Raw genomic sequence first — 57,671 nt, 5'->3', positions numbered from 1 at the left:
TACTGAAAGCGGAATAAACAGTTGTTTTCAATTGGATTGGATCATAATGAACAAGGATAAATGAATCTTCCTCAATCATTTGGCCAGTTTTTAAATAATGATTAATATTAAATGGCAGTGATTCTACAATTGTATGCTTAAATAAATCTTTTTCTGTTAATTGCTTACTTGCAAATTTATTTCCTAGAATGAGTGGATTATCTAAAATCGAACGGTAAATTTTACTTCTTTCTTGTTTTGATAACATATCATCCCACCATGGCTTACGTGGTTTATATTTTTGATTTCGCAAATAGTCATATTTCATAAATCCACTTACAATACGTAAGTCTTCATTTTTTTCAACCTCGAGGAAATCATAAAGATGCTTGTAGAGATCTTCCAACTGGTGGCCAATTCTCGTCCAACCCTTTTGATCCCAGAATGTACCGAAATCTTGAAAGAAATCAAAAGGTGTAGAAAACACTCTGGATACAAGGTATTCAATCGTTTCATCCATACGATGATCATTCCAAAACTTTTCTAGTACATCTTCAACCTGTTTAATCTTAATCATATCTTCAAACGAAAGGACATTGTTTTTTAAGATTTCATATGGTGAATGGTCCATATAAACATAACCGTGATCTTCTGCACGTAAGCGGAGCCCTGTGCCTCTTAACATTTTTAAGAAACCTAGTTGCAGTTCTTCCGGACGCAGCTCGAAGACATCATTAAATGTTTTCTTAAAGGAATGATAGTCTTCTTCAGGAAGACCAGCGATCAAATCCAAATGCTGGTCAATTTTTTGTCCTTCTTTTACCATTGTTACGGTTCTAGTCAGTTTCGTAAAGTTTTGCTTTCTCATGACAAGTTCATTTGTTAAGTCATTTGTAGACTGAACACCAATTTCAAAGCGGAATAAGCCTTTCGGTGCATGATCGTTTAAAAATTGAATAACTTCAGGTCTCATAATATCAGCTGTTATTTCAAATTGAAAAACAACGCCTGGTTTGTGTTCGTCTATTAGAAATTGAAACATTTCCATTGCATAACTTCGGCTGATATTAAATGTACGATCAACGAATTTAATCGTTTTCGCCCCATTATCCATTAAAAAGCGAATATCTTCTTTTACTTTTTCCCGATCAAAGTAACGAACCCCTACTTCAATAGAAGATAAGCAAAATTGACAGCTAAATGGACATCCGCGACTTGTCTCGATGTACGTAACACGTTTTGAAAGGTGTGGAAGATCCTCTTTAAAGTGAAATGGAGATGGTAACTCCTTTAAGTCGACTTTGTTTCGTTGCGGTTTGATCTGTACAGAATCATTTTCACGATAGGCAATTCCGCTAACTTCAGCAAAATTTCGATCACCATGTATTTCATCTAATAATTGTTTAAATGACTGTTCTCCCTCACCAATAATAATAAAATCGACTTCTGGTATTTTTTCCATCCATTCTCTTGTATCATAGGTAACTTCTGGTCCACCTAGAACAATCAATAAAGAAGGATTGATTTTTTTTAGCATTTTAATAACTTTAATCGTTTCTTCGATATTCCAAATATAACAACTAAATCCAAGAATTTCTGGCTTTTTAGTGTGCAAGTCTGTCACAATGTTCATCGGTGGGTCTTTAATTGTATATTCAGCAAGCTCAATGTCATAATCATGTTCTGCATATGCTTTTAAATAACGAATGGATAGGCTTGTATGGATATATTTTGCATTTAACGTTGATAATACTGTTTTCATTTATATTAACACCACTTCTTACAAGATTTTATTAAGATCGTTGCATTATTTCGTGCATTCAATTGTTTATTGTATCATAATTACGCAAAAAATCGTACTTGTGTTATTGGACAACAAACCAGTGTTTGGAAAAAAGAAATAAAGGGGATTAATCCCATTCTTAGCAGACAGAAGCATCGCCTCAAGGTTTTGGAGAATGAATGGAGGTGGGAACGATCAGGCTTGGACAGGTCGCGACCATGTCAGGAGAAGTAACAGAAGTGGTGTTCTAAGCTAATAAGTCTCGCTATCCAACAATAGGGGATAATAAAAAAAACCCCCAATATGGGAGTTATGCTTTATACCATTCTTTACAGGCAGTATATCTTAACTCAAGTTATTGGGAAGTAAAATAAGAATGGTTATGGGTAAAACTGCTTGTAATGATCAATAAGTTTCGCTCTATCTCATGCTCTTCTCTGTAAAGTTCCTTACATAATAATTAAAAGTAGATGTTCGTAGTTCTATAAGAGGCTGTGTGACTGCCTTTACAAGTTTCGATGACAAAGTTGAAGTCATCAGGATTGTTAAAATGATGATGAGGGCAAGACTTTGATAATCCTTCATCCAATCTAGAATTTCACTATTTCTCATGTACTGAATTATAAACCCATGGAGTAAATAGACGTAGAAGGTTCGCGTACCCCATTCAGTATAAAACGAATGCTTTTTCGGTATGAATGATAAAAAGCTTATAGACGTAATAAGTGTTAAGCTATAAAAACCTAATCGAATGACAGCACTTAGTATGGAAGGTTCGCCAAAATGTGAATATGGCTTCGATCCAAATAGCCATTCATAATCAAATTCCAAAAATGCATAGGAAACAAAAGTCACCAATAACAATACAAACGAGATTGCTTTCACATAATGTTTTGTAATGATATCAAAGTGTTTACGGTTTAAATAAAAGCCTACTAAAAACAATGGGAAGAAGACGAAAGTTCGAGAAAGGCTTAAATAATTACTGATAAATTCAAAATAGCCTGCTGCGAGTCCAATTGAAAAAGCGAGCAACAATGCCCATTTTGTGTCAAACTTCGTTACCGCAAAAAGCAGGATATTCCAAAAGAACAAGCTGACCAAGAACCATAGTGACCAATGAGGATCTAAGGGATCAAGCACCATTTCACCTTTATTTTCAATAAAATAATAATAGACAGAGTAAATTCCCTGAAATATGAGATACGGTAAAATTAATTTTTTGGCAATCTTTTTAACATAGCCTTTTTTTCTAAAACTCTTTGCAAAATATCCAGAGATTAAGATAAACGCTGGCATATGAAAAGTATAAACAAATTTGTAAACATTCATTAAAAATGGACTGTCATCAATAAACGAACGAATGATATGTCCAAATACAACTAACAGTATTAAAAAGAATTTTGCATTATCAAAATAACTATCACGATTTTTCATGAGTTCACCTTTTTCTAGATTTTATAACAACAGTAAATTCTTCTCTTTAATACCCCGCTATGGCCGTTACTAAACGATGATACGTTTAAAAACATAAAAATATAAGGGATGTAACGAAAGTGTAATCGTAATGTAAGAATTATATAGAAAGATAAATAGACTAAAACAGAGACCTTGATTCACTTCTGCTAAAGTTAGTCTGAGCCTATTTTACAAAAAGTTTACGGACTAGTTAGTGAGGTGTTGTCTTAACTAGACGGAAGTCATCACCAATAAAAAATTTTCAATCACCGAAGATAGGTGATAGATAGAACTGCCTGAAACGAGCTGACGATGGATTGTAGTCCAAGTCAGGAAAAGGGCACAGGATGTTGCTTTCTGTGTGTGATAAGTCATGCAGCATTATAAATAGAACCCATATCTATAATAGTTATTTTTTATAAAAAGTAAAACAATTTTTGATTCATTTTGACGTTTAATGAAGGACAATGGCTGAGCATGTAGAATATTTGAGTAGTAAAGATTGTGGTAATTAGGGGTGAAAAGATTGAAGAAAACGATGGAGGTAAACGAAATCGTTGCGCTCAAAGAACAATTAGCTAGGGTCAAAACTGAAAATGAACTACTTAAATCACAGCTTATTCAACATGAAAATATACTAGAAGGCGCACTGGACGGTGTAGCAATTTTAGATGAACATATGAAATTTATTGATGTTAATTCTGCGGCTTGTCGAATGTTTCAGTTAACAAAAGTAGAACTATGTAAAAGAAGTCTTTTTGATTTTCTTTCTCTCATACCTAAATATAAAATCAACAAATTTTTTGATGAATTATCTATGAATGAAACAAAGGAGAAAGAACTGGCCATTAAGTTAGAAAATGGCGAAATAAAATTCCTTGAGATTTCATTACGAAAACAAGCAATTAATGGATATGATCTTGCAATGCTTAAGGATATCTCGTTTAAGAAAAAACTTGAACGTGAACGAACAATTAATGAATGGCTTTTTAAAGATTTGTTTTATCGGGCAGCCGATGGAATTGTTCTATTTGATGAGCATGGGGCGTTTATAGAGGCAAATGAATCCTTTTGTTCCATCTTTGAAATAAATCAAACAGAATTAAATTCGTATGTACTCGAAGATTTTATATCAAAGCAAAATAATGATAAGATCAAAAAATTATGGAATGTACTTAAGGAAAATGGGAGTGCAACAAGAGAATTTCCGGTTGTTTTAAATAATGGCGTTAAGAAAATTTTTGAATTTACAACGACTTCAAATATCGTAGATGGCTTACATATGGCAATTGTGAGGGACATAACCGAAAAGCGTTCAATGGAATTGAAGCTATACAAAAGTGAAGAACGGTTTAGGGAAGTATTTGAAAATGCAATCGATGCCATTATGATTTGGAAAAACAATGGACAAATTATCAAGGCGAATCATGCTGCAAGCAGAACATTTGAATTATCTGAAGAAGAACTTATGACAAGAAATGTCTTAGATTTTATTGATCAAACATCTCCTAGCTTTGCCAAGGTAAAAAGGGAGTACATGGAAACAGGTGCGATTCGAGAAGAGTTACTTTTTCATATGCCAAATGGACAAAACAAAGAGCTTGAATTTACTTCTAAAATGAATATATTGGAAAAACATCATTTAACGATCTTCCGAAATGTAAGCGAACGAAAACATATGGTAAAGGTCCTTCAGGAAAGTGAACAAAAATTTCGTAAAATATTTGATGGGGCAATGGATGGCATCGTTTTATTTAATAATTCGTATGAAATGATTGATGCAAACCCATCAGCAAGAAAGATTTTAAATTTATTATCCGATGATCTGAAATCCTTTAAACTTTTTGAACTATTATTTTCTGGTATGAGGCAGGATGAAATTGATCCAAATGATTGGGAAGAGAAATTACAAGAAATCTCGTATACATTTGAAAATGGCGAAGAAAAAACTTTAGAATTTACCTTGAAAAATAATATTAATGAGAATATGAATCTAGCAGTACTTCGGGATGTCACAGAAAAAAGAGAGTTAGAGGAGCAGCTTAGAAAATCTGATACATTAAATGTTGTTGGTGAACTTGCAGCAGGAATCGCTCATGAAATACGAAACCCAATGACTGCATTAAAAGGCTTTATTCAACTATTAGAGGGTAGTATAAAGGATGACTATTCCTTGTATTTTAATGTCATAACATCAGAATTAAATAGAATAGAATCCATTATTACTGAATTTTTAATATTAGCTAGACCTCAAGCAATTCAATATTTAAAGAAAGATATTGGCACGATTATGAAGGAAACCATCGATCTACTAAACGGGCAAGCAATACTAGTAAATGTACAAATGGAACTATATTTAGAACAAGAATTACCATTAATCTATTGTGAGCCAAATCAATTAAAGCAAGTGTTTATTAATATTTTAAAAAATGCGATTGAGGTCATGCCAAAAGGCGGACAAATTGATGTTAAGATTAAGAGGAAAGATGAAAAACATCTCATTGTTTCCATTATTGATAGAGGCCTGGGTATTCCTGAAGATAAGATTAAAAGGTTAGGTCAGCCATTTTATACGACAAAGGAACGTGGCACAGGTCTTGGCTTGATGGTTAGTTACAAAATAATTGAAGAGCATAAAGGAATCGTAGAGGTTGAAAGTGAAGTCGGCAGTGGCACTGCCTTCCATATTACACTCCCGATTAATCACTAAGTGGTTGAAAAAAGATGAATACTTGTCACATTTTTGTCTGCAAAACATACTATTTGAGTAAGGGAAAAATGTTGCGCATGGTAAAGAAAGGGGCAAAGTATATGTTGTTTAAAAATCGTCCTACAAAGATTTACTTATATGCTTCTATATGTTCTAAACTTCATATTCTTACGGAAGCTGAAAAAAACAGTTTAATGAAAAAGACGAAATCCTTTTAGTGTAATCATGTCAGATCTGTAGAAAAAAACCTTAGTCAAGAGTAGACTAAGGTTTTTTCTTTGGAATAAAGGATTAAGCAGAGAATAATTTAGAAATTTCTTTTTGATAGTCATTAGATAAAATTCCTTTTTCAGTAATAATCCCAGAGATTAAGTGATTAGGGGTCACATCGAATGCAGGATTGAATACTTTAACACCTTCTGGAGCAACACGAATACCGTTTAATTCTGTCACTTCTTCTGGATTACGTTCCTCGATCGGAATTAGGTCACCATTTTCAATCATAGGATCAAATGTAGATAATGGTGCTGCAACGTAAAAAGGAATGTTAAATGCTTTTGCTAAAAGAGCTAAATTAAATGTCCCAATTTTATTAGCAGTATCACCATTAGCTGCAATTCGATCAGCACCAACTATAATGGCGGAAATGTTTTTTGATTTAATCGTATGTGCTGCCATATTGTCAGTAATTAGAGTCACATCAATCCCTGCTTGCATGAGCTCCCATGTTGTTAAACGTGCTCCTTGTAGAACTGGACGGGTTTCACATGCATATACACTTAAGTTAACGTTTTTTTCCTTTGCTAGGTAAAATGGAGCTAATGCTGTTCCGTATTTAGCTGTAGCAATAGACCCTGCATTACAAATGGTCATCACGCGATCGCCTTTCTGAAACACAGATAGAGCATGTTCACCAATTAAACGACATACCTCTTCATCCTCAATTTGAATTTGGATTGCTTCATGGACGATTGTTGTCTTCGCTTCATTAATGGATTGAACGTTAGAAATACTATTTACAAGTCGATCTAATGCCCATACTAGATTAACTGCAGTTGGTCGAGAGCTTGCTAAATAATCTCTGTTTTTCTTGATGTTTCGTTGAAAGTCAACAATGGTTTCAGATATATCCTGTAATGCTGATAATGCGAGGCCAAATGCCGCTGTGATACCGATTGCAGGGGCACCTCTTACCTTCAAGGATTGAATTGCTTCCCAAACGTCTTTTATCGTAGTTAATTCAAGGTATTCCGTTACGTGCGGAATTTTTTGCTGATTTAATAGTGAGATAGATTCCTCATTCCAGATAACAGAACGGGGAATCGCTAAATTTGTCGATGCCATGAAGATTAAACTCCTTTTTACTAATATTAAATGATAATTAATTGCTTACCGTTTGCTTTACATATTCCTTGAATTGACAAGGATTTTTGATCGCTTTTTGATTTTTAATAAGCTCGCTGCCTACTGATAAAGCAAGCTGCTTAGTAGAGATTTTTTTGTCAAATGGTTGTAATGTATCAAGATCTGCGACATGTGCAAGACCAATTGTGCGACGGATGATTTCACATCCGGCAAAGCCGACTGCTTCTTCGAAAATTTCTGACAATACATCCTCTAAATAGCCTTCTGTTTTAGCAAATATTTCTGCAGCATCATTTTTCCATGCTTTTGAAAATTCTTTAACAAATACATTCCATGTTGTTTCAATATGAGTAAATAAGACTTCTTGATTTTCAGCATTACGAGAAAAGGCATTTAAAAGGAAGTTTCCAAATACCTGACCAACATCGAAGCCGATTGGACCAAAATAAGCAAATTCTGGATCAATGACTTTTGTTTCGTTTTCATCTGCAAAAATACTTCCTGTATGTAAATCACCATGAAGTAGTGCTTCTGCTTTGGTTAGGAATTTTTGTTTTAGCTTTGCAACAGCTAATTTTAACTCTTGATCCTGCCAAATGCGTTCAACATCTTGACCAAGTTCTTGTTCAAAGTTATTTGTATCGTGGTTAAAGAACGGATCTGTGAAAACAAGATCTTCCGTAATTTTACATAGATCTGGGTTAATAAACTGCTTCACTAATGATTTTTTAAAATGTTGATTTACGGCATAATCTGATGTGTAAAATAATGTTTTTGCTAGAAATTCTCCAATATGTGTTGAGAGCAAAGGCAATTCTTTTCCTTCAATTAGAGCAGCACGGGCGATTTGGAGATGTGATAAGTCTTCCATAATGGTTATGGCTAGCTGTTCATCTGTATAATAAACCTTTGGTACAAATTGTGGCACAAATTCACTTTGTTTTAATAAGGCATGTGCTTCAATACGTGCTCTGTCTAATGTTAATGGCCAGCTTTCCCCTACGACTTTTGCATATGGAAGTGCTTGTTTAATGATTATTCCGTTTCCATTATCAGTATCTGTAATCTTAAAGACAAGATTTAAATTTCCATCACCAATTTCTTTACATGTTAAGTTGCTATTTTCTGTAAAAAGCTGCAGGCGTTTTGCTAAAGCGATAGCTTCGCTTTCAGTTAATGGTTTGTAAATAGATGATTTGACAGTACTCATAGTAATAACCTCCAAAAAATAATGTCCTCATGTAAGAAGATAATAGTATTTTTGATTTAGATCAGATGTGACATGAAAGCATCAGCAGTTAAGCTCGTGACATGACGGTCCAGTGCAATTAATGCGAGAAATCGTCATATATAGTAGGCAGATCAAAGAACTAATGCTTTATTTCTTTGGAGGCTTTTCTTTGGAAATAAGAAAAGCCTCTTTCGGATGAAAGAGGCTTGAAGACTTAGCTTCGCACCTCTTATCTGTCAGAAAGGAATGTCTTTCTGATGGAATTAGCACCGTGCCAATTGGAAGTCTTCGTGAATAAACACTTAGTTTCCAATGTTGATATGGTCGGTTGCTGCGGCGTCATTGGGCCAAGTCCCTCTGCCAACTCTTGATAAGAGATTATATCGTTCTGAAATGAAAGTAATGCTTTGTATATTCCGTAATTTCAGAACATTTTAGATTTTAAGAATAATAGAACCTTGATTAGCATGTTATCAATGATTATTTAGTGTTGTCAATAAAAAATTTAGAAATCAATCATAAAATTCTGGCAATCGGTCTGCGAATACTGGAATTTGATTTCGTACTTTTTTCACTGTTTTAACATCAATTTCGGCAGTTATGGATCCAGCTGTTTCATCAGCCTCAGCGATTACCGTTCCCCAAGGATCGATGATCATCGAATGTCCGGCAAATTCATTATTAGGGTCTAAACCTGCACGATTACAAGCAACAACATAACATTGATTTTCAATGGCACGGCTAATTAGTAGTGTCCTCCAATGATGTAGTCTTGGCAAAGGCCATTCAGCCACAACAAATAGAATTTCTGCTCCTTGTGTCATATGTGCGCGAATCCATTCAGGAAATCGAATGTCATAGCAAATGACACCAGCACTGTTCACACCATCAATTTTAAATAATCCTTTTTTATTTCCAGCCGCTAAATAATGGTGTTCATCCATCAATTTGAATAGGTGAAGTTTGCTATATTCATGAACAACCTCACCTTGATTATTGATGATGTACATTGTGTTCGTTACGCTTTCGTACGTTTTTTTAGCAACAGAGCCGCCAACAATGCTTACTTTATATTTTTTTGCTAGTTTACTTAGAAATTGTTTTGTTGTTTTTCCTTCATCATCAGCAATTTCATCAAGTCTCGTCAGGTCATAGCCTGTTGTCCAAAGCTCTGGGAGGACAATAATCGTTGGATTTTGACTTTCAACAGCAGAAGCAATTTTTTCTTCTACTTGCAAATAGTTACTGGCTGGATCGCCAAATTTAATATCGAGCTGTATACATGTAATGATAGGTTTCAATCAATTCACACCCTCATTTATAAAATTTTTACTTTACAAGTTGGTTCTAACAATATATGATTTGTGACTAGAATTTCAAGAATTTTTTGAGAAGGTGTTGTAAAAAATGAAAACATTTGAGCAATCACATTTACTAAATACATTACCTAAACAGTTTTTTGCAAATTTAGTAGCAAAAGTTAATAAAATTGTTGAACAAGGTTATGATGTCATCAACTTAGGTCAAGGTAACCCTGATCAGCCTACACCAAAACATATTATCGAGGCTATGCAGAAAGCAGTTGAAAACCCAGAATATCATAAATATTCCCCATTTCGGGGACAACAGTTTTTGAAGGAAGCGATCGCAACGTTTTATGAAAGGGAATATAGTGTGAAAATCGATCCTGCTAAAGAAGTTGCCATTCTATTTGGAGGAAAGGCTGGACTTGTAGAGGTACCACAATGCTTGTTAAATCCAGGCGATGTTATCCTTGTTCCAGATCCCGGTTACCCTGATTATTGGTCAGGTGTTGAGCTGGCACGTGCAAAAATGGAAATGATGCCACTTGAACGTGAAAATCAATTTTTGCCTGATTATAATCGCTTACCGGAGGATGTCGTCGCAAAAGCAAAAGCTATGTTTTTAAACTATCCAAATAATCCAACAGGTGCAACAGCAACATCAGAATTCTTCCAGGAAACTGTGGAGTTCGCTACTCAAAATGACATTTGTGTCGTTCATGATTTTGCCTATGGTGCGATTGGCTTTGATGGAAAACGCCCAATAAGCTTTCTAGAAACTGAAGGTGCAAAGGAGACAGGGATTGAAATTTATACATTCTCAAAAACCTTTAATATGGCTGGATGGAGAATTGGTTTTGCGGTCGGAAATCCTTCGGTTATTGAGGCGCTGAATCTTTTACAGGATCACATGTATGTAAGTGTCTTTAGTGCCATACAAGAAGCCGCTGCACATGCATTATTAAGTCCTCAAACATGTGTAGAAGAACTTAATGCCCTTTATGAATCACGAAGAAATGTTTTGATACATGCTTTTCGTGAAATTGGCTGGGATGTTACAGCTCCAGCAGGTTCGTTTTTTGCGTGGCTGCCAGTTCCTAAGGAGTTTGCATCGTCACAGGCTTTTTCTGATTATATGTTGGAAAAAGCGCATGTTGTGATGGCACCTGGAAACGGTTTTGGAGATTATGGGGAAGGGTACGTAAGATTAGGTTTGTTGACTTCTGAAGAAAGATTAGTAGAAGCGGCAAAGCGTATTAAAGCGTTAAACTTATTTTAAAATAATTGTTATTGACAAAAAAAATAGGATCTGTCATAATTCATATAAATTTCAAAAAACTTTATGAACGTTTCGTTCTTATCAAGAGCAGGTGGAGGGACTAGCCCTATGAAGCCCGGCAACCGACTTACCTTTGGGTAAGCACGGTGCTAATTCTTGCAGCATTCGCTGATAGATAAGGAGATATGCTTGTTGCACATGCATGGTACAGCCCCTTCGATCTATTAGTGTCGGAGGGGCTTTTTCTTTGTGAAAAAATGTTAAATAGATAATGATATATATTGATTAGAAATGATAGAATAAATACGAATAATATGTGAGAACATTCAGAAAACGTAAATGATTTACAAAAGAAAGAAGGTTTTAATGTGAGTGATGTAATTGCAACTTATCTCGTTCATGATGCAAAAGGTGATTTACATAAAAAGGCAGAAGGGATTGCGTTAGGATTAACTGTCGGCTCATGGACAGATCTTCCTTTGCTCGAGCAAGAGCAATTAAAAGCCCATAAAGGCCGCGTAATTGAAGTAACAGAACTAGAAGAGTGTGAAAAGACGAATCACTATTTAGGAAAGAAAGTAACGAAAGGCAAAATTAAAATTGCCTATCCTAGCTTAAATTATAGTCATGATCTTCCTGCTATTTTAACAACCGTTTTTGGTAAGCTTTCACTTGATGGGGAAGTAAAATTAATTGACCTAGAGTTTTCAGAAGAAGTGAAATCTTCATTCCCTGGTCCATCATTTGGTGTTGGTGGAATTCGTGAAACATTAGGTGTATATGACCGCCCATTACTCATGAGCATTTTTAAAGGGGTAATCGGGAGAGATCTTACGTATTTAAAAGATCAATTAGAACAGCAAGTTTTAGGCGGAGTTGATCTTGTTAAAGACGATGAAATTCTCTTTGATAATCTACTAACACCTTTTGAAAAACGAATACGAACTGGAAAAGAAATTTTACAACATGTATTTGATGAAACTGGTCATAAAGCTTTATATGCAGTCAATTTAACAGGAAAAACATATGACTTAAAGAATAAAGCAAAACGAGCAGTAGAACTTGGTGCAAATGTCCTGCTGTTTAACGTGTTTGCATATGGTCTTGATGTGTTACAAAGCTTAGCAGAAGATAAGGAAATTTCGATTCCAATCATGGCACATCCTGCCGTAAGCGGAGCAACAACAGCTTCAAGCCTATACGGTTTTTCAAGCTCACTCTTGTTAGGTAAGCTGTTACGATTAGCTGGTGCTGATTTTTCATTATTTCCATCACCGTATGGAAGTGTTGCATTGGAGCGCGATGTAGCGCTGGGTATTGCAGAAAATTGTCTAATGGAAGACTCGATTAAACAATCATTTCCAGTACCTTCTGCAGGTATTCACCCAGGTCTTGTACCATTGCTTATCCAAGACTTCGGGATCGACTCTGTTATAAATGCAGGCGGTGGTGTTCACGGTCATCCAAATGGAGCAATTGGCGGAGGGCGTGCATTCCGTGCAGCAATTAATGCCACATTATCTGGAATTTCCTTAAAACAAGCTGCAGAGTCTGACGAAAATTTAAAACTTGCGATTGAACTATGGGGAGCCAAAGAGGTGCACAAATGACAAATAGCGTAATCATTTGTGATTTTGACGGCACAATCACCGAGACAGATAATATCATTGCGATCATGAAAAAATTTGCACCACCTGAGTGGGTTGAGCTTAAAAATGGCGTGTTATCTCAGGCTGTTTCAATTCGTGAAGGTGTTGGTAAGATGTTTCAATTACTGCCATCTTCAGCAAAAAATGAAATTGTCGACTATATTCTACATCATGCAGAAATTCGGTCGGGATTTCATGATTTTGTTCGATATACAAAAGAGAAAAATATCCCTTTATATATTGTTAGCGGGGGGATTGACTTCTTTGTCTATCCGTTGCTTGAAGGATTAATTGATAAGGATAAGATTTATTGCAACAAAGCAGACTTTACGAACGAAAAGATTAAAATTGGCTGGCCGCATAGCTGTGATCATACATGTGAAAATGATTGCGGCTGCTGCAAACCATCTATTATTAGACAACTGACAAATAGTAACCAGCGTAAAATAGTCATAGGTGACTCCATTACTGATTTACAAGCTGCAAAGCTTGCAGACTTTGTCATCGCAAGAGATTTATTATTAGACAAAAGTATCGAATTACATTTGCCTCATAAACCATTTACGACCTTTTATGATGTGATTGACGTGTTGGAAAGTCTAGAGCAGGAGGTACAAGCATGAGCCTAAAGGAATCTAGATGGGAAGAGCTTGCTGATATTAAACGAGTGTTAGCAAAAAGAGATTGGTTTCCTGGTACAAGTGGAAATTTAGCCATTAAGGTTGATCAACAGCCGCTAACCTTTCTCGTAACAGCAAGTGGTAAAGATAAAACAAAAGAATCGAACGAGGATTTTTTACTTGTTGACAAAGACGGGAAACCTGTTGAAAATACTCATTTAAAGCCATCGGCAGAAACTCTTTTACATGTTGAGGTTTATAATAAAACAAATGCGGGCTGCAGTCTTCATGTTCATACAATTGATAATAATGTGATCTCAGAGCTATATGGTGATAAGGGCAGAATAACCTTTAAAGGGCAAGAAATCATTAAAGCTTATGGACTATGGGAAGAAGATGCGGAATTTACAATCCCGATCATTCACAATCATGCATATATTCCAAAATTGGCAGCAGAATTTGGAGAATATGTGAAAGAGGATGCTGGTGCGGTTTTAATAAGAAATCATGGAATAACGGTTTGGGGAAGAAATGCACTTGAAGCAAAAAAATATTTAGAGGCAAGTGAATTTCTATTTTCATATCATTTAAAATTATTAGCTTATCAATCTATAAAATAAATTAAGGTCCGTGATAATCAGCTAAATACACATATTTAGGCTGTTTCTAATAAATAATTAAAACTATAAAAAAGAGCAAAAAATGAGGAGGAAAAATCATGGCACACATTCATTTTCAAGCAACTGGACAAAGAATCACAAATCAAGAGGAAGTTGCAAGCTTTCTTGCTGATCAAGAGGTTATTTACGAGCAATGGGATATTACGAAGTTACCAGAAAATCTTCAAGAGAATTACAATCTAAGCGATGAAGAAAAAAATGAAATCCTAGAAATTTTTAAAGCGGAAATAGCAGATATTTCTGAGCGTCGCGGCTATAAAGCACAAGATATCATTTCATTATCTGATAGCACACCGAATTTAGATCAATTATTAACAAACTTCCAACAAGAACACCACCATACAGATGATGAAGTACGTTTTATTGTGAGTGGACATGGCGTATTTGTTATCCAAGCAAAAGATGGCCAGTTTTTTGATGTTGAATTAAGCCCGGGAGATTTAATCTCAGTTCCAGAGAATACAAGACATTATTTCACTTTAATGGAAGATCGAAAAGTAGTAGCTATTCGAATTTTCGTTACGACTGAAGGCTGGGTACCAGTGTATGATAAAGCGGAATTAAACGCATAAAAAACAATAAAAGGCGAGGTTAAACAGAATGATTCATCTGTTGCACCTCGTTTTTTATTGTTAATGAAAACTTGTTATATACATTTGATAAAGGCTTTTTTCTATGAGATTGTTGCTTAACAACGAAAACTAGTTGATTGGAGCAGATTGCGAGACTCCTGCAGGCGTTTACTCCGAGGAGGATCACCGCCCGCCCCGCTAAAAAGCGAGCATCCTCTCACTGCAATCAACAAAACCGCATTACTTGGTAAATAGCAACAAAGTTTGCGAAAACAGACTTGATAAAAATCTAATTTTTCTTTTGTTGCTTTAATAATTCTTGTTTTCGCTTTGCCAACAAATTAAATCGTGCATCAAGCTCCATGTATTTTTCTGAGTGGGTTGTTAAAAAACTTAATTCACCAAGTACCGCAGATATTTCAGTATTGACACGTAATAGCTCTTCTTCTACTTCATGCCTTTTTGGCTTGGATTGCTGTACTTTTTTTAACTCATACTGTTCGAGATTCATCTCAAAACGCTTTATTTCGGATTGATCGATAACAAGCAATTTATCACAAAGCTTATTCATAAAATAATAATCATGTGACACAATGATAATCGTACCTGCAAACTTACTTAATGTTTCTTCTAATTGTTCCCGACTCGCTAAATCTAAATGGTTTGTTGGTTCATCCAAAATTAATAAGTCATACTCATTAATTAGCATATTCGTCAATTTGATTCGGGTACGTTCACCTAAACTTAGTGTCCCAATCGGTTGATTTAATTTCGCCGCATTCATCCCCATGTTCGCAAGCGTCGTTCTTGCTTGAAAAAGTTTTTCTTGTTCGGAAAGATGTAAAGCCTCGATAGCTGTTTGAGCTATTGGCATATCAGCAACATCTTGACTTAAATAAGCGGTTTTTTGCCCGGAACTCATTGAGATTTCACCTTGAGTTAAAGATTCATTCCCTAATAAAATGTTCAGTAATGTCGTTTTTCCAGAACCATTTGGACCAATGATCCCAATTCTTTCGCCACTATTTATATAAAAATGGCTATTTTTAAAGAGAATTCGATCAGAAAACATTTTTGTTATGTTATTTGCTTCAACTGCTCTTTTGCCACGTTTCTGATTTGCCTCAAATTGAAAACGAACTTTTTTCTCTTCAATCGGTTTTTCTAATTTATTTTTTTCAAGTTCTTGATGTAATCGTTTAAGCTTTGATTTGATTGCTTTATCACGTTTTTTTGCTTTTACGCCATGGTATTCTTTCATACCTTCTTGCTCTCTCATTGTATGATGTGCTTTCCCAGCCCATTGCTTTAGTTGTGAGATTTGACCCTCAACCTGTTCTTTATATTTTTGTTGGACTTGATATTGATGAGATTGCTCCTCATACCGTTTTTTCTTTTCATCGCGATATTCAGAATAATTCCCATTGTAAATCACTAGTTTTCCTTGTTCTAATTCAAATATTTTTGTCACCGTTTTATCAAGAAAATAACGATCATGGGAGATAATGATAACAGATCCTTTAAACTCTTTAAGTTGATTCACTAACCAATTGACTCCATGTAAATCAAGATGGTTAGTTGGTTCATCTAAAATTAAAATGTCAGGGGGTGCAGACCAAATTTGTGCTAAAGCAATTTTTAACTTTTCACCACCACTTAATTGTAAAAAACGTTCTTCTTTCCAAGAATGTACTTTATTTAATCCCAACTCACTTGCTATTTCTAAGAAGTCGGAAGTTATCGTCTTATAATCATTTACAAAGTAATCAACAGATTGTAGCAAGTAACCAACTTTTAGTTCATCTCTTCTTGTGATTGTTCCTTCATCTGGTACGATATCACCATGAATGATATTTGCTAATGTTGTCTTTCCGGCTCCGTTTATTCCTACGAGTCCAATTTTGTCGTGTTCATTTATTTCAAATGAAAGTTGATCTAAAATTTGTTTATCACCAAAATGTTTTTTTATCTTACGTACTTGAATCATTGTCATAAAAAATACACCTCACCATTCTTATGAAAGAGAGGTTTCAATAAAAAAACCTCTCTATACCTAGAGAGGTTTCGTTTGCCACATCATACACAAATAGATATAGAAACAAATAGTTGTGTTCCTTCATCATTTTGAAAAATCACATAAAATTTGCTTATAGATGTATATGTTGAAGAATGGGCATACTAATCCAATTTCTCTAGGTTTAAATTATTCAATAAGTTGAATATTCTTGCCTGCGAAAAAAAAGATTAGAACTTCATTGCTTCAACATTCACCCTTCCGATCAGTTATTTACATTTATTATATGAAGGAATGGGGGAAAATGCAAATGTTTATTAAAAGCCATTCTAAACATAACAACATGTTTACTGTATATCAGTAACTTCCTCAGGATCAACGAATAATTCCGATAATCTGACTGCTGTCGCTTTTTGTTTAACAAGCGGAACATATTGTTTTAGGACAGATGCTGTTTTCTCTCCAGCGATACCAACATGTCCAATTGCAATGATTTCATTATCCTTATCTATTTTATTCATCAGAAGATTTGCCTGTTTTACAATATGACTTGTTGTGTACTGCTCATCAAAGAAAAGTTCATTTTCTAAAAAAGGAATCTCTAATTGATTCGCAAGAGTTGAGACAACACTTTTACTAGTTGTTTTGCTATCTAAATAATAAAGTCCTCTTTCTTTACACACTTCTAAGATAGTTCTCATCACTCGTTCATCAGCAGTTACTTTTGATCCCATATGATTATTCATTCCTACTGCATGTGGTACATCATCAATCGCTGCATTCACGCGTTTTCTTATTTCTGCATTAGTTAAATCGGTCGTAATTGCACCTGGACCTAACCAGCTTTTTTTTCCATGCAAAGGTTCCATAGGAAGGTGAACAATCACCTCATGTCCTTTATTATATGCTAGTTTTGCATCCTTTTCTGTTGTAGAGAGAAAGGGCATGACAGCGACAGTAAGGGGAATTGGTAGTGACAATATTTCGTCTGTCCCTTTCATACCATTACCAAAATCATCAATCACAATGGCGACATGTTTTTGAATGTTGGTTGATTCGGTTGTTTTTGCAAGTGATTCTAATGGCATGAATGTCAAAAAGAGGAGATTCAATATTAAAATAGTTTTAAACATATGTTTTTTTCTCCTTCGTATGTCAGGTTTCACTTATTTTGACCAGCAAGGAAAAAATCATGTGTTATGTACATGTTTATTCATTCATTTTTTTACTAATATTTGAAAAAAAGTAGTTTATACTAAAAAAGTTGTGGGAATAGATAGAGTAATGTTAAGTAAATAGTAATTTTTTCAAGAAATTGTCATAATTACAGTTGCTAAGTTTGTCTAAAATTGCGAATCTATTTACAAACTTAGCAAAATCTGTAATACTTCACAAAGGATATTGTTATTTGTATAGTTAACAAATCATTTTTTGTAGAACGGGGAGGGGCTCTCGATGAACCATGATCGATTAAAAGCAAAACTTCTTGAGAAAATTAACAATAAAAGAGAAGAAATGATAGAGATTGCAATTAAAGAAGGATATACAAGTGAAATGGCAGTAAATTGCAGTCAAGATTTGGACATGCTTCTTAATGAGTATCAACTCATATTAATAGAAGAAAAAGCAATGGCAGCACGCCCGTTATATGATTTAGTGCACTCAATGAAAATGTGGAATATAGGGGACAGCGTTCATTATAGTTAAAAAAAGTCAGGTCATTATCCTCGATAAAGACCTGACTTTTTTCGTTCGATAATTTGTATAGGTTGTAATCGCCTCTACATGATATTTACTAGAGCATGTTATGGCAGGGTCAAGGCGCATACGCTTTTCAAGGATGTCTTGCTCCAGCGCCTAGCTCCTCGAGGTCATAAGCCACGTATGAAATGTAGGTAAAGAACACCTTCATTTCATTCGCGTCTTATGAATGTCAGGGCTGAACAGGCGCTTCCACTTTTCTAGAAACTATTAATTAAAATAATCATAAAAAGAATTCCTATAATAAATGAATATGTCGCAATGCGCTCGTTGCCATCTCCATGGCTTTCTGGGATAAGTTCTTTATAAATGATAAACAGCATTGCACCAGCAGCAAACGATAGTCCGTATGGAACAAGGAAGCTTAAATAGCTTGTTAAGTAAAAGCCAAGTAAGGAAGCGACAATTTCAACTGCACCAGTTGCGGTAGCAATTAAGAAGGCTTTTCCTTTCCCGATACTTTGATTTATTAAAAATAAAGCAACTAAAAATCCCTCTGGTGCATTTTGTAATCCAATTGCAAAAGCGATTAAATTTCCAGTTTCAGATACATCTGATGCATAACTTACGCCTACGGATAACCCTTCAGGAATATTATGCAGTGTAATAGCGGCAACAATTAGCATCGCTTTTTCATCAAATTGAATGCCACTTTTTGTGTGTTCTAAATCAATATGCGGGATCGCTTTTTCTAATGTTGTTAAAATAAGCACTCCCAAAAATAAGCCAATTGTTACTTCAAGTATTCCTCCAAATTTTAATGACTCAGGTATTAGTCCTAACATTGCGGCAGTCATCATAATTCCTGCTGAGAATGCTAAAAGGATATCACGCCACCTATGTGTAATTGACCCTTGCAAAAACAGTATTGGAATGGCTCCTAATCCTGTTGACAGTGCAGATAATATACTTCCGATTAAAACTCCAGACATTTAGGCTTACTCCTCCTGAAATGATCCACCTTTTATCTAAAAATTCTTACTTAAAAATATTATAGCGGAAAAAACAAGTTTTGAAACAATGTATAACAATTACTATGCTTAAATTTAGTGAAGAATGATTAGAAGCATGGTTTTTTATCTTCATTTCCTTGTTGTTTACAACAATGTGTTTGTGTAAGATTAATTTCAAGAAGTGAAAATTGAGGCGGTGTAATATGACAACGGTTAAGCTTACGATTTTACAAACTTCAGATATACATGGGAACATTTTTCCACATGATTATAGTACTAGTACAAACCATGCTTGTGGATTAGGGAAAATCTCGACGATCATAAAAAATGAGCGGAAGAAAAATAACCAATTAATCCTAATTGATAATGGCGACCTTCTTCAAGGAACACCTCTAACATTTCATCATGTAAAAAAGAACAAAGATAAGAATAATCCGATGATAACCGTGTTAAATACATTAAAGTATGATGCAGCAGTAATCGGTAATCATGAATTCAATTACGGACTGTCAGTGTTACAAAAAGCTGTTCAGCAATCGTGTTTCCCGTGGCTTTCAGCAAATATTCTTACGAACAAGACAAAGTCACCATTATTCGGTAGGCCTTATATCATAAAAAATATCCAAGACATTAAAATAGCTATATTAGGAATTACGACACATTACATACCAAATTGGGAAGATCCAAGACATATTGCTGATATTATATTTCAAGATGCATTTGAAAGTGCAAAGAAATGGGTAGATTATATCAAAAAGGTAGAGAAGCCTGATGTTATGATTGTATCCTATCATGGTGGAATTGAATGTGATGTTTTGACAGAGGAACCTACAGAAGAACACACTGGAGAAAATCAAGCATATCAGATTTGCCAGCAGATTGAAGGCATAGATGTCTTATTTACAGGACATCAGCATCGCGCCATTACTGCCACAATAAATGGCGTTGTTGTCATTCAACCTAGTTTTAACGGTAAAGCCTTAGGGAAAGTAGAAATAATCATTAATAAAGAACAAAAGAAAACGATTGTTGAGAAAAAAGCATCATTACTCTTAGCTGATCAGGTAGGAACTGACGATGAAATACTCTCATTGGTTATGGAAGATGAACGACAAACACAAGAGTGGCTTGATCAACCAATCGGAGAAGTCATTGGAGACATGACAATACACGATGGTTTTAGCCTCAGATTAAAAGAACATCCAATGATTGAATTCATTAATAAAGTACAAATGGATACCGCAGGTGTAACGATCTCTGCAACAGCACTTTTTCATAGCGATTCACCTGGGTTTCCAAAACAGATCACAATGAGGGATATCGTGGCTAATTATATTTATCCAAATACTCTTAAAGTGATACGAATAAGTGGTAAGGATATGAAAGATGCGTTAGAACAATCTGCTTCATATTTTATATTGAAAGATGGAATAGTAGATATTAATCCCGAATTCTCTGTGCCAAAGCCACAGCATTATAACTATGATATGTGGGAAGGGATCGAGTATACAATTGATTTAACGAAACCGGCGGGCTCTCGTATTGTGAACCTAACAAAAAACGGTGTAGAACTTTTGATGGATGCTTATTTTGATGTCGTCATGAATAATTACCGAGCAGGTGGCGGCGGTGGTTATCAAATGTTTAAAGGAAAACCTGTCGTAAAAGAAATTCCAATTGATATGTCAGAGTTAATGGCTGAGTACATTATGAAGCGGAAAACGATAAAAGCTGAAGTGAATCATAATTGGAAAATCATTTGGTAAATGGTAGATTGATTTCGTAGGAGTGGGAAGACGTTCAACATCATTATATCGAAAAAATATATAATAGATAGGATGGCCTTGTCATATTTAGGTTATAACCTATGGAATTCAGCTGCATTATCTCATTAAAAACGTTAACTTTTTTTTTGGAAGATTGACATATTGTATAACATGTTCTATTATTAGTTTAATAAATTTAGTTTGAATTCGAGATAATCATTAAAGGATGAAGGTTATATGAATAAATCAAAGCAAACAGAAGAATCACTGAAGTTTTTTATCGTACTATCACGTGCACATCGCGCATTTAATGATGCAGTTAATAAACATATTTCTACGTTTAACTTAAATCCAACTGAGTTTGCTGTTTTAGAGCTGCTCTATCATAAAGGAGATCAACCCTTACAACAAATTGGCGGGAAGATCTTGCTTGCAAGCGGTAGTATAACGTATGTCGTAGACAAGCTTGAACAAAAAGGTTTACTTGCACGTAAAGCTTGTCCAACAGATCGAAGAGTGACGTTTGCACAAATAACGGAAAATGGCAAAAAGTTGATTGAAGAAATTTTCCCAACACATCAAGAACGGATCAACGAAATTGTTAGCGTTCTTACAGATGAAGAGAAAAACATGGTAACTGAAATGTTGAAAAAAGTTGGTTTCCATGCAAATGACTTTTTGAAATCCTAAATAAAAAGGATCAAAGCGATATGCTTTGATCCTTTTTATTTACTTTTGTTCATTTGGTAAGATTAACACTTCTACACGCCTGTTTTTTTGTTTTCCTTCACTAGTATCATTTGGAGCAACAGGGTTGAATTCTCCGAAGCCTTTTGCACTAAATGCTTTCGCATCTAATTTTTCGTTTTCAAGTAGTATTTTCATAAAATTCACGGCACGCATGACACTTAAATGCCAGTTTGAATCATACTCAGAGTTACTAATCGGTACATTATCTGTATGACCGCTAACAATAATGTTACGAGGCGGATTCATAACAAGAAGCTCTGACATTTCCTTAGCAAGATTTAGATCTTTGTTTCGTACAGTCGCACTTCCAGAGTCGAAGAAAATATTATCTAAAATGGTTATAAGTAAGCCTTCATCTGTAAGTGTTGTTTTTAATTTAGACTCAAGATTATTTTCTGATATATACGTATTAACTTTATCTTGTATTTTCTTTAAATTATTTTGCTCGATTTGCTTTTGTACTTTCTCTGCATCCTCTTCTGTTGTTTGATTCTTTTGGATATCCAGTTGTTCCTTTTCGCCATCTGGAGTAGGGCTTGGATAGTCTAGCACACCAGTTCCGCCGGTGAAAGTAGAGTTGAAAGATCTGGCAATTTGCTGAAACTTCTGAGCATCTACTGAGCTCATCGCAAATAAAGCAATGAAAAGTGCGAGAAGGAGTGTCAATATATCAGCATAGGGAACAAGCCACGATTCATCAAGATGTTCATCATGTTGTTTATGCTTCTTTTTTCTAGCCATTGACGCTCTCTCCTTCAGCAGTCATTGCATTTAATTTGTTTCTTTCATGAACAGGCAAATATGTTGCAAGCTTTTGCTCAATCGCTTTCGGAGCTTGTCCTTCTAAAACTGAAAGAACACCTTCAATCATAACTTCCTTTACTTTTACCTCTTGTCTAGATTTACGTTTTAATTTATTAGCAAACGGATGCCAAATAACATAACCCGTGAAGATCCCGTACATTGTCGCAATAAAAGCAGCTCCAATGGCTGCTGCTAATGCATTAGTATCTTCCATATGAGACAAAGCAGCAACTAAACCAACAACAGCCCCAAGTACACCAAGTGTTGGCGCATATGTTCCAGCTTGAGTGAAAATAGCTGCAGAGGCTAGGTGTCGTTCTTCCATTGCATCAATTTCTTCTGTCATGACATCACGAATAAATTCTGCATCTTGACCGTCAACAGCCATTAATAAACCGTTTTTCAAAAAAGGATCCTCAATTTCAACAAGCTTAGCTTCTAGAGCAAGTAAACCTTCTTTACGCGCAACTTGTGCCAATTCAGAGAAAAATGGTATTAACTCTTGAATCGTAGATATTTTTCTTTCTTTAAAGATGATTCCAAATAATTTTGGAACCTTTTTTAGCTCATTTGAGGGGAATGCAATTGTAACAGCTGCAATTGTACCCAAGATAATGATTAATAGTGCAGGTACGTTTGCTAAGGCAGACAGGGGTACACCTTTTAAAACCATCCCAACACCAACTGCAACAAGTGCAAGAATGATTCCCAATAATGACGTTTTATCCATCGTAAATCACCATATTTCCTATTATATTTCTTATCTATTATATCGGAGGATTATAAAAAATTTTAAGGGGTTCTTAAAGAAAATGTCGAATGATCCTAAAAGCTAAATGTTTTTTGTCACAATTTAGATAAGGATTGCGATACTCCAATAATAAAATGGAAGAAAGGGGACAGTAAGGTGACTAAAGAAAAAGAGCTTAGAATAGTAGTTTGTTTTAAAATCATCTGCATATATTGCGCAACATGCACCAAGAAGACTTGTACCGCAAATCAACACATCTCCGTAAAACGCACCAAAGAATTCTACATAAACAATAAATCCAAATGAAGAAACATTGATGATAAGCAAAAGAAAGGAGATCAATAATAGAAGCTTTGAAAATTTTTTCACAGTCAACACCTCATTGCATGTATATGAGAGATGAAGATAAACAATGACAGACAGAAAGACAGGCTATTGGCCTGTCTTTCATAATTGATATTTTTTGAGTCAAATCATTATTTTAGATAGATTAGTAAAGGGAGTTTTATAAAAACTAGATTAGGTCATAATTTCTTGATATGTCGTATAATTACAAATGATAAATAATGTGGCATTATCAGGAATAGAGTCATTGAGCTGTTGTATGATCGTTAGGTCATTTCCATTTGATATGAGAAGTGCACCTTTTGCTGTGAGAGCTTTGCTCGCGTCTGCATATGTATGCCATTCCGGTTTTCTTGCAATAGCATAAAGGTCAAATCCTGAATGACTTGTTAACTGTCTAATAATTTCACTTGAACCGTTAAAAAGTATTGATCTAGCGGCAAGATGTGCAGCAGTGTCATTAGCTGTAATGAATTCTTCAACATTGGCATGGACAAAGGCATCAATGTGCTTTGAATTTGCCACTTCACAAATTGTATAGATATGGTGATTGTGTTTTTTTCCTATCCCTTCAATTGTAGAAGCAATTAATAAAGTAAGCCCATCAGCTTGTGATGCTGTCATTAAACCATCTGGTGAAAAAACCATAACTGATTTGCTTTTGAGCAGGTTTGCTTGATGGAGGACATCAATATTTGCAGGATTTCCATTAACAAATTCAACTTGTTCTTGTATGACTGGTGTTTTTTCAAGTGTTTCATCAATGATAACAATCTGGATGTTTTGAAATGTTTTTAATAGTTCGTCTAATGTAATGGCTGCTTTTGTTGTCCAGTTTATTAATATAATGTGATTTTCTGTTGAAATCTTCAATTTTCCTGCCTCCTTTAATTTTTTTCGAATGCTAAGGAAGTCAAATACTTTCCCAATAAAAATCGTCATAAGTCCAATGCCAACTATATATAAGCACATTGCAAATATTTTTCCAGGAACAGTTTTAGGTGAAACATCTCCATAGCCAACTGTGGCAATAGTTGTCATTGTCCACCACAAACCTTCAAATGGAGTTATAAAAGTCTCAGGTTCTAAAAAATAAATAACATAACTACTTGAAAACACTAATGACAATGTAGCAAATATAAGAACCCAATTATTCATTTTTACAACTTTTAAAAAGAATCGTCGGAAAAAGATCATTTGTTTTACTCCTTTCTTCTCACGAACGAATGTTTAGAGAGAGTAAGAAAATGTTAACATATTAAATTGACAGAATAAAAAATGGTGAGAAGCGACTTTAAGTCGTTCTCACCATATTTATTCAAGCATCTACAACAATTTCATCATTTTTAACATCAACGAAAACTTTTGATACATTTCCTTCATCTAATAGGAGATCAGTTAGTTTATCTTCAACATGTTCTTGGATGACCCGACGAAGTGGTCTTGCACCAAAAGCAGGGTGGTATCCTAGTGCTGCAAGTTTTTCTTTTGCTTCGTTTGTTATAGTTAATACAATATCTTGTTCAGAGAGAGTTCTTGATAATTCCTCAACCATTAACGAGACAATTTTAATAAGATCATCTTTTTCAAGTGAAGAAAATTCAATGATATTATCGAAACGGTTTAAGAATTCTGGTTTAAAGAATGAACCTAAAGACTGTAATAAATTACTTTCTTCAACTGCTGTCTGAGCAGATGCTCCAAAACCGACAACTTTTTGTTTGGCTCCGACACCAGCATTACTTGTCATAATAATGACAGTGTCCTTAAAACTAACAGTGCGTCCTTGACTATCAGTTAGTCGACCATCCTCAAGGATTTGCAGAAACATATGCTGAACGTCTGGATGAGCCTTTTCAATTTCGTCTAATAAGATAATGCTATATGGATTTCGGCGGACTTTCTCAGTAAGCTGACCTGCTTCATCATGTCCAACATATCCTGGCGGTGAACCGATAATTTTAGAAACAGCATGCTTTTCCATATATTCACTCATGTCTAGACGGATCATTGCATCTTTTGAACCGAATAATTCCTCTGCTAAGGTTTTGGTTAATTCTGTTTTTCCCACACCTGTTGGTCCAACAAAAAGGAAGGAACCAATTGGTCTTGTTTTCGATTTTAAACCTGCGCGGCTGCGTCTAATTGCTTTTGAAACTTTCTTTACAGCTTCTGCTTGACCAATTACCTTATCAGATAGATTTTGTTCTAAATGCTTCATTTTTGATTGTTCATTTTCATGTAGCTTACCTACTGGGATGCCAGTTTTCTTCTCTATAATTGCTTGTATATCTTCCACATCAACGATCATATTATCTGTATTTTCATTCTGATCTAATTGAGCCTCAAGACGCGCTTCTTCATCTCTTAATTTAGCTGCTAATTCATAGTTTTCATTTTGAGTGGCTTCTTGCTTTTGTTTGCCAATCAGAAGAATGCGTTCTTTTAATTCTTCATCATTAACATTTGTCATTGTTAAATTCTTTTTAGAGCCAGCCTCATCAAGCAGGTCAATTGCCTTATCAGGTAAAAATCTATCCTGAATATAACGCTGTGAAAGTGTAACACATGCATTGACCGCTTCATCAGTATATGTGACATGATGGTAGCTTTCATACTTATTTTGAATTCCTTTTAGAATATTGATGGCCTTTTCTGTAGAAGGTTCTTGTACAATTACTGGCTGGAAGCGTCGTTCAAGTGCTGCGTCTTTTTCAATTGTTCGGTACTCTTTAAGTGTTGTTGCACCAACAACTTGCAGCTCACCACGTGCAAGAGCAGGTTTTAGTATGTTTCCAGCATCCATTGATCCTTCTGCAGAACCAGCGCCTACAAGCTGATGAATTTCATCGATAAATAAGATGACATTTTTACGTTGCTGAAGTTCCTGAATGATCTTTTTCATCCGTTCTTCAAATTGACCTCTAATTCCTGTGCTTGCAACGAGTGAGGCAACATCTAAAAGATATACTTCTTTATTAACGAGTTTAGCTGGGACAGTGCCATTTGCAATTTTAAGAGCAAGTCCTTCAACAACAGCCGTTTTACCAACGCCAGGCTCACCAATTAACACAGGGTTATTTTTATTGCGGCGATTTAATATTTCAATAATACGGTCAACCTCTTCATCACGGCCGATAACAGGATCAATTAAACCGGTACGTGCTGCTTGTGTTAGATTACGTCCAAGTTTATCAAGTATTCCACCATTGCCTTGCTGTGTTTGCAGTGATGAATTTTCTTGATGTCCAGCTTGGCTTGTATGAAATCCTTTCAAAAATTCATCAAATGGAAATGTTGGTATGCCATTTGAAAATCCAGAAGGGATTGTTTGTTTATATGCTGCGAAGCAGTCTTGACATAATGTTAATTGTTTTTGTTGTTTATTTAATTGAATGTTTACATGGATAGTAGCTTGTTTATGTTGACAATTTTCACACATCATATTCAAAACTCCTTTTCTGTGTAGAATCTTGTAGAATGATAGTTTGACCTTCTTTGACAATAGTATACTTTGACCTTTTTTGACTTTCAAGTATTTAGCTTCGAAATTTTTTTGTCTATTTTTTCCAATATACTTCAATACCACTTAGAAGAGTGAAGAATCATCTTTGAGATTCCTCATATAATGATACAAGCTATTGAAACTAGAGTGGGGTGTATAAGGTGATGAGATCATGGGCTTCTTCCTTTCAAGTTGCAGCTGTATATATTGGTACTGTTGTGGGAGCGGGTTTTGCAACAGGAAGAGAGATCGTTGAGTTTTTTATGAAATATGGAGTATTTGGTTTAGCTGGAATCATATTAGCAGGGTTTCTTTTTATATCAATAGGTACAAAAATGCTTATTTTATCAAAAAGAATAAATGCTACCTCCTATCAAGATTTAGTGAACTATTTATTTGGAAGAAAAATTGGGAGTTTTGTGAATATCTTGATGCTCATTATTCTATTTGGCTTAACATCTATTATGCTATCTGGTGCAGGCGCTATTTTTAAAGAACAGCTGGGTCTCTCTGTTAAACTAGGTGTTATTATCACCATTTTACTAACAATTGCTGTCATGTTTTTTGGTGTGAAAGGATTATTTAGCGTCAATATGATCGTTGTTCCAATGTTAATATTGTTTAGTTCAATCCTTGCCATACAGTCGTTTTCTGTAGAAGCATTTTATACGAAACCAGTGGATATGTCTTTTTCTTTCAAATGGATTTTATCCGCCATTTCCTATGCTGCCTTTAACTTAACAATGGCATCGGCTGTTCTCGTGCCATTAGCAAGTGAAATTAAGGATGAGAAAGTGTTAAGAAGGGGTGGTATGCTTGGCGGTTTTTTATTAACAATCATTTTAATAAGCAGTTATATCGCCCTTTCCACGCTGCCAAATGTGATGGAATTTGATATTCCGATGGCAGAGGTCATGAAAACGACATTTTTTGCCTTCTACTTTATTTATATAGCTGTGATTTTTGGTGAAATCTTTACATCTGTAATAGGGAATTTATATGGACTTGAAAAACAACTGCTTACATACATTCAATTGCCTCGTATGATCGTTGTCTGCACAATTTTATGTATCTCTGCATTTATAAGTAAAATTGGCTATAGTTCATTAATTTCTTCGTTGTATCCTTTGTTTGGTTATATATGTTTGGGGATGTTAGTGTTGTTAATTGTTAAAAAAGTTCCGAGTAAATAAAAGTAGTATGATAAAATAGTGTAATATCTGATCGCGTGATTGAAAGGAAGAGATTTTTGAACATTTTATGGGATTTTGATGGAACATTATTTGATACATACAAGGTCTTCACCGATGTTATGCATGAGGTATTAGGTGAAGATATTCATAAGGATGATATTTTCAAGGAGCTTAAAATATCATTTTCACATGCTACAACATTTTTTGAGTTAACAAATAAGCAAATACTTGAATTTAAAGAAAAGGAAAAAACAGTGTCTCCAGAGCTGAAACAGCCTTTTCCATATGTTGAAGATGTCCTGAAGAAAGCCAAACTCAATGTTATCATGACACATAAGCCAAGAGTAGAAGTACAAACTATTCTTGATTTTTATAACTGGAACCATTACTTTGTAGAGATCGTCGCGGGTGATGATGGGTTCAAAAGAAAACCAGATTCAGCTTCTTATGAATACCTGCATAATAAATATGATTTGGACATTGCTATAGGTGACAGGGTTTTAGACATCATTCCTGCTAAAAAAATAGGTTTGCATACTTGTTTATTTCAAAACGAGGCAAAAGGGGCAGATTTCTATTTACATACATACAAAGATTTTTTCGATAAAGTGAGAATATAGCAGGAAAAAACCATTTAAGCTCATAATCCGTTGTTTTTTCGTTAAAAAAGGTATTTTAATACGGTTTACAACATATTTATTTAGGAAATTAGCAAAGTGTAACGTTTGACTGTTTTGATTCTTTCGTATTATGATTATTCTAATAAAAACTGTGGGGTGATAAGATGGGGCAGTGATGAAATTTCATAGACGACTAGCATCCATTATTTTACTCCAAGCGGGTGCGGCAAAATAAGAGACTAATAGTTTAATTAATTTTTAACTCTCAGGAGGTGACTCCTTTTCCGTTTTTAACGGAGTAAGGAAGCTTATTTGGACATAGTGAATTTGTTGCTTGTTGCAATTTTGATCGCTCTTACGGGTTTTTTCGTTGCTTCAGAATTTGCGATTATTAGAATTCGAAGCTCTCGTATTGACCAATTAATTGCAGAAGGAAACAAAAAGGCAAGTATTGTTAAAAATGTTATCGATCATCTCGATGAATATTTATCAGCTTGTCAATTAGGAATTACCATTACAGCATTAGGGTTAGGGTGGCTTGGTGAACCGACGATTGAACATATGCTTTCACCATTATTTGAATCTTATGCGATACCCAGCTCTGTTGCAACAGTATTGTCTTTTGTCATTGCCTTTACAACCATAACGTTTTTACACGTTGTAGTAGGGGAAATGGCACCGAAAACAGTGGCTATTCAGAAAGCAGAACAAATAAGTTTTTGGATTGCACGACCATTAACTGTGTTTTACCGTATCATGTACCCATTTATTTGGATTCTAAACGGCTCTGCACGTTTTATTACAGGGTTGTTTGGATTTAAACCTGTTTCAGAGCATGAAATGGCTCACAGTGAAGAGGAACTTAGAATCATTGTTTCTGAAAGCTATAAAAGCGGTGAAATAAACCAATCTGAATTTAAGTATGTGAATAAAATCTTTGAATTTGATAATCGAATTGCAAAAGAAATAATGGTACCTCGTACAGAAATGACTTCATTATCCATTGATTCGTCTATTAAGGAGCAATTAGAGATTATTAAAGATGAAAAATATACTCGTTATCCAATTGTAGATGGGGATAAGGACCATATTATTGGTATGGTTAATATTAAAGAAATTTTCACAGACCTTATTCAGGTTGAACAACAACATTCGTTTTCAATTGATAAATATATCAGACCGATCATTCAAGTAATTGAATCGATTCCGATCCATGATTTGCTTGTAAGAATGCAAAAAGAAAGAATTCATATGGCTATTTTGGTTGACGAATATGGTGGTACTGCAGGTCTGGTCACAGTTGAGGATATTATTGAAGAAATAGTCGGAGAAATTCGTGATGAATTTGATACAGATGAAGTACCATTGATTCAAAAAATCAATGATTCCAAGTATATTATCGACGCAAAAGTCCTTGTTAGTGAAGTAAATGAATTATTAGGTTTAAATATTGATGATTCTGATGTTGATACAATTGGAGGTTGGATATTAACAGAACATTACGATATCCAAAAAGGTGACTTTGTTGAATATGGGTCACATTCCTTTAAAGTAAATGACATGGAAAATCATCATATTCGCTACCTGGAAATCACGAAAATACAGCAAGAAGTATTATCTAATCCAACTATACTTGAAAAGAAAATTGCTACATCCTAAAGAACTTACTTCTGTAAGTTCTTTTTTGCATAAAAGGTTTAGTACTACTTTGATAACTTTTTCCGCTTGCCAATCATGGTAATGGTATATTTTAAAATAATTCAACTATAAAGAATGTTGAGTCATACAAATTTTCTTACATAAGGGGTGTATTTGCCTGAGTGAGTACTTAATCATGAACCAATTTGAATATACTCGTCAGGTTACTTTGCAACATACAAACTAGATTTGCGAAGTAATAGCTGATATTGTGCCAAAGGGTCTGAAAAAAACTATCGTTGGCAATCAGCTCATATTAATGCTTCTGTTGAAGGACTTCTCTTTCATTTTACGAATGAACAAGTCAATCTTCCAGAAGGTTATAATGAGTTCATTTCAACTGGAACAAATCCGGGTGATTGGCAAAGTCAACCGACAAAGGTGGATGAGATCGTACCATTTGCTAGCAGAACAATGAAACATTTAATGGCCGACTGGATGAGAAAATTTCAAGTCCACTTCAATTAGGCCCATTGCAATTAGAAACCATCGGAGAAATATTGTCCTTTATATCTCTTAACGAAAAATGAATACATTGGCCGTATAAAAAGTCTAAATGAATAAAAAAAGCGTAATCATCATAATCAACAGTTGTTAGGTAAGTCATCCATTTGCGTTTGGACGTTCTTTATTTATCCTGCTAACTATTTGAAGATATTTCCAATTATTATGAAACTTTCATTGGTGCTGTAAAACGTACTATAGTCGTGTGAAAAGGAGGGTTATTAATGAATAATGTTAAAGGGATATACGGTTTCTTCTTAGTTGCATTAGGAATTATCTTTTTATTACAATCTCAAGGACTTTTATTCTTTCAGGGTTAGGATTAGTATTTCTTGTCCAAGCTGTCCTTTCAATAAATATCTTATCTTTTTGGCCGGCAATCTTGATTGTTGTTGGATTATTCCTTATTTTTAGTAGAAGCAGCAACTCGTCGAAGAATCTTTAAGAATGAATTTTTCACATCAGGAGAAAATAAAAAGGAATCTTCTAGATAAAGGAGTTTTTAATGTATGACACAATCAAAATCACAACAAGAACGTCAATGGGCTGTGCGAAAACAATCGCAAAATCCACATGGCAAGGTTAAATCATTTGATCAGTTAGCTGGTGAAGCAGGAAAAAAAGAAGATAAATAAAATATAATTTGAACAGGTGCTCATAGGCGCCTGTTTTTTTATTGGGATTGGATTTTATTTAATTTCCTAATAAAATGTAAATTTAGCACGAGTATTGTATAAATAACTGGATAACAGAGGGCTGAATACCATAGTTTCCAACCATTATAATAAAATACTTCTGTGTGTAAGGATAAGTATTCACAACATAAAGTAATAATCGTGCAAAGCAAAATGTATGTTATTTGTTTTATAATGTTCTTTTTATATGGAAAAAAATTCAAAATAAGGATGTTTGCTGCAGGATAAATAACAATAAATATGACGATGTATTCCCAATTAATACCTTTATCAAAAAAACCATATAAGTCAAATTTTAAGTCTAAATATATATCTGCAAGAGATGCTAAAAATGTAGCAAAAAAAGAAGTAGTATACATTTCCATGCTCGATATACGCTTAGGAATATAAATAACAGCTAAAATTGATCCTATTGTGACTAGAACTAATACCGTCATATATAATGATTCCTTTATCAATTTTTTGTTTGTCTCTTTTCTAAGAGATTGTTGTTTTTAAACGACAACTATTTAAAGTTGATTGGTGCAGCGGGACAGGTGTGAGACCAACAAGCGTTTATGACGAGGAGGCTCACCGCCCTCTCCGCTAAAAAGCGAGCATCCTCTCGCTGCAATCAACAACACTACTTGAAAATAACAAGAATGTTTGCGAAAAAAGCCTTTTGTTTTAATTTTAAGCATCTTCTGTAGCATCATATAACCATTTCATTGCAAAAAAAAAATATTCGTGATATAGTTTCTTAGTTGAACTGATAGATAAATCCGATCAAGTAACAGGTGAGGATCGGGAGAGGTTATAGCGAAACCCTCTATAAAAAACTACCATATCATGAGTTAGTTTTTTATATTGCAGGAACGCTACACACCTCGAACATTCGAAGGTGTTTTTTTTATGAAATCATCACTTATTTTATAAAAAATGGAAAAGAAGACGAATACCATTAGGATAGTATATCTTTAAAATAATGTGTAATGAGGAAATGTAATATACATGGAATTAATAGGAAGGGAACGTAATAGATGAAAAATGAAAAAGCTGTCGTTGTTTTCAGCGGTGGACAAGATAGTACAACATGTTTATTTTGGGCTTTAAAACAATTTAAAGAAGTTATTGCAGTTACATTTAATTATAATCAGCGACATAGCTTGGAAATAGACGTAGCAAAATCAATCACAAATGAGCTTGGTGTGGAGCATCATGTTCTTGATATGTCCTTATTAAATCAGCTTGCACCTAATGCATTGACTAGAGAAGAAATTGCAATTGAACAAAAGGATGGCGAACTTCCTTCTACATTTGTTCCGGGAAGGAATCTTCTGTTTTTATCGTTTGCGACAATTTTAGCGAACCAAATTGGAGCTAGACATATTGTGACAGGTGTTTGTGAAACAGATTTTAGTGGATATCCTGATTGTCGGGATGCCTTTGTGAAATCTTGCAATGTCACGTTAAATTTAGCACTTGATAAACCTTTTGTTATTCATACACCGTTAATGTGGATTAATAAAGCAGAAACCTGGAAACTGGCTGATGATCTTGGTGTGCTTGATTATATCCGCGAGAAAACCTTAACATGTTATAACGGAATTATTGCAGAAGGCTGTGGAGAATGTCCGGCATGTGAGCTGCGAAAAAGAGGTCTTGATGATTATTTACTAGAAAAAGGTGCGACTGCCCAATGATTCAACAAATATATCCTCAAGTACAACATTCATACCAATTTGAATTAAATAAGGACATGCATATTTCTGCTGCACATTATATCCCACATGATGATGCGGGAAAATGTCAAAATGTTCATGGTCACACGTATTTTGTCAATCTTACAATTGCAGGTGACGACTTAGATGATTCTGGTTTTTTAGTTAACTTTGCTAGTTTAAAAAAGCTAGTCCATAAGCGATTTGATCATACGATACTCAACGATCATAGCGAACTTTTTTCGAATCAAGATCCTGATTATTTTCCAACAACTGAAGGGATTGCACGAGTCATTTGGGAAGTGGTGCAAAAGGAGCTTGATACAAAAGCAAATAAACCGAAATGTGTTCAAGTTTTTGTTAGGGAAACGCCAACAAGTTATGTCGTGTTCCGACCTAAACAAAAGGGGAGACAAGAGTGAAAAAAGTACCAGTTTTAGAAATCTTCGGACCAACGATTCAAGGTGAAGGCATGGTAATCGGTCAAAAAACCATGTTTGTTCGTACTGCAGGCTGTGATTATTCTTGCAGCTGGTGTGATTCTGCTTTCACATGGGATGGTTCAGCAAAAAATGATATTAACCAAATGACAGCAGAAGAAATTTGGTCAGAGCTTATCAAAATAGGTGGTGACCGTTTTTCACATGTCACCATTTCTGGTGGTAATCCGGCACTATTAACAAATTTAAGCGAGTTAGTTGACTTATTGAAAGAAAACGGGAAAAAAATTGCTATTGAAACACAAGGTAGTAAATTTCAAGAATGGTTGAAAGATATCGATCATTTAACGATATCACCAAAGCCGCCCAGCTCAGGTATGAATACAGATTTTTCAAAGTTAGATCATATCATTGAATCATTACGACCGTATAGTGATCATCAGTCAATTAGTTTAAAAGTGGTCATCTTCGATTCAAATGATCTTCAATATGCAAAAGAAGTACATGGAAGATATCCTAAAATACCATTCTATCTTCAAGTTGGGAATGCAGATATAAATGAGGCAGAAACAAATAAACTTGTAAAGATATTACTTGAAAAATATGAGTGGCTAATTGAACAAGTAATAGGAGATAAAGACTTAAACAATGTCCGCGTCTTACCCCAGCTTCATACATTAGTGTGGGGAAATAAGCGTGGAGTATAATGATTGAAAAGAGGGAAAAAGAAATGACTGGTAGAAAACAGGAAGAAATGAAGGAAGTTACACTACTTGGCAATCAAGGAGTAAACTATTTATTTGAATATTCACCAAATATTTTAGAAACATTTGATAATAAACATCCAAACCGTGATTATTTTGTAAAATTTAATTGCCCTGAATTTACTTCATTATGTCCAATTACAAGTCAGCCAGACTTCGCAACGATATACATTAGCTATATCCCTGATGTGAAAATGGTTGAAAGTAAATCATTAAAGCTGTATCTATTTAGTTTTAGAAACCATGGTGATTTCCATGAAGATTGCATGAATATCATTATGAATGATTTAATTGAACTGATGGATCCTCGCTATATTGAAGTATGGGGAAAATTCACACCACGCGGTGGAATATCAATTGACCCATATACAAACTATGGAAAACCTGGAACGAAATATGAAGAGATGGCGGCATATCGTTTAATGAATCACGATTTATATCCTGAAAAGGTTGATAATAGATAATTAGTTTAAAAGTAGCGTGGTCACACAAAAATGGAAAAGGTCACAAAGAATAATAGTCCAATTTTAACTGAAGTGTGACTGGTCACAGTAATTTAGAGTTAATTTGTATAGTTGTGTGACTTATAGTGTGACCTCGACTGTGACCCGAAAGTGAACTTAAAAATTGATTTTGTGACAGCTAAATTGTGACTTAAAAGACAGGTATTTGATACTTGTCTTTTTATATTCAAAATAAAAAACCCTTCATTTAGGGTTTTAAATTTCATCTTTAAATGTAACAACTTCTGTAATGTCACACTTTAAATATTCACAAATTTGAGCAATTGTTTTTAATGATATGTATTCTCTTTTAGAAATCTTAGCAAGAGTTGCACCTGAAATGTTTAATTCTTCTCTTAAATCTTGTCTTGTTTTTCCTCTTTTTATCAAAGTTATTTCCAACGGTTTATAGTTGGGTTTTAACATTTCCGTTAATCTCTCCTTAATTTATCTTATAAACTTATTTTATCCTATAAGTTTACTTATATAAACAAAAAGTTTAGGAAAGTTTAAAATGTAACACGTATGTTAGATAAACTGCAAATAAAACTCCCTTGTTCATTATTAAAAACCTTTTGTTCAAAAAAAGAAACTTTTTGGAAAAAAATACTTGTCATGGAAGTCCTTGGATGTTATTCTAAGTTTAGAAAACTAAACGTAAAGAGTAGTAAATAAAATAGAAAGTAAGGTTTTCTAAAAAAACAGGGAACAGGGAATGGGGAATGTAAAATGATGAAAACAGTTCAAGAGTATAGTGTATTAGCAGGATTAAATTTAGATGTACGTTATGGAGCTAAAGGTGAATTGGAAACATTCAATGATGATTCATTTGCAAATGTAAATGTATTGAATTAAAAGTGATGGATTGGGAATTTTCAGATAGAGTTTACTTTGTAGAAGATGAAATGATGTACATGGGATTTAATGTTGTAGGTATCACAGAAATAAAAGATATAAATGAAAAAAGAGCCTTTGCACAGGCTCAATACACTTTAAATGAGATGACTATTCAAGAAATTATAGTGACTGCAACATTTAACGACGGAACAGTCACACCACTAAAATTAAATGACTATAACATGGATGTTACGAGCATCCAAGAAATGTAACTTACTAAACTTTAAGTTTACCTTACTTAATTAGTATACAGGCGATTAGTAAAAATAATCAATAGATAAAAAATACAAATTTTAGGAATGTTGTTACGAGCGACATTCCCTTTAGATATATTTAAAGACACCCTAAACAGTCACCATAATGTCTTTATTCAATTTTAAGATATTTAAATAAATTTAAGGTGTAAATACATTAAAGTTATCAATGTTACTTAATCTCAATTCTAAGCCTAGAAACACACTGAAAATAGTGGAGTAAATGAATTGGTATTACTGGTTAAGGTGTTTGTGAGGGGAAGAGTTACAATTCTATAGAGTATAGAGATTAGTTAATTAGAATGCTTAATTAATACTTTACACCTTTAAATTCAATGCTTTTCATTTGGGTAGAATATTTAGTTCCATCAAATTTCATTATAAGTTTTATTTGCTCAACAGCATCTGAAATACCACTTGCGTTAATAATAAGTTCACGGTCATCGACGGTAAAAATGTATTGTTTCAAAGTTTTCACCCACTCCATAATGATTTATGAAGTAATAATATGTGAGAAACTGGAAATCATTCCGTTTAAAGGGTAGATTTTGTTACGTTGTTATTTTGTCGAAATAAAGACACATAGACAGGTGATAATTAATGGTTCTTGGAGGATTGTAGATTGTCTGCTACGTTATATCCAATTACTGAAATGTTGCACGATTGTATATTCTAAATTATGGATGAATAAAGATATGGCGCTAGAAATAAGGGGTGAGATAATAATTGCGAGGGTGCTTGAAATTTCAAGAAGGATAGTTTGTATAGTTTATAAATAGGAAAAGGGAATAATTAAATCAATCCCATAGAAACTTAGATATCTTCATAAGAATGGTCAAGTAGAATTTCAATCATATTTAAAACTCCCTTTTTATTTTTATTATATCAACTGAAAGGGGAGTCTCACGTAAATGTTTTCAAATAAAAGGTCAATCTTATAGAAAATAAAAAAGACTCCTTTTAGAGAGCCTGGAAAAATTTAATCTTCTTTATTTTCTTCATCTTCTTCATCTTTTTTATTAACTTTCTTATTTAGTTTGTCATCAACTGTTTCTGTTTCTGAAACTGCGTTATCACCGAACCAAATTCTAATTCGATCTTTTGCTTTTTCTTTAACTTCATTATCAATAAACATAGCTACTGTTACAAGGGCACCAAATAAGCCTGACATATCATCTGCGTATCCAGCAGGTAGTAGATCAGGAATTAAATCAACAGGAAATATGAAATATCCTAATGCTCCTATGATAACTGTCTTCGCCCAAACTGGAGTTGTTGGCTTTTGTAGAGTGTAAAAAAGTAAGAGTGCTACATAAACAACCGAAACACCAGCTTTTTTACCGAACTTCTTTAGTTTACTCCAAAATGAATCTTCTGAAAAATGTTTTGAATAATCTTGAGACATTTCATTACCTCTCATCTAAGAATTTTATAGTATCGTAGGACAAGACTATTTTACCAGGAAATATATTTTTTGGAATAAAAAATACAAAAAACTTTTCTATAAAATACCAATTTGATTGAGACTAGGTAAGTCACGCTTAATGACATAATAATAAACAAAAATATTGCTCAAACCATTGAGATTACTAGCTTTATAGCATATATAAGATACATTAAATAAATGTCTTTAAAGACGGTGAAGTAAGTCAATTGCATCCAACTGGACATAGAGGGGTAGATATAGCATTAAATGAAGGAACATCGTTAAAAAGTATCAAAGATGGAATAATCGAAACAGTTTATGATGGAAGTGCAAATATAGGTAAGGGTGTTAAGATACAATTTGAAGATGGAACAGAAGGTATATATGGTCATATGAGCAAGGTTTCGGTTAAAGAAGGTCAAGTTAGTATCTGATGGTCAAGTAATAGGATTGAGTGGGAATACAGGAAGATCAACAGGTGAACATTTACATTTTGAAATCAAAGAAAATGGAACATTTGTTGATCCAACTTCATTAGTTGATCAAACAGTTAATCATGTTTCTATGTGGGATACAGTTACACAATCAGAAGGAATTTTAACAAAGGTTGTTGAATCAATAGGGGGATACATTTATGAAAAACTTATTAGTGGTGGAATTGAACAATGGGTTTCGGATTATATTATGGCGTTACCTTTCCTGGTGTGCGTTAGTATTGGTGTTTGGGGTTTATTTAATATGTTTAGTAGCAAACTCGCAACGTTAAGTATAGGCTTCGTTATGATACTGGGTGGATTAGTCATTATATGAGGGGGGATATTATGAAAATAAAAACAAAGGCAGATATTGAAAAGTTTATTCAAAGATTTGATGATTTTTCACAAAGGGATGATACTAAACTTTATCTTACTGTTAAAGATACGAAACATGATGGAACAATAACGATAATGAAGTATGATAATAATGTTTTTACCTATCATAGAAAGAATGAGTCTTTTTGGGATATTAAAGAGCAGATTATAGAGAGTAAAGATTTATACAAGTTGATTTGGAAAAATCGTAAGAGTATAAATAAATTTTTAAAAGCGAATTGAAGCACTATCTTAATTGATGGTGTTTTTCTTTTTGAAGAACAATCCATCCTTTATATGGTTATTTGTGGTAATATTTAACTATAAATTTAATAGGGGGATTGTATTATGTGGGGTGCAATTTTATTAATTTTAGGTTGTGCATTTGTATTTTTCTTATGTTTAATTCCTTTATATTCAAAAAAGTTGAATAATAAAAGGACTTGGCTTAGTACAATAAGTGGTGGTGTAATTCTAGTCTTATTGGTTACTTCTTATTTTTACTTCAAATTTGATGAAACAAAATCTAATTAAAAAGTATCAGCCAGTGAGGAAGAAATTAAACAACGAGAAATTACAGAAGAAGATAAAAAGTACATAGACATTTTATTGGGTATGAGCTTCAAATTCAAACTGGAATGAGAATGGGTGAAGTTCTAGGTTTAAGATGGAGTGATATTGATTTAGATACGAAGATTATCACAATTAGACAAACGTTAGCCAAAATAGACGAAAGTGGAAAGTATGGACTTGTTACAGAAACAAAAACCCATTCTTCATTCAGACAAATTTACTTACAGGTTTCATTATGTCAAAATCTAATGAATCATAGAAAGGTTATTGAGAATGAAAGAAAGATACTTAATAGTAAATATATGAATAATGATTTAGTTGTTTGTACGAGTTCAGGTAACTGGGTATATCCAAATAATTATCGTAAAGGATTTAAGGTAACTTGTGAATATTTAGTATTACCTAAAATAAGAGTGCATGATTTAAGACATACTCACGCAACTTTTCTAATAGGTGGTTTACAAGTAAATCCAAAAATTGTTCAAGAAAGATTAGGTCATGCAAACATAAAAACTACACTTGGAACATATAGTCATGTTTTACCTTCAATGCAAATAGAAGTAGCTGAAAAAATTGACCAAGCATTTAAATAAGTGTGACTGATGTGTGCTTGTAGGATATTTATATATAGAAGAAACTTGTCCTAAAAGGGTCATTAAGCCAACATTTCCATGAAGATTGCATGAATATCATAATGAATGATTTAATTGAACTGATGGATCCACGCTATATTGAAGTATGGGGAAAATTCACACCACGCGGCGGAATATCAATTGACCCATATACAAACTATGGAAAACCTGGAACGAAATATGAAGAGATGGCGGCATATCGTTTAATGAATCACGATTTATATCCTGAAAAGGTTGATAATAGATAGGCCTTAAAGAAGGCTCTTCCGAATTGCTAAAAAACGCGAAGAATGGTTTTATTCTTCGCGTTTTTTCGATATATTAAGAGAAAGACTCTTTAATAATTTTATAGTTTTTATGATTGACAACTGTTCTTCTATCAAGTTCTAAGTCTTTGAAATTTTCCATGTATGTTAAGTCAACAATCACAGAATTTTCATTCACCTTTTCAACTATTCCTGTTAATCCTTCTTTAAATTCAATAATACTTCCAACTTTAGCGATATTCATAGTCTCGCTCCTTTACATATTCTTCGAAGATCAGGATTTCTCTATGTCTAACACTAATCTATCTACGTTTTGGTTAGTGCCTTGAGCCATAGGCACTATCGTAATCTAACCCTCTATTACGACTATTTAACACTATTTTTCCAGGTAAGTAAAGCCTTTTCAATCTAAAAATGGAAAAAATGGTTTTTGTTGATGAAAACGATGTAAAGTAATGATTTTAGAATTGATTTGTAAGTGAATAATCAAAATAAAATAGACAGATATCCATTCCATCAGTAAACTATAAAGAGAACTTGTAAAGTGATTGAGAGGGAATGTCATGGATGAAAAGATGTTAAACGAAATTCTAGATAAGCTTAGAGATGGAGAATTGAATGAATATCATGTATTTAAAGATCAATTTTTATCTTTTCGAAATACGCTTGTGGGAAGAAAAGACTTTAAGCATTTTCGAGGTATTGCTCAGCAAGGTGGGAGTGTCATCTATCGTTATTTAAAAGAGCCAAGAAGTTAACCTAAAGCACTTGGCTCTTTTGACATGTATAAAATTATAGTAAATCCTTTCTATTTAACCTCCTTAATTTTGAAAGTGTATCTCTTCGCCATCCTTTAACAGCTGAACTTGATACACCTTCGTCCTCTGCGATTTCACTCGGTGTTTTTCCTTGATAACAAAAAGCCTTTATCCATTTCATTTGGTGTGGTGTGAGATTTGTGGAGAGATCATCAATCACTGATCTTGTCACGATCAATGTATAATCATCCTCTGTCATTCCCTTCTGAGTAGAATAGGATGCTAATCGATAAAGCTTCTCTTTTAGCTTTCGTTCTTTCGAAAGTTCTGTTTTCATTCGTCCAATAATATACGAGTATGCGAATGACTTAAATTCTCCTTTGTCTTCTTCATAACGTAATGAAGCTTCCCAAAGTGCGATACAACCGATTTGATAAAATTCTTGTCTATTTCGATGGATATCCAACTTTTTAATAATATGAAATATCATTGGCTTGAATTGATTATGCAATTGGTCATACGGTTTATACATTCACAATTCCTTCATAAGAATGCATTCTTCCTTATTCCGCGGTAAATTGAGAATATCAATCTATTTTTATACTAGAAACCTTCAATATGAGAAATAGTACTAGAGCAAATGAACTATTATCGGTATTGTAGACCGACAAAAATAGGAGATATGTATGATGTTTTATACACGATAATCGGATGATTGCACATTTTATGTGGGTAGCAAAAATAGACGATTACCATTCTTGCCAATTTTTGAGGGGTGTAAAGGGTGTATATTCCTGTTAGTCTTGTTCATGTGGCCAAAAGACATACATTTTCGTCTTAATACTTTAAAACAAGAGGAGGTACGTATAGATGAAAAAAACAATCTTAAAACTTGTTGCTGTTTCAACATTAGCTTTATCGCTCGTTGCGATGACTGCTCCACAATCAAAAGCTAGTGCTGCAACAACACATCAAGTAAAAGCTGGAGAAACATTTTGGATTATTGGTAATAAGTATGGAGTTCCTGTTAAATCATTAATGTCAGTAAATGAAAAAACTTCATCATTGTTAATGGCAGGTGAGAAACTAGTCATTCCATCTTCCATTACCGCATCAGAAAAAGATTTATTAGCACGTCTTGTACATGCTGAGGCTAAAGGTGAGCCGTATGCAGGGAAGGTAGCAGTTGCAACAGTAGTATTAAATCGAGTTGATAGTTCATTATTCCCGAATGATATTAAAAATGTGATTTATCAAAAGGACCAAGGATACTATGCGTTTTCACCAGTACAAAACGGTACGATAAATCAACCAGCTGACGAACAATCAAAGAAAGCTGTTCAGGAAGCATTAGCATATCGTGGAATGGGTAACAAATCTTTATATTTCTACAATCCTAACACAGCGTCAAGTAAGTGGATTACTTCACGCCAAGTAACAACAAAAATTGGTAATCACGTATTTGCAAAATAATCGATAGGTTAAAGATGAAAAGTCTAACGAATAACTTTGTTCGTTAGACTTTTTTTATTTTTGACAGGCTTATTACGTGTTTTGAGTTATTTGAATAGTCTAGTTACAGGTTTGAACATATGAACGTACTCCAGCGTCTTAAACCTCGAGGTATAAGTCAATTAAACACCTTCTATTCCTAATCGTCTTATGCTTGTCGGGGCTGAACAAGGCGCTTTCGCTTTTCTAAATGGTGCATAATTCCATACATATTTGGCATGCTATGGAAAGGATGAATTTTAAACATTGTGTGGTGTGTGCAATTGAATAAAATGACATATGAAAGTGGACAGGAAAAGCCTTCATTAATGCAAGTTTATGCGAAATTTAGAACATCATCAGACTTTATTCAATATGAGGAAGATACAAATAATCTCAAATGTTGGATCTCTTATATAAGAACATTAGTAGACATTAATACACTTCAACAGCATATTATGCCTATCTTAAAAAATGAAAAATGGTCTTCATTAGAAGAATTAAAAAAAGTCATTCCTATTGAAAATATTGTCATTACGATTGATACAGACGTAGTAATGGAAAAGCTGCTTGATGGTTTTATTATCATTAATTTATCTGAATATGGACTTCCTTGTTTGGTCGTTAAGGCTACAATTAATAAGGCTCGTGAAGTATCACTGCCAGAAGTAGAATTTAGTGTTGTTGGTCCTAAGGAAGCTTTTGTTGAATCAATTGAGTCAAACATAAATTTGATCCGTAAAAGAGTAAATAATGAGAAGCTGCGCATATTTGAAATGAATGTGGGTGATCTATCAAAAACAAAAGTTGCTATTTTATCTGTAGAGGGCGTATCTGATGAGCAGAATGTTCAAACAGTCATCCAACGCATTAAAGATATTCATTTTGATCAAATTAGTGACAGCTCGTTTATTTCACAAATGATTTCTGATAAAACAACTTCACCATTTCCACAGTTTCTTGACACAGAACGTCCTGATCGTGTTTCTTCAATATTAGCTGAAGGAAAAGTGGGGATAATGGTTGATGGTTCCCCGCATGTGCTTATTGGACCTACTACATTAATCGAGTTTTTCTCAGCATTTGACGACTATTTTTATAATTGGATTGTCGCATCTTTTTTTCGATTGATCCGTTTGTTTGCTGTATCATTTTCGATTTTGATTACACCAATTTATGTTGCCGTTTTGACTTATCACTATGAGTTAATTCCTAGTGACCTATTGGGAACACTTATAGCTTCTCGTAGAGGTGTTCCCTTACCGCCAATACTAGAAGCAATATTTTTGGAATTGGTTATTGAATTACTGAGAGAAGCAGGGGCAAGATTGCCTACGAAGGTAGGTCAGACAATCGGTATTGTTGGAGGGATCGTACTTGGAACGGCATCTGTGGAAGCTGGTATCACAAGTAATATCCTATTAATCTTTGTCGCTCTAGCCGCATTAGCATCTTTTACAACACCCATTTATGCGATTGGTAATACTATTCGTATGCTTCGCTTTCCATTTTTACTGTTAGCTTTATGGTTTGGTGTCCTTGGAATTGTTATATGTTTCTGCTTTTTGATGACACATCTATTAAGATTGACTTCATTAGGAAGACCCTTTTTGGAACCAATTTATCCACCTAGAACGATTGATATGAAGGATGCATTTATAAGGCTCCCATTTTCATTCATGTCTAAGCGGCCGCAACAATTAAGAACAAAGAGACCAAGACGTTTTTCAGCTAATAATGCGAAAAAGCATAAAGACATTGATGAATAAGTGAGGTGAATGGAATAATGATCAAAATAGCGGAGAGGTTTCAAGTATCGCATTTTTTAGTCTTTTATTTAATCCATGGACTCCAATTTGGAATTGGTGTGTTAGGGTTTCAACGAATTGTAGCAGAAAAAGCGGGACATGATTTTTGGATTTCTGTCATTATATCGGGTATATTTGTCCATATTTCATTATGGATGATTTACCGGATTTTAGAAGGATCTAAAGGTAATATTGTTACAGTACATAAAGAGATTTTCGGAAAATGGATTGGCGGGTTCTTAAGCATATTATTGATTTTGTACTTTAGTCTTTTAGCTACAACTGTCGTTCGATCATTTATAGAAATCGTTGCAGTTTGGATGTTTCCAGATATTAATGTATGGATATTTTCTTTTATTATTTTTTTATTAGTCCTCTATATTGTTAGCGGGGGTTTTAGAATTGTAACAGGTATTAGCTTTTTCGGTGTAGTGCTGCCGATTTATTTACTATTATCCTTTCTGTTTCCACTTCAATTTGCGAATATAAGAAATCTATTTCCTATTTTTGATCATTCGATAAAAGATATTGTTTTATCATCAAAAGATATGTCTCTTACAATCTTGGGCTTTGAAGCGTTGCTTATCTATTATCCATTTATAAAAAATGTTGAAAAATCAAAAAAGTGGGCACATATAGCTGTTGCATTTACAACATTGGTATATACATATATTAGTATCATTACAATTGTTTATTTTAGTGCAGAACAGCTTGGAAGAACTGTTTGGGCGACGTTAACGATTTGGAAAATTATCGAATTGCCCTTTGTTGAACGATTTGAATATATTGGAATTGCCAATTGGATCATTATTATATTGCCTAATATTTGTTTAACTTTATGGTGTGCAAGCAGATGCCTAAAAGATATATTTCGATTTAATCAGAAATACTCGCTCTACTTCCTGCTTGTGGTTATCTATTTTATCGTTAACATGCTTGAATCGCGGGAACAGATAAGCTTAATTAATGACATAACTGGACAGGTTGGTTTTTATTTAATGTTTGTCTATATCCCGATTCTTTTCTTAATTACCCTAGTTATTAGAAAAATAAAGGTGAGAAAAGTATGAAGAAAACAATATGTGTCTTTTTGTTTATTCCCTTTCTCTTAACTGGTTGTGTAGAGAAGGAAGTATTGGATGATATAAATCTTGTAACAGCTCTAGCTTTTGATAGTGCTGATGATAATAAAATATTAGGTACAGTTAATTATAATGTGTATTTACAGGATCAACCAGTAGAGGATAAGCAAATGGTTCACCAATCTGAACTTAGCAGAGAGCTTATCGAAGATATGCAAAAGCAGTCTTCACACCCACTTGTTCTTGGAAAGCTGCAAATCGTCTTATTTGGTGATTCTTTAGTGAAATCAGGTATCAATGAACAAGTAGACACACTGCAACGTGAACCATCAATTAGTGAACGGCTTTTACTTGTTGTAGCAAGAGGGGAGGCAAAAGATATTTTAGGAGCTGACTTTTCACCATTAGGTGCTTCGGAATTTTTAACAAATTTAATTTTACATAATAAGACTGAATTAGATGTCCCAAGATCAAATTTACATTTATTTTTACACCAATATTATTCGAAAGGGCAGGATCCTTATTTACCTATTTTAAAACGAACTGATAATAATATTAAAATTGATGGTTTAGCACTTTTTCATAATGAAAAGTTTGTCGATGACATTCCAAACGAAAAGTTGTTTTTCTTTAAAGTATTATCAGACCAGTATACGAATGGATCACATCGATTAGTCCTTCCAGAATCTAAAGAACAAGCAGGTATCAAAAGTATATCTTCATCGAGAAAATTTAAACTTATTTCAACAAATCCTTGTAAAATTGAAATTTCTATTAGGATTGAAGGCTTTATTACTGAATATACTGGGAATAAAATAACACAAAAGACCATTAATGAAGCTGAAAAGACATTTGAAGAAGAGATTAATAAAGAGACGCTGGCACTTTTTGAGCAGTTTAAAGAGCACAAAATTGACCCGCTAGGAATTGGAAATGAGATAGAGTCCAGATCTCGCAATTTCAAAATCGATGAATGGAGAGACAAGATAGCTGATTTAGAAATTGATATAAAATCGAAAGCGATCATTACAGAGACAGGGGTTATTGACTGATTTGATTTTTAAGATTTACCTACGCTCATTTACTTTATTCCTGTCACTGCTTTCTAGTTATCTGGAAATGTTATGTCAATGTGAAGTTGAAATTGAATACACAGTTTAGTTATGCTCGATTTCCTCTATTAACCGACCAAAACGCTGTACCCATAATGTTAATATTTTGATGTCTTGTCTCATATGTTTGATGTAGGACTAGTTTAAGATGAGGGGACGACATCATGAATTCTTTTGTAAAAGGAACATTATTGCTTGTAATTGCTGCATTTTTTGGGGAGTGTCTCGAATTTTTCGTTAATATGATTTTGGCTAGGGAGCTTGGTGAAGCAGGAATGGGCTTATATATGACCATTCTTCCCATGATCTTTTTTGTCGTCATAATCGCCAGTTTAGAGCTTCCAATTTCAATTTCAAAATTTATAGCTGAAAAACAGCGCGAAACACATTATTATATGCTGAAAAGTACGATCATTTTAACTGCTTTATTTACAATTGTTTTTGCAGCCGCCGCATCAATACTATTACCTTATATACCTGTTTTTAACGGATATCACCCGTATGTTAAGTGGTTAGTTGTCCTTCTTATTCCCGTAGTGTCATTTTCATCGATTGCTCGTGGATATTTTATGGGAGTACAACACATGGGCAAAATCGCTATTTCTAATTTTCTAAAAAAAGTTGTTCAACTTTTTATCTTGTTATGGGTGTATCAGACCTTCCAATTTGATTTACAAATGGCCTTATTAATTGCTATTGCCTCATTAATAGCAAGTGAACTTCTTGTATGCACCTATCTCGTTGCAGCCTATTTTATTCAATATCAAATGCTGCGAAAAGAACCAAAGCAATTTATTAATGGTAAAAAGGTAAGAAAAGCATTATTTGCGGTATCACTTCCAACTACTGGGTTAAGGCTATTTCACTCATTAACACATGCAATCCAGCCCTTTTTAGTGAAAGGTGCATTAATAAGTGCTGGTTTTTCGAGCATGATGGCAAATGAACATTATGGAATGCTTGCAGGTGTTGCTATGTCAATCGGATTTTTCCCTGCATTTATAGGTCATTCCTTAATGACAATGCTTATCCCAAATGTATCTGAAGGTTATGCGAATCGAGATCAATATGCGTTAATACGTCTACTCAAACAGTCAATGCTGATTACCATAATATACGGTTCTATAGCGGTTATCATTATTTACATTTATGCTGATCCTCTGACACATTTGTTTTTCCACTCATCAACAGCAGCTTTCTACTTAAAATTACTGTGGCCCTATTTTCTTTTTCACTTTTTCATCATCCCGATGCAGGCATATTTGATTGGATTAGGGCTTGTTAAGGAAGCTCTATTTCATACCATTTGGTCACATGTGATATCATTTGCGATGATGTATATATTAGGGTCAATGGAATCACTTCAAATGGTAGGAGTTATTTTAGGAATGAATACGGGGGCTGTCCTTTTGATGCTTATGCATTATGTTACAATTTGCAAAAAGTTGGGAGTTAGTGTGTATTTTATGAGAGAAAAGTTTACCTATTAATGATTTCATAAATTGAGGCGGAGGGCAGGATATGCTTTCCGTCTATTTTAATTGTATGGTTTTTATAAAGGGGAGAAAACTAATAAAACGTAGAATGTTCCAAAGGAGAATGGAAAATGAAAAAACGATATTTTATGCTTATGTTGTTAAGTTTTATATGCGTCTATTTTTTTAGCGGCATAAATCAGACAGAGGCTAGTGGAGATATGATAGAAGGTGAAAAAGCTGCTGATTTTACGTTAAAAACAGTTGATGAAAAAGTAATTAAGCTATCTGATTTTAATGGGAAAGTCGTCGTCATAAATTTTTGGACGACATGGTGTGCATATTGTCAGGAAGAAATGGATGAATTAATAAAATTTTCAGGAGAAACAAAATCAGCTAACGTTGAGCTGTTAGGTGTAAATGTAACATCAGCTGAAAATAATATTCAAGCTGTCAGTCAATTTGTAAAGGGACTTCATCTGCCATTTCACATTGCTCTTGATGTAAAAGGCGAAGTTTCCAAGCAATATCAAGTTCTTGGGATTCCAACAACGTATATCATTGACGGGAAAGGGATCGTGAGAAAAAAAATCTTAGGCCCAGTTACCTCAGAAATGTTGAAAAATGTGATCTCCAAATTAGAATAAAGAAAGAAATTTAATCCGAAGCATGATTAGTTGCTTCGGGTTTTTTTATTGATTTAAAAACGTTTATAAAGAATTAAAAATAGCGATAGCGTATTATGGAAAAAAATTGATCCCTACCAAGCTAATTTTTCATACGATAGGGTAATAAATAATAAGCTTCTTTTCATGTTATTGAGAATATAAATGAGAAGGGTTATCGTTATCGATAATAATTCTAAATTAATAATTATAATAATTATTTCTTGAAAATATACTTAATTTTGCTATAATGTATTATATATTAGGAAATGTAAGAGGTTATTAATGAAAAATCAAAACAATGATCATGAATATTATTCTCAATTAGAAAAGGAGTGGGGGAAATGGAACTAAATACTGTTGGTCAAATTTCAAATCCTATTCATTCAGATAAAAACAAATATTATATGAAATGGATGGAACATATCGAACTTATTAATGCAATTATTTCAGGTATCCTTATTGGATTCGGTTGGTTACTTGATAGTAAGGGGAATGAGTCTGTTGCGATTCCATTATTTCTTTTAGCTTTCGTGATTGGCGGATATGCCAAAGCAAAAGAAGGAATTGAAGAAACAATAGCAGAAAAAAACTTAAATGTTGAGTTGCTCATGATATTTGCTGCTGTTGGGTCTGCGATTATTGGCTATTGGACAGAAGGAGCAATCTTGATTTTCATTTTTGCTCTAAGTGGTGCTCTTGAGACATATACAATGAATAAAAGTCACCGTGAAATTTCTGCATTAATGAGCCTGCAGCCTGAAGAGGCATTGTTAATAAAAAATGGAACCGAGAAACGAGTTCATGTAACATTCCTAACTGTCGGTGATACGATCTTAGTAAAACCAGGTGAACGTATTCCTACAGACGGTATCATTTTAACTGGAAAAACGAATATCGATCAGTCAGCAATTACGGGCGAGTCTATGCCTGTTGAAAGAGAAAAAAATGATGAAGTATTTGCTGGAACAGTAAACGGAAATGGATCAATTATTGTATCAGTGACGAAAAAAAGTACTGAAACAATGTTTCATAAAATACTTGATCTTGTTCAATCTGCACAATCAGAAAAATCACCGTCACAACAGTTCATCGAAAAGTTTGAAGGCACGTATGTAAAAGCTGTACTAGCCCTCGTTGCTGTTATGATGGTTCTCCCGCATTTTATGCTTGGCTGGAGCTGGAATGAAACAATTTATCGCGCACTTGTTTTAATGGTAGTCGCTTCACCATGTGCCCTAGTAGCGTCCATTATGCCAGCAACATTAGCAGCCATTTCAAATGGTGCAAGAAATGGCCTTTTATTTAAAGGCGGGATCCATTTAGAACAATTAAGTAAAACAAATGTCGTTGTTTTTGATAAAACTGGAACGTTAACGAGAGGCGAACCAGCTGTAACAGATATCATCATTTCGAATTCAATTGATACAGCAACATTTTATGAAGCAGTTTTATCAATTGAAAATCAATCAAACCACCCATTGGCAAAAGCAATTGTGGCAAAAATACAAGAAGAATTTCCAAAGAAATTAGCAAATATGACGTCAGTTGATGAAAAATCAGGATTTGGTGTTCGTGCTATGTTAGATCATTGTGAATGGAAAATTGGTAAGGCGGACTTTGTAGGGCGTCAAGAAGCATTAAACTTTGAAAACGGGGTAAGTGAAAAGCTGGCTGGTGAAGGAAAAACGATTGTGTATGTTGTTCGTGAAGACCAGATTGTCGGTCTTTTAGCATTAAAAGATGTCGTGCGAAAAGAAGCAAAAGCAGCAATAAAAACATTGAAGGAAAATGGTATTAAAACAGTTATGCTTACAGGTGACAGTAAATCAACTGCAGAAGCGATCGCTAAAGAATTACAGGTCGATTTGTTTCTTGGTGAGTGTTTGCCGGAAGATAAGGTAAATGAGATCAAAGGATTAAAAGAAAAATATGGAACTGTCACAATGATCGGAGATGGAATTAATGATGCACCAGCACTTGCAACATCAGATGTAGGGATTGCGATGGGTGAGGGTACAGATGTGGCACTAGAAACAGCTGATATTATTTTAATGAAAAATGAACTATCAAAGCTAACCAAAGCTGTAAAGCTCTCTAAAAAGATGAATCGAATTGTGAAGCAAAACATTATTTTTTCAATGTCAGTTATTGCGCTCCTTATTTGTTCGAATTTTTTCCAAGTATTAGATCTGCCATTAGGTGTTATTGGACATGAGGGAAGTACAATTCTTGTCATTTTAAATGGTTTGCGATTATTAAGAGGTATAGAATAAAGGGACTGACTTAGTCAGTCCCTTTATTCTTGTGTGCCAGCATGGGTGCAATCTTTAGGGTGCAAGACCTGAACCTTTGAAGGAAGAAGTAATAGTAGCTCCAAATCCTTCAGCTGTGAAATACTCCATTGAATGTTTAAATCGAAGATTAGTCAAATGGGCAATGTACAAATTCATGAGGTTCAGAGGTCATCGCGCACGTGCTGGAAAGTGGCGTAAAGAACTGCGAAAAGAGGCCTACATTGTTTCCGCACTGGGCTCTTGGAATGTTTCCTTAATGGCTGAACGATAAGCTCCGTATGAATCGAGAGGTCGGGGGTTAGCCACTCCCTCCCACTCGATTCTTCTTTTATAAGTGAACAAAAATAAAAATTATTTTGAATGCATACATATGTGCATTTCAAATGTACAGTGTGGTTCGTTTTCATCGTGTGTTTTCATAAACTATAGTACTGTAAGGGTTTTTTAAATAGTGAGGTGTTCATCATGCGTGGAAAAATGAAAGCAGTCGTGAAGCATCACCGCGGTTTTGGTGCAGAAATACAATCGGTTGATATTCCGCAAATAAAAGAAGATGAAGTATTAATTAAAATAAAGGCAACATCTATTTGTGGTACAGATGTTCATATTTATAAGTGGGATGAATGGTCTCAAAGCAGAGTGAAACCACCATATGTTTTGGGACATGAGTTTTCAGGAATTGTCGTTGAAAAAGGCGAGAAAGTGAGTAATGTAGAAATAGGTGATTCTGTCTCTGCGGAAACACATCTAGTATGTGGGAGATGTCCGCAGTGTCTTACTGGTCATTCACATATATGTCAAGATACAAAAATAATCGGTGTTGATACCCAAGGATGCTTTTCGGAATATATTGCACTTCCAACAAGGAATATTTGGAAAAACCCTAAAGAATTGCCATATGATATTGCCTCTATACAAGAACCATTTGGTAATGCGGTACACACTGTATTAACTGGTAATGTAGTTGGGAAAATCGTCGCTATTATTGGATGTGGTCCGATTGGCTTGATGGCTGTTGGTATTGCTAAAGCTGCAGGGGCTGCTCAAGTAATTGCCTTCGATATACATGAATATCGTCTTGAATTGGCTAAGAAAATGGGTGCAACAAAAATTGTTCATTCAAAAAATAACGACCCACTATTTGTTGTACATCAAATAAGTAATGGAAATGGTGCAGATGTTGTATGTGAGATGTCTGGACATTCAACAGCCATTATACAAGGTTTTAAAATGGTGAAAAATGGAGGACTTGTATCCATATTGGGTTTACCAAATCTACCTGTTGAAATTGATGTAGCAAATGATATTGTCTTAAAAGGAATTACGGTAAAAGGAATTACTGGCAGAAAGATGTATGAAACTTGGTATCAGACATCTGCCCTGATTTATTCTGGAAATGTGAAAGTAAAAGAACTGATCACACATCAATTTAGCCTTGAAGAATTTGAAAAGGGATTCAAGCTGATGATAGAAGGTAATTGTGGAAAAGTTATTTTAATCCCATAAAGAAGAAAAGTGTTTAAAAGGAGGTATCGCTAATGAAGGGGTTTGACTATTTACAAAGTGAACTTGATGCCATGAAAAAACTTGGGACATATCGAACACTAACACCGATAGATTCTCAGCAAGGTGCAAAGGTAACTATTAATGGAAAGGAAGTTATTCAGCTTTCTTCAAATAATTATTTAGGGTTAACCTCACATCCTCGTCTAAAAAAAGCGGCACTACATGCGATAGAAAAATACGGTACTGGTACTGGTTCAGTACGCACTATTGCTGGAACGTTTACAATGCATCAAAATCTGGAAGAGAAGCTTGCAAGTTTTAAGCATACAGAAGCTGCAATCGTATTTCAATCTGGTTTTACGACAAATCAAGGGGGGTTATCATCTATCTTAACAAATGAAGATGTTGTCATTTCAGATGCATTAAATCATGCATCAATTATTGACGGTATTCGTTTAACGAAGGCTGCAAGAAAGGTATATAACCATGTTGACATGAATGATTTGGAAAAAGCACTACGGGAATCAAGTGATTATCGGATACGACTAAACGTGACAGATGGTGTGTTTTCAATGGACGGTAATATTGCACATTGCCAAAGATTGTTGAGTTAGCGGAAAAATATAATGCACTTGTCATGCTCGATGACGCACACGCCTCAGGAGTATTAGGTGAAAATGGACGCGGTACAGTTAATCACTTTCGTTTGGATGGTCGAGTTCATATTCAAGTCGGAACATTAAGTAAAGCGATAGGTGTATTAGGAGGTTATGTAGCAAGTTCAAAAATAGTGATTGACTATTTAATTCATAAAGGTCGTCCGTTTTTATTTAGCACTTCACATCCGCCAGCCGTAACAGCTGTTTGTATTGAGGCAATTAATGTACTTCTAGACGAACCTTTGTTAATTTGAACGGTTATGGAATCATACAAAGTTCTTTAAAGAAGGTCTTCTAAAATTAGGCTTTGACACAGGCAGAAGTGAAACACCGATCATCCCGATAAAGGTGGGTGATGAAGTACTCTCCCACCAATTTTCCGGCAAATTACTAGATTATGGAGTTTTCGCTCAAGGGATTGGATTCCCTACAGTTCCAAAGGCCAGGCACGTATAAGAACAATCGTTACAGCAGAGCATACAAAAGAGGTTCTTCAAGAAGCGTTAGATATCTTTCGAAAGGCTGGAAAAGAGTTAAACATTATTTAAGTAGAAAAAAGAAAGCACTGTATAAACAGTGCTTTCTTTTTTTAGCAGTATGTTTAAGCTTGGACTGTATATAACTTTGGGAGCAGATGTAATAATTGATTGTGCCGAGATGGAAGACTCACGGTCCAATACAGATTATAAGATAGTAAGGTTGTTTTAAAACTCAAAAATAGTCTACTTTATTAATAGATCAAAATGTATCAGTTGAATAAGTGATTTGAGAGCCCGACAAAAGAAAGGTAACCTCATTTGTTTTTCCTTCTTATTTATGCAGTATAATGCCATATTCCTTTTTTCATATCTTTGTGTATACGTCCTTTAGCCTCTAAATAATCTAAATGACCAATTATCTCTGACATGACAAGTGAAAATTGTGTATCATATTTATTTTTGTAGTAAGTTTGTGCAAGTTCACTTCCAGTTGAAATCCCCTCTTGAATAAGTAGCAATATCCTTTCCGCTTTCTCTTCAATGCCTTGTAATCTTTTTTGAATTAATTCCATAGGTTTTTCAATTAGTACACCATGTCCAGGGAAAACAAGCTTAATCGGTAAAGATAGACAATTATGCAGCGAATTCATATGATCGATCAATGTATGCATTTGTTTACCACTCTGATCTGGTTCAACAAGAGCATTACTAGAAATGTGATTTATTAATAAATCACCGGATATTAACCAGTTACTAGTTCTATCGAAAAGAGCAATTTGATCAGGTGCATGTCCTGGTACTTCGAAAATTTCGAATCCGAATAATTTATTCTTTTCATCAATAACTTGTAAGTTTGCATGAATGGCTAGTTCTTTGTTCTTTTTTACGGCTTGTTGTAAATAATTGACTTGTTTTCTACCTGTATGGCCACAACCCATTTGTTCATATAAAGTGGAAAAGAACTCAATCCGCATTTGAAGAAATGAATCATCTCTCTTTAGACGAGGGATAGATTCCGAATGTACATAGACTGGAATCGGAGTCAAGGAGGCTATGTGATTGACAAGTCCGACATGATCAATATGATGATGTGTTAATATGATGGCAGTTAAATCATGAATTGATAAGTCATTACATTGCAAAGTATGTTCCAGAGCATGAAGGGAATCATTATTGTTTAGTCCCGCATCAACCAAAATTAACTCATGATCATATTTAACAAGATAGTAATTTATACTTTTTAAGCTAGTGTGATCTGGAACGATGATCGGAATAATTTCAACCTTAGAATTTTTAAATTCTCTCAAAAGATGTCACCTCATTTTAGATAATATCGAGCAGAATAATATTATAACGAAAAGTATACGAAGGATAAAAATACGGAATAAAAAAGATAATCAATCATGTGAAAATATGATGTTAATATGATTATATCGTAGAAATTTTCTATCTCAAAACAAAAATTGTTTTATAAATTTTTAACGAAAGAATAAAAAAGATGTTGCAAAAAATAGTTTATCCATTTAATCTAATATTTAGAATATATAGAAAAGGGGGACAATTGAAGGGGAGATAATAAAAAGGGCAGAAAAAGGGGAAGTTTGACGTTTTTTGAAAGCGGTTACTTAAAAATCGAAGAGGTGAATGATTATGAGGAAAAAAGGGTTTTTAATAATGTGTATCATCTTCGTTTTAACAGTACTATCAGCTTGCGGAAACAGTGCAATACAATCAAGTTCTAGTTCAAGTGATTCAAAAAATCAAACAGATAAACAAACGGAAAGCTCAGAATCTATTAAAATAGGTAATATTTTACCGTTTTCTGGTGTATATGCCTCTCTAGGTAAAGATTTGTCAGATGGAATGAAGCTGTATTTTGAAAGTGTAAATTGGGAAGTTGAAGGGAAAAAGATTGAATTAATTGAGGAGGATACTGAAGCCGATCCTCAAGTTGCACTAAGAAAACTAAGAAAACTTATGGATCAAGATAATATTGACATATTAAATGGTGCAGTAAGTACGGCTGTTGCATATGCGATCCGTGATGAAGTAGATTCAAAGAAGTTGCCGTATCTTGCTTCACATGCAGGTGGTAACGATTTAACTAGAGCTCAGCGAAGTGACTATATTTGGAGATCATCATTCTCTTCTTGGCAAATCGGCCATTCAATGGGGCAATGGGCTTATGACAATATCGGGGAAAAAATGTACATTGCTGCTGCTGACTATGCATTCGGAAAAGAGGTTTCTGCTGCATTTAAAGCAGCTTATACTGCAGCAGGTGGAGAAATCGTTGGTGAAGTATACCCACCGCTAGGAAACAATGATTATTCATCATACTTAACAACAATCGGTGGAGTGGAAGCAGATGGTGTTTATGCGTTTTTCGCGGGTAGTGATGCAGTTCGTTTTGTACAACAATACGAACAATTTGGGTTAAAAGAAAAGTTCCCTCTTGTTGGATCTGGGTGGTTAGTAGCAGAAGATTTACGTGAACAAATTGGTAATGCTGCAGAAGGTGCCTTTGTGTCTACTTTCTGGGACTATAGTCTAGAAACTGAGGAGAATCAAGCGTTCGTTAAAGCGTACGAAGATGCTTATAACAGACGTCCAACTATTGAGTCATTAGAGGGTTATGATGCAGCACGTGTCATTGTTGAAGCTATTAAGAGTTTAGGTGGAGATGTATCTGACCCAAACAAAGTTGTAGAAGCAATGTCGAATGTAACATTCACTAGTCCGCGTGGACAAATAGAATTTGATAAAGAAACACATCATGTGATTCAAAATATGTACATTACAGAGACAGTTCTTGTAGATGGAAAAACAGAAAACAAAGTGATTGATTCTGTCGAAAAAGTTAAGGATCCAGGTAAATAATCATAGGTAGAGAGGTGTATGAATGTGGATATAATCGGAGCGCAATTAGTTAATGGCGTATCATATGGTCTGCTATTGTTTATTATCACGTGTGGATTGTCGCTTGTCTTTGGAATTTTGGGAGTATTGAATTTAGCACATGGATCTTTGTATATGTTCGGTGCGTATATCGCCTATTCGTTAACTGCAACATACACTCAGAGTTTCTGGTTAGCCTTGCTAATTGCCCCGATTAGTGTAGCATTACTTGCGTTGGTGGTGGAGCTTATTTTGCTCCGCCCAACGTATCAATTAGGGCATTTATCCCAAGTTTTATTAACATTTGGATTAGCTTATGTTTTTCATGATCTAGCCTCGATTATTTGGGGATCAAATGTTCTTTCAATTCCAGTACCATCTATTTTTTCTGGTTCAATTGCAATCTTTGGACAAACATTTCCCGTTTATCGCATCGCTGTCATTATTGTTGGAATTGTGATTGCAGTATTGCTATGGTATATCCAAGAAAAAACAAAATGGGGCGCTATCATTCGTGCAGGATTAAGCGATAAGCAAATGGTTAGTGCACTAGGAATTAATATAAAACTAGTTTTTACAATTGTTTTTGTTATTGGAGGTCTTCTTGCAGGTTTTGGTGGTGTTGTAGCAGGGCCAATCCTCGGGCTTTATCCAAGTATGGAGTTTCAAACTTTAATTCTAGCATTAGTTGTTTTAGTTATTGGAGGACTCGGATCGATTTCTGGAACACTTGTCGCTGGTTTACTCGTTGGAATCGTAGAAACGTTTAGCCGGTTTTTGGTCCCTGAGCTTAGTATGTTTCTAGTATTTGGATTAATGGCAATTATTCTTATTGTTAAACCAAACGGATTACTAGGAAAGAAGGTGGCATAACATGAAAAGCACATTCGTTAAATTTTTACTTGTGATTATTGCTTTATGTTTAGCACCTTTTGTGCTTTCACTTTTTCATTTAAATTTATTAACTGAAATTCTAATTTTTGCAGTGTTTGCACTTAGTTTAAATGTTTTAGTAGGATTTACTGGCCTTGTATCTTTAGGTCATGCAGCATTTTTTGGAGTGGGTGCTTATACCGCTGGACTTGCTGCGCAAAATGTATCGAGTAATATTATCGTCACTTTAGGGATGGCTATTCTCTTTTCAGT

56 protein-coding genes, 2 pseudogenes and 2 riboswitches (2 of these 60 running past the window's edge) are annotated in these 57,671 nt (G+C 34.3%); of the genes and pseudogenes, 38 read left to right on the top strand and 20 right to left on the bottom strand.

Annotated features, from left to right (window positions below):
- Both GMB29_RS14970 and GMB29_RS14965 read right to left on the bottom strand, forming a co-directional pair.
- Window positions 1-1,741, bottom strand: partial view of a B12-binding domain-containing radical SAM protein gene (locus GMB29_RS14970; protein ID WP_136356681.1) — the 5' portion only. 26 nt of this gene lie to the left of the window's left edge; the window shows 1,741 of its 1,767 coding nt (coding positions 1-1,741); the start codon lies at window positions 1,739-1,741; its stop codon lies beyond the left edge, outside the window.
- A 441-nt stretch (window positions 1,742-2,182) separates the two neighbouring features.
- Window positions 2,183-3,199: an acyltransferase family protein gene (locus GMB29_RS14965; protein WP_136356679.1), complete on the bottom strand. Its 1,017-nt coding sequence runs from the start codon at window positions 3,197-3,199 to the stop codon at window positions 2,183-2,185.
- 547 nt (window positions 3,200-3,746) lie between these two features.
- Here GMB29_RS14965 and GMB29_RS14960 point away from each other — a divergent pair.
- Window positions 3,747-5,930: a PAS domain S-box protein gene (locus tag GMB29_RS14960; protein ID WP_319941365.1), complete on the top strand. Its 2,184-nt coding sequence runs from the start codon at window positions 3,747-3,749 to the stop codon at window positions 5,928-5,930.
- Window positions 5,931-6,221: 291 nt separating this feature from the next.
- Here GMB29_RS14960 and mtnA read toward each other — a convergent pair whose 3' ends face one another.
- The 3 genes from mtnA to GMB29_RS14945 all read right to left on the bottom strand — a co-directional run bounded on the left by mtnA (window position 6,222) and on the right by GMB29_RS14945 (window position 9,827).
- On the bottom strand, window positions 6,222-7,274 hold the full coding sequence (gene mtnA, locus GMB29_RS14955; protein WP_136356677.1) for an S-methyl-5-thioribose-1-phosphate isomerase: 1,053 nt from the start codon (window positions 7,272-7,274) through the stop codon (window positions 6,222-6,224).
- Window positions 7,275-7,311: 37 nt separating this feature from the next.
- Window positions 7,312-8,505 (bottom strand): S-methyl-5-thioribose kinase, encoded by a 1,194-nt coding sequence (gene mtnK / locus GMB29_RS14950; RefSeq protein WP_136356675.1) that lies wholly within the window; start codon window positions 8,503-8,505, stop codon window positions 7,312-7,314.
- 247 nt (window positions 8,506-8,752) lie between these two features.
- Window positions 8,753-8,903, bottom strand: a riboswitch (SAM riboswitch).
- Between the two features lie 135 nt (window positions 8,904-9,038).
- The gene (locus tag GMB29_RS14945; RefSeq protein ID WP_136356673.1) at window positions 9,039-9,827 is read right to left on the bottom strand and encodes a carbon-nitrogen family hydrolase; all 789 of its coding nucleotides are present in this window, start codon (window positions 9,825-9,827) and stop codon (window positions 9,039-9,041) included.
- 106 nt (window positions 9,828-9,933) lie between these two features.
- Between GMB29_RS14945 and GMB29_RS14940 the strand changes: the two genes are divergently transcribed.
- From GMB29_RS14940 to GMB29_RS14920, 5 genes are all read left to right on the top strand, one after another.
- Window positions 9,934-11,109 (top strand): pyridoxal phosphate-dependent aminotransferase, encoded by a 1,176-nt coding sequence (locus GMB29_RS14940; protein WP_136356671.1) that lies wholly within the window; start codon window positions 9,934-9,936, stop codon window positions 11,107-11,109.
- Between the two features lie 75 nt (window positions 11,110-11,184).
- A riboswitch (SAM riboswitch) is annotated at window positions 11,185-11,291 on the top strand.
- Window positions 11,292-11,477: 186 nt separating this feature from the next.
- Window positions 11,478-12,719, top strand: coding sequence for a 2,3-diketo-5-methylthiopentyl-1-phosphate enolase (gene mtnW / locus GMB29_RS14935; protein WP_136356669.1), 1,242 nt, complete (start codon window positions 11,478-11,480; stop codon window positions 12,717-12,719).
- Window positions 12,716-13,381, top strand: a complete 666-nt coding sequence (locus GMB29_RS14930) for a 2-hydroxy-3-keto-5-methylthiopentenyl-1-phosphate phosphatase (protein WP_136356667.1) — start codon at window positions 12,716-12,718, stop codon at window positions 13,379-13,381. The genes mtnW and GMB29_RS14930 overlap by 4 nt, the downstream gene beginning before the upstream one ends.
- Window positions 13,378-13,998 (top strand): methylthioribulose 1-phosphate dehydratase, encoded by a 621-nt coding sequence (locus GMB29_RS14925; protein ID WP_136356665.1) that lies wholly within the window; start codon window positions 13,378-13,380, stop codon window positions 13,996-13,998. The genes GMB29_RS14930 and GMB29_RS14925 overlap by 4 nt, the downstream gene beginning before the upstream one ends.
- A gap of 98 nt (window positions 13,999-14,096) precedes the next feature.
- Entirely contained in the window at window positions 14,097-14,630 is a 534-nt protein-coding gene (locus tag GMB29_RS14920; RefSeq protein WP_136356663.1) for a 1,2-dihydroxy-3-keto-5-methylthiopentene dioxygenase, read from the top strand.
- Window positions 14,631-14,919: 289 nt separating this feature from the next.
- On the opposite strand, the gene abc-f is transcribed toward GMB29_RS14920, so the two are convergent.
- Entirely contained in the window at window positions 14,920-16,623 is a 1,704-nt protein-coding gene (gene abc-f / locus GMB29_RS14915) for a ribosomal protection-like ABC-F family protein (protein ID WP_136356661.1), read from the bottom strand.
- A gap of 368 nt (window positions 16,624-16,991) precedes the next feature.
- On the bottom strand, window positions 16,992-17,777 hold the full coding sequence (locus GMB29_RS14910) for a divergent polysaccharide deacetylase family protein (protein WP_406600268.1): 786 nt from the start codon (window positions 17,775-17,777) through the stop codon (window positions 16,992-16,994).
- Window positions 17,778-18,099: 322 nt separating this feature from the next.
- Here GMB29_RS14910 and GMB29_RS14905 point away from each other — a divergent pair, with 322 nt between their 5' ends.
- Window positions 18,100-18,351 carry an aspartyl-phosphate phosphatase Spo0E family protein gene (locus GMB29_RS14905; RefSeq protein WP_136356659.1) on the top strand — a complete coding sequence of 84 codons (252 nt, stop codon included), beginning with the start codon at window positions 18,100-18,102 and terminating at the stop codon, window positions 18,349-18,351.
- 254 nt (window positions 18,352-18,605) lie between these two features.
- Here GMB29_RS14905 and GMB29_RS14900 read toward each other — a convergent pair whose 3' ends face one another.
- Window positions 18,606-19,337, bottom strand: coding sequence for a ZIP family metal transporter (locus GMB29_RS14900; protein WP_136356657.1), 732 nt, complete (start codon window positions 19,335-19,337; stop codon window positions 18,606-18,608).
- Window positions 19,338-19,561: 224 nt separating this feature from the next.
- On the opposite strand from GMB29_RS14900, the gene GMB29_RS14895 reads away from it, so the two are divergent.
- Complete coding sequence (locus tag GMB29_RS14895) at window positions 19,562-21,124, top strand: bifunctional metallophosphatase/5'-nucleotidase (RefSeq protein ID WP_136356655.1); 1,563 nt, start codon at window positions 19,562-19,564, stop codon at window positions 21,122-21,124.
- Window positions 21,125-21,361: 237 nt separating this feature from the next.
- Complete coding sequence (locus GMB29_RS14890; protein WP_136356652.1) at window positions 21,362-21,814, top strand: MarR family winged helix-turn-helix transcriptional regulator; 453 nt, start codon at window positions 21,362-21,364, stop codon at window positions 21,812-21,814.
- Between the two features lie 39 nt (window positions 21,815-21,853).
- Here GMB29_RS14890 and motB read toward each other — a convergent pair whose 3' ends face one another.
- From motB to GMB29_RS14865, 5 genes are all read right to left on the bottom strand, one after another.
- A complete protein-coding gene (gene motB / locus GMB29_RS14885; protein ID WP_136356651.1) occupies window positions 21,854-22,615 on the bottom strand; it encodes a flagellar motor protein MotB in 762 nt (253 codons plus the stop codon).
- Window positions 22,608-23,408 carry a flagellar motor stator protein MotA gene (gene motA, locus GMB29_RS14880; protein WP_136356650.1) on the bottom strand — a complete coding sequence of 267 codons (801 nt, stop codon included), beginning with the start codon at window positions 23,406-23,408 and terminating at the stop codon, window positions 22,608-22,610. Before motA ends, motB begins: the two co-directional genes overlap by 8 nt.
- Window positions 23,409-23,531: 123 nt before the next feature.
- Window positions 23,532-23,798 carry a hypothetical protein gene (locus tag GMB29_RS14875; RefSeq protein WP_136356648.1) on the bottom strand — a complete coding sequence of 89 codons (267 nt, stop codon included), beginning with the start codon at window positions 23,796-23,798 and terminating at the stop codon, window positions 23,532-23,534.
- 150 nt (window positions 23,799-23,948) lie between these two features.
- Window positions 23,949-24,971 carry a potassium channel family protein gene (locus GMB29_RS14870; protein WP_136356646.1) on the bottom strand — a complete coding sequence of 341 codons (1,023 nt, stop codon included), beginning with the start codon at window positions 24,969-24,971 and terminating at the stop codon, window positions 23,949-23,951.
- A gap of 121 nt (window positions 24,972-25,092) precedes the next feature.
- Window positions 25,093-27,219 carry an ATP-dependent Clp protease ATP-binding subunit gene (locus GMB29_RS14865; protein ID WP_136356644.1) on the bottom strand — a complete coding sequence of 709 codons (2,127 nt, stop codon included), beginning with the start codon at window positions 27,217-27,219 and terminating at the stop codon, window positions 25,093-25,095.
- Window positions 27,220-27,440: 221 nt separating this feature from the next.
- Between GMB29_RS14865 and GMB29_RS14860 the strand changes: the two genes are divergently transcribed.
- The 4 genes from GMB29_RS14860 to GMB29_RS27465 all read left to right on the top strand — a co-directional run bounded on the left by GMB29_RS14860 (window position 27,441) and on the right by GMB29_RS27465 (window position 31,929).
- Window positions 27,441-28,472, top strand: coding sequence for a YkvI family membrane protein (locus tag GMB29_RS14860; RefSeq protein ID WP_136356642.1), 1,032 nt, complete (start codon window positions 27,441-27,443; stop codon window positions 28,470-28,472).
- Between the two features lie 56 nt (window positions 28,473-28,528).
- Window positions 28,529-29,092, top strand: a complete 564-nt coding sequence (locus GMB29_RS14855; RefSeq protein ID WP_136356640.1) for an HAD-IA family hydrolase — start codon at window positions 28,529-28,531, stop codon at window positions 29,090-29,092.
- Between the two features lie 312 nt (window positions 29,093-29,404).
- Complete coding sequence (locus GMB29_RS14850; protein WP_136356638.1) at window positions 29,405-30,751, top strand: hemolysin family protein; 1,347 nt, start codon at window positions 29,405-29,407, stop codon at window positions 30,749-30,751.
- 1,052 nt (window positions 30,752-31,803) lie between these two features.
- Window positions 31,804-31,929: a DUF6254 family protein gene (locus tag GMB29_RS27465; protein ID WP_227551361.1), complete on the top strand. Its 126-nt coding sequence runs from the start codon at window positions 31,804-31,806 to the stop codon at window positions 31,927-31,929.
- 38 nt (window positions 31,930-31,967) lie between these two features.
- On the opposite strand, the gene GMB29_RS14845 is transcribed toward GMB29_RS27465, so the two are convergent.
- Window positions 31,968-32,426 (bottom strand): CBO0543 family protein, encoded by a 459-nt coding sequence (locus GMB29_RS14845; RefSeq protein WP_155443906.1) that lies wholly within the window; start codon window positions 32,424-32,426, stop codon window positions 31,968-31,970.
- 582 nt (window positions 32,427-33,008) lie between these two features.
- On the opposite strand from GMB29_RS14845, the gene queC reads away from it, so the two are divergent.
- The 4 genes from queC to queF are packed head-to-tail and all read left to right on the top strand — an operon-like array spanning window position 33,009 to window position 35,357.
- Window positions 33,009-33,671, top strand: a complete 663-nt coding sequence (gene queC, locus GMB29_RS14840; protein WP_136356636.1) for a 7-cyano-7-deazaguanine synthase QueC — start codon at window positions 33,009-33,011, stop codon at window positions 33,669-33,671.
- A complete protein-coding gene (queD, locus tag GMB29_RS14835; protein ID WP_136356634.1) occupies window positions 33,668-34,111 on the top strand; it encodes a 6-carboxytetrahydropterin synthase QueD in 444 nt (147 codons plus the stop codon). The genes queC and queD overlap by 4 nt, the downstream gene beginning before the upstream one ends.
- Window positions 34,108-34,836: a 7-carboxy-7-deazaguanine synthase QueE gene (gene queE / locus GMB29_RS14830; RefSeq protein WP_136356632.1), complete on the top strand. Its 729-nt coding sequence runs from the start codon at window positions 34,108-34,110 to the stop codon at window positions 34,834-34,836. The genes queD and queE overlap by 4 nt, the downstream gene beginning before the upstream one ends.
- Before the next feature lie 23 nt (window positions 34,837-34,859).
- The gene (gene queF, locus GMB29_RS14825) at window positions 34,860-35,357 is read left to right on the top strand and encodes a preQ(1) synthase (protein WP_155443905.1); all 498 of its coding nucleotides are present in this window, start codon (window positions 34,860-34,862) and stop codon (window positions 35,355-35,357) included.
- 255 nt (window positions 35,358-35,612) lie between these two features.
- Here queF and GMB29_RS14820 read toward each other — a convergent pair whose 3' ends face one another.
- Complete coding sequence (locus GMB29_RS14820; RefSeq protein ID WP_136359296.1) at window positions 35,613-35,822, bottom strand: helix-turn-helix domain-containing protein; 210 nt, start codon at window positions 35,820-35,822, stop codon at window positions 35,613-35,615.
- Between the two features lie 303 nt (window positions 35,823-36,125).
- Here GMB29_RS14820 and GMB29_RS27745 point away from each other — a divergent pair, with 303 nt between their 5' ends.
- Window positions 36,126-36,251, top strand: coding sequence for a hypothetical protein (locus GMB29_RS27745; RefSeq protein ID WP_264766580.1), 126 nt, complete (start codon window positions 36,126-36,128; stop codon window positions 36,249-36,251).
- A gap of 5 nt (window positions 36,252-36,256) precedes the next feature.
- Entirely contained in the window at window positions 36,257-36,505 is a 249-nt protein-coding gene (locus GMB29_RS14815) for a hypothetical protein (RefSeq protein ID WP_136359294.1), read from the top strand.
- A 352-nt stretch (window positions 36,506-36,857) separates the two neighbouring features.
- Here GMB29_RS14815 and GMB29_RS14810 read toward each other — a convergent pair whose 3' ends face one another.
- Both GMB29_RS14810 and GMB29_RS14805 read right to left on the bottom strand, forming a co-directional pair.
- A complete protein-coding gene (locus GMB29_RS14810; RefSeq protein ID WP_155443904.1) occupies window positions 36,858-37,016 on the bottom strand; it encodes a hypothetical protein in 159 nt (52 codons plus the stop codon).
- 510 nt (window positions 37,017-37,526) lie between these two features.
- Window positions 37,527-37,952, bottom strand: coding sequence for a YkvA family protein (locus GMB29_RS14805; protein ID WP_136359292.1), 426 nt, complete (start codon window positions 37,950-37,952; stop codon window positions 37,527-37,529).
- Window positions 37,953-38,200: 248 nt separating this feature from the next.
- On the opposite strand from GMB29_RS14805, the gene GMB29_RS27740 reads away from it, so the two are divergent.
- From GMB29_RS27740 to GMB29_RS14775, 6 genes and pseudogenes are all read left to right on the top strand, one after another.
- Window positions 38,201-38,407 carry a M23 family metallopeptidase gene (locus GMB29_RS27740; RefSeq protein ID WP_168733997.1) on the top strand — a complete coding sequence of 69 codons (207 nt, stop codon included), beginning with the start codon at window positions 38,201-38,203 and terminating at the stop codon, window positions 38,405-38,407.
- A gap of 16 nt (window positions 38,408-38,423) precedes the next feature.
- Window positions 38,424-38,783, top strand: coding sequence for a M23 family metallopeptidase (locus GMB29_RS27735; protein WP_235883184.1), 360 nt, complete (start codon window positions 38,424-38,426; stop codon window positions 38,781-38,783).
- 11 nt (window positions 38,784-38,794) lie between these two features.
- Window positions 38,795-39,067, top strand: a complete 273-nt coding sequence (locus tag GMB29_RS14790; RefSeq protein ID WP_136359286.1) for a hypothetical protein — start codon at window positions 38,795-38,797, stop codon at window positions 39,065-39,067.
- Window positions 39,068-39,172: 105 nt separating this feature from the next.
- Window positions 39,173-39,358 carry a hypothetical protein gene (locus tag GMB29_RS14785; protein WP_136359284.1) on the top strand — a complete coding sequence of 62 codons (186 nt, stop codon included), beginning with the start codon at window positions 39,173-39,175 and terminating at the stop codon, window positions 39,356-39,358.
- 74 nt (window positions 39,359-39,432) lie between these two features.
- Window positions 39,433-39,990, top strand: coding sequence for a site-specific integrase (locus GMB29_RS14780; protein ID WP_227551750.1), 558 nt, complete (start codon window positions 39,433-39,435; stop codon window positions 39,988-39,990).
- 74 nt (window positions 39,991-40,064) lie between these two features.
- Window positions 40,065-40,277 (top strand): annotated as a pseudogene (locus GMB29_RS14775) (preQ(1) synthase); the annotation flags it as partial.
- Window positions 40,278-40,350: 73 nt separating this feature from the next.
- Here GMB29_RS14775 and GMB29_RS14770 read toward each other — a convergent pair.
- Window positions 40,351-40,539 carry a YkvS family protein gene (locus GMB29_RS14770; RefSeq protein WP_136354825.1) on the bottom strand — a complete coding sequence of 63 codons (189 nt, stop codon included), beginning with the start codon at window positions 40,537-40,539 and terminating at the stop codon, window positions 40,351-40,353.
- A 319-nt stretch (window positions 40,540-40,858) separates the two neighbouring features.
- Between GMB29_RS14770 and GMB29_RS14765 the strand changes: the two genes are divergently transcribed.
- Window positions 40,859-41,053, top strand: coding sequence for a hypothetical protein (locus GMB29_RS14765; protein WP_136354824.1), 195 nt, complete (start codon window positions 40,859-40,861; stop codon window positions 41,051-41,053).
- A gap of 34 nt (window positions 41,054-41,087) precedes the next feature.
- Here the strand turns inward: GMB29_RS14765 and GMB29_RS14760 are convergent, their stop codons facing one another.
- Window positions 41,088-41,585 carry a sigma-70 family RNA polymerase sigma factor gene (locus tag GMB29_RS14760; protein WP_136354822.1) on the bottom strand — a complete coding sequence of 166 codons (498 nt, stop codon included), beginning with the start codon at window positions 41,583-41,585 and terminating at the stop codon, window positions 41,088-41,090.
- Between the two features lie 398 nt (window positions 41,586-41,983).
- On the opposite strand from GMB29_RS14760, the gene GMB29_RS14755 reads away from it, so the two are divergent.
- The 9 genes and pseudogenes from GMB29_RS14755 (at window position 41,984) to GMB29_RS14715 (ending at window position 53,696) form a co-directional block, all read left to right on the top strand.
- Window positions 41,984-42,526, top strand: a complete 543-nt coding sequence (locus GMB29_RS14755; RefSeq protein WP_227551749.1) for a cell wall hydrolase — start codon at window positions 41,984-41,986, stop codon at window positions 42,524-42,526.
- Window positions 42,527-42,837: 311 nt separating this feature from the next.
- Entirely contained in the window at window positions 42,838-44,313 is a 1,476-nt protein-coding gene (locus GMB29_RS14750; RefSeq protein WP_196305272.1) for a spore germination protein, read from the top strand.
- A 17-nt stretch (window positions 44,314-44,330) separates the two neighbouring features.
- The gene (locus tag GMB29_RS14745; RefSeq protein WP_136354818.1) at window positions 44,331-45,422 is read left to right on the top strand and encodes a GerAB/ArcD/ProY family transporter; all 1,092 of its coding nucleotides are present in this window, start codon (window positions 44,331-44,333) and stop codon (window positions 45,420-45,422) included.
- Complete coding sequence (locus tag GMB29_RS14740; RefSeq protein WP_136354816.1) at window positions 45,419-46,486, top strand: Ger(x)C family spore germination protein; 1,068 nt, start codon at window positions 45,419-45,421, stop codon at window positions 46,484-46,486. Before GMB29_RS14745 ends, GMB29_RS14740 begins: the two co-directional genes overlap by 4 nt.
- Window positions 46,487-46,710: 224 nt before the next feature.
- Entirely contained in the window at window positions 46,711-48,036 is a 1,326-nt protein-coding gene (locus GMB29_RS14735) for a polysaccharide biosynthesis protein (RefSeq protein WP_136354814.1), read from the top strand.
- Between the two features lie 116 nt (window positions 48,037-48,152).
- Window positions 48,153-48,668: a TlpA disulfide reductase family protein gene (locus tag GMB29_RS14730; protein ID WP_136354812.1), complete on the top strand. Its 516-nt coding sequence runs from the start codon at window positions 48,153-48,155 to the stop codon at window positions 48,666-48,668.
- Between the two features lie 425 nt (window positions 48,669-49,093).
- Window positions 49,094-50,962 carry a heavy metal translocating P-type ATPase gene (locus tag GMB29_RS14725; RefSeq protein WP_319941514.1) on the top strand — a complete coding sequence of 623 codons (1,869 nt, stop codon included), beginning with the start codon at window positions 49,094-49,096 and terminating at the stop codon, window positions 50,960-50,962.
- Window positions 50,963-51,448: 486 nt separating this feature from the next.
- Window positions 51,449-52,489 (top strand): L-threonine 3-dehydrogenase, encoded by a 1,041-nt coding sequence (gene tdh, locus GMB29_RS14720; RefSeq protein WP_136354806.1) that lies wholly within the window; start codon window positions 51,449-51,451, stop codon window positions 52,487-52,489.
- Between the two features lie 32 nt (window positions 52,490-52,521).
- Window positions 52,522-53,696 (top strand): annotated as a pseudogene (locus tag GMB29_RS14715) (glycine C-acetyltransferase).
- A 266-nt stretch (window positions 53,697-53,962) separates the two neighbouring features.
- Here the strand turns inward: GMB29_RS14715 and GMB29_RS14710 are convergent.
- Window positions 53,963-54,934: an MBL fold metallo-hydrolase gene (locus tag GMB29_RS14710; protein ID WP_136354804.1), complete on the bottom strand. Its 972-nt coding sequence runs from the start codon at window positions 54,932-54,934 to the stop codon at window positions 53,963-53,965.
- A gap of 343 nt (window positions 54,935-55,277) precedes the next feature.
- On the opposite strand from GMB29_RS14710, the gene GMB29_RS14705 reads away from it, so the two are divergent.
- The 3 genes in view from GMB29_RS14705 to GMB29_RS14695 are tightly spaced (at most 24 nt apart) and all read left to right on the top strand, a layout consistent with a single transcriptional unit that may run on beyond the window.
- Window positions 55,278-56,507, top strand: coding sequence for an ABC transporter substrate-binding protein (locus tag GMB29_RS14705; RefSeq protein WP_136354802.1), 1,230 nt, complete (start codon window positions 55,278-55,280; stop codon window positions 56,505-56,507).
- A 24-nt stretch (window positions 56,508-56,531) separates the two neighbouring features.
- On the top strand, window positions 56,532-57,398 hold the full coding sequence (locus tag GMB29_RS14700) for a branched-chain amino acid ABC transporter permease (protein WP_136354877.1): 867 nt from the start codon (window positions 56,532-56,534) through the stop codon (window positions 57,396-57,398).
- A 1-nt stretch (window position 57,399) separates the two neighbouring features.
- Window positions 57,400-57,671 carry the start of a branched-chain amino acid ABC transporter permease gene (locus GMB29_RS14695; RefSeq protein WP_136354800.1) on the top strand. 700 nt of this gene lie beyond the right edge of the window, so the window shows 272 of its 972 coding nt (coding positions 1-272); the start codon lies at window positions 57,400-57,402; its stop codon lies off the right edge, out of view.

Source organism: Metabacillus sediminilitoris (assembly GCF_009720625.1).
GTDB lineage: Bacteria > Bacillota > Bacilli > Bacillales > Bacillaceae > Metabacillus > Metabacillus sediminilitoris.
Note: the sequence above shows the minus strand (reverse complement) of the source record. Positions and strands in the feature narration are given on the sequence as shown.

Coding starts and splice junctions, on each gene's coding strand:
- GMB29_RS14750 (WP_196305272.1), top strand. CDS start 42,838: ATGACATATGAAAGTGGACAGGAAAAGCCTTCATTAATGCAAGTTTAT.
- GMB29_RS14705 (WP_136354802.1), top strand. CDS start 55,278: ATGAGGAAAAAAGGGTTTTTAATAATGTGTATCATCTTCGTTTTAACA.
- queF (WP_155443905.1), top strand. CDS start 34,860: ATGACTGGTAGAAAACAGGAAGAAATGAAGGAAGTTACACTACTTGGC.
- queC (WP_136356636.1), top strand. CDS start 33,009: ATGAAAAATGAAAAAGCTGTCGTTGTTTTCAGCGGTGGACAAGATAGT.
- GMB29_RS14940 (WP_136356671.1), top strand. CDS start 9,934: ATGAAAACATTTGAGCAATCACATTTACTAAATACATTACCTAAACAG.
- GMB29_RS14790 (WP_136359286.1), top strand. CDS start 38,795: ATGAAAATAAAAACAAAGGCAGATATTGAAAAGTTTATTCAAAGATTT.
- GMB29_RS14820 (WP_136359296.1), bottom strand. CDS start 35,822: ATGTTAAAACCCAACTATAAACCGTTGGAAATAACTTTGATAAAAAGA.
- tdh (WP_136354806.1), top strand. CDS start 51,449: ATGCGTGGAAAAATGAAAGCAGTCGTGAAGCATCACCGCGGTTTTGGT.
- GMB29_RS14845 (WP_155443906.1), bottom strand. CDS start 32,426: ATGACGGTATTAGTTCTAGTCACAATAGGATCAATTTTAGCTGTTATT.
- GMB29_RS14805 (WP_136359292.1), bottom strand. CDS start 37,952: ATGTCTCAAGATTATTCAAAACATTTTTCAGAAGATTCATTTTGGAGT.
- GMB29_RS14900 (WP_136356657.1), bottom strand. CDS start 19,337: ATGTCTGGAGTTTTAATCGGAAGTATATTATCTGCACTGTCAACAGGA.
- GMB29_RS14905 (WP_136356659.1), top strand. CDS start 18,100: ATGAACCATGATCGATTAAAAGCAAAACTTCTTGAGAAAATTAACAAT.
- GMB29_RS14930 (WP_136356667.1), top strand. CDS start 12,716: ATGACAAATAGCGTAATCATTTGTGATTTTGACGGCACAATCACCGAG.
- GMB29_RS14895 (WP_136356655.1), top strand. CDS start 19,562: ATGACAACGGTTAAGCTTACGATTTTACAAACTTCAGATATACATGGG.
- mtnA (WP_136356677.1), bottom strand. CDS start 7,274: ATGGCATCGACAAATTTAGCGATTCCCCGTTCTGTTATCTGGAATGAG.
- queD (WP_136356634.1), top strand. CDS start 33,668: ATGATTCAACAAATATATCCTCAAGTACAACATTCATACCAATTTGAA.
- GMB29_RS14770 (WP_136354825.1), bottom strand. CDS start 40,539: ATGAATATCGCTAAAGTTGGAAGTATTATTGAATTTAAAGAAGGATTA.
- GMB29_RS14735 (WP_136354814.1), top strand. CDS start 46,711: ATGAATTCTTTTGTAAAAGGAACATTATTGCTTGTAATTGCTGCATTT.
- GMB29_RS14815 (WP_136359294.1), top strand. CDS start 36,257: ATGGATTGGGAATTTTCAGATAGAGTTTACTTTGTAGAAGATGAAATG.
- GMB29_RS14965 (WP_136356679.1), bottom strand. CDS start 3,199: ATGAAAAATCGTGATAGTTATTTTGATAATGCAAAATTCTTTTTAATA.
- GMB29_RS14730 (WP_136354812.1), top strand. CDS start 48,153: ATGAAAAAACGATATTTTATGCTTATGTTGTTAAGTTTTATATGCGTC.
- GMB29_RS14725 (WP_319941514.1), top strand. CDS start 49,094: ATGAAATGGATGGAACATATCGAACTTATTAATGCAATTATTTCAGGT.
- GMB29_RS14890 (WP_136356652.1), top strand. CDS start 21,362: ATGAATAAATCAAAGCAAACAGAAGAATCACTGAAGTTTTTTATCGTA.
- GMB29_RS14765 (WP_136354824.1), top strand. CDS start 40,859: ATGGATGAAAAGATGTTAAACGAAATTCTAGATAAGCTTAGAGATGGA.
- GMB29_RS14740 (WP_136354816.1), top strand. CDS start 45,419: ATGAAGAAAACAATATGTGTCTTTTTGTTTATTCCCTTTCTCTTAACT.
- GMB29_RS27465 (WP_227551361.1), top strand. CDS start 31,804: ATGACACAATCAAAATCACAACAAGAACGTCAATGGGCTGTGCGAAAA.
- abc-f (WP_136356661.1), bottom strand. CDS start 16,623: ATGACAATGATTCAAGTACGTAAGATAAAAAAACATTTTGGTGATAAA.
- motA (WP_136356650.1), bottom strand. CDS start 23,408: ATGGATAAAACGTCATTATTGGGAATCATTCTTGCACTTGTTGCAGTT.
- GMB29_RS14785 (WP_136359284.1), top strand. CDS start 39,173: ATGTGGGGTGCAATTTTATTAATTTTAGGTTGTGCATTTGTATTTTTC.
- GMB29_RS14920 (WP_136356663.1), top strand. CDS start 14,097: ATGGCACACATTCATTTTCAAGCAACTGGACAAAGAATCACAAATCAA.
- GMB29_RS14755 (WP_227551749.1), top strand. CDS start 41,984: ATGACTGCTCCACAATCAAAAGCTAGTGCTGCAACAACACATCAAGTA.
- GMB29_RS14865 (WP_136356644.1), bottom strand. CDS start 27,219: ATGATGTGTGAAAATTGTCAACATAAACAAGCTACTATCCATGTAAAC.
- GMB29_RS27745 (WP_264766580.1), top strand. CDS start 36,126: ATGATGAAAACAGTTCAAGAGTATAGTGTATTAGCAGGATTAAATTTA.
- GMB29_RS14760 (WP_136354822.1), bottom strand. CDS start 41,585: ATGTATAAACCGTATGACCAATTGCATAATCAATTCAAGCCAATGATA.
- GMB29_RS14925 (WP_136356665.1), top strand. CDS start 13,378: ATGAGCCTAAAGGAATCTAGATGGGAAGAGCTTGCTGATATTAAACGA.
- GMB29_RS14910 (WP_406600268.1), bottom strand. CDS start 17,777: ATGTTTAAAACTATTTTAATATTGAATCTCCTCTTTTTGACATTCATG.
- motB (WP_136356651.1), bottom strand. CDS start 22,615: ATGGCTAGAAAAAAGAAGCATAAACAACATGATGAACATCTTGATGAA.
- mtnK (WP_136356675.1), bottom strand. CDS start 8,505: ATGAGTACTGTCAAATCATCTATTTACAAACCATTAACTGAAAGCGAA.
- GMB29_RS14870 (WP_136356646.1), bottom strand. CDS start 24,971: ATGATCTTTTTCCGACGATTCTTTTTAAAAGTTGTAAAAATGAATAAT.
- GMB29_RS14745 (WP_136354818.1), top strand. CDS start 44,331: ATGATCAAAATAGCGGAGAGGTTTCAAGTATCGCATTTTTTAGTCTTT.